48 protein-coding genes, 21 tRNA genes and 1 pseudogene (2 of these 70 cut by a window edge) are annotated in these 57,671 nt (G+C 45.9%); 55 read left to right on the top strand and 15 right to left on the bottom strand.

Annotated elements, in window-relative coordinates:
• The 6 genes in view from AC6I7V_RS03660 to AC6I7V_RS03635 are tightly spaced (each overlapping or abutting the next) and all read left to right on the top strand, a layout consistent with a single transcriptional unit that may run on beyond the window.
• Window positions 1-1,295: the 3' portion of an MMPL family transporter gene (locus tag AC6I7V_RS03660; RefSeq protein WP_498011351.1), read on the top strand. 1,066 nt of this gene lie to the left of the window's left edge; only the last 1,295 of its 2,361 coding nucleotides appear in the window; its start codon lies off the left edge, out of view; it ends in the stop codon at window positions 1,293-1,295.
• Window positions 1,295-1,951 carry a DUF3261 domain-containing protein gene (locus AC6I7V_RS03655; protein WP_498011350.1) on the top strand — a complete coding sequence of 219 codons (657 nt, stop codon included), beginning with the start codon at window positions 1,295-1,297 and terminating at the stop codon, window positions 1,949-1,951. Before AC6I7V_RS03660 ends, AC6I7V_RS03655 begins: the two co-directional genes overlap by 1 nt.
• Window positions 1,948-3,126 (top strand): beta-ketoacyl-[acyl-carrier-protein] synthase family protein, encoded by a 1,179-nt coding sequence (locus AC6I7V_RS03650; protein ID WP_498011349.1) that lies wholly within the window; start codon window positions 1,948-1,950, stop codon window positions 3,124-3,126. Before AC6I7V_RS03655 ends, AC6I7V_RS03650 begins: the two co-directional genes overlap by 4 nt.
• Window positions 3,119-3,583 carry a hotdog family protein gene (locus AC6I7V_RS03645; RefSeq protein WP_255231243.1) on the top strand — a complete coding sequence of 155 codons (465 nt, stop codon included), beginning with the start codon at window positions 3,119-3,121 and terminating at the stop codon, window positions 3,581-3,583. Before AC6I7V_RS03650 ends, AC6I7V_RS03645 begins: the two co-directional genes overlap by 8 nt.
• Complete coding sequence (locus AC6I7V_RS03640) at window positions 3,580-4,305, top strand: 3-ketoacyl-ACP reductase FabG2 (RefSeq protein ID WP_498011348.1); 726 nt, start codon at window positions 3,580-3,582, stop codon at window positions 4,303-4,305. Before AC6I7V_RS03645 ends, AC6I7V_RS03640 begins: the two co-directional genes overlap by 4 nt.
• Entirely contained in the window at window positions 4,302-5,525 is a 1,224-nt protein-coding gene (locus AC6I7V_RS03635) for a beta-ketoacyl-ACP synthase (protein ID WP_498011347.1), read from the top strand. The genes AC6I7V_RS03640 and AC6I7V_RS03635 overlap by 4 nt, the downstream gene beginning before the upstream one ends.
• A gap of 67 nt (window positions 5,526-5,592) precedes the next feature.
• Here AC6I7V_RS03635 and gltX read toward each other — a convergent pair whose 3' ends face one another.
• On the bottom strand, window positions 5,593-7,020 hold the full coding sequence (gene gltX, locus AC6I7V_RS03630; protein WP_255231247.1) for a glutamate--tRNA ligase: 1,428 nt from the start codon (window positions 7,018-7,020) through the stop codon (window positions 5,593-5,595).
• Window positions 7,021-7,252: 232 nt separating this feature from the next.
• Here gltX and AC6I7V_RS03625 point away from each other — a divergent pair, with 232 nt between their 5' ends.
• Window positions 7,253-10,018 (top strand): heavy metal translocating P-type ATPase, encoded by a 2,766-nt coding sequence (locus AC6I7V_RS03625; protein ID WP_498011346.1) that lies wholly within the window; start codon window positions 7,253-7,255, stop codon window positions 10,016-10,018.
• Window positions 10,019-10,040: 22 nt separating this feature from the next.
• Complete coding sequence (locus AC6I7V_RS03620; RefSeq protein ID WP_261882707.1) at window positions 10,041-10,481, top strand: DUF411 domain-containing protein; 441 nt, start codon at window positions 10,041-10,043, stop codon at window positions 10,479-10,481.
• Between the two features lie 241 nt (window positions 10,482-10,722).
• Here AC6I7V_RS03620 and AC6I7V_RS03615 read toward each other — a convergent pair whose 3' ends face one another.
• Both AC6I7V_RS03615 and AC6I7V_RS03610 read right to left on the bottom strand, forming a co-directional pair.
• Window positions 10,723-11,415, bottom strand: a complete 693-nt coding sequence (locus tag AC6I7V_RS03615) for an oligogalacturonate-specific porin KdgM family protein (protein ID WP_255231250.1) — start codon at window positions 11,413-11,415, stop codon at window positions 10,723-10,725.
• A gap of 503 nt (window positions 11,416-11,918) precedes the next feature.
• Entirely contained in the window at window positions 11,919-14,570 is a 2,652-nt protein-coding gene (locus AC6I7V_RS03610) for a beta-N-acetylhexosaminidase (RefSeq protein ID WP_498011345.1), read from the bottom strand.
• Window positions 14,571-14,973: 403 nt separating this feature from the next.
• On the opposite strand from AC6I7V_RS03610, the gene AC6I7V_RS03605 reads away from it, so the two are divergent.
• On the top strand, window positions 14,974-15,843 hold the full coding sequence (locus AC6I7V_RS03605) for a TraB/GumN family protein (protein ID WP_498011344.1): 870 nt from the start codon (window positions 14,974-14,976) through the stop codon (window positions 15,841-15,843).
• A gap of 426 nt (window positions 15,844-16,269) precedes the next feature.
• Here the strand turns inward: AC6I7V_RS03605 and AC6I7V_RS03600 are convergent.
• Window positions 16,270-16,346: transfer RNA gene (locus tag AC6I7V_RS03600), tRNA-Pro, on the bottom strand.
• A gap of 255 nt (window positions 16,347-16,601) precedes the next feature.
• Here AC6I7V_RS03600 and AC6I7V_RS03595 point away from each other — a divergent pair.
• From AC6I7V_RS03595 to rluF, 3 genes and pseudogenes are all read left to right on the top strand, one after another.
• Window positions 16,602-16,742 carry a DUF3149 domain-containing protein gene (locus tag AC6I7V_RS03595; protein WP_004739790.1) on the top strand — a complete coding sequence of 47 codons (141 nt, stop codon included), beginning with the start codon at window positions 16,602-16,604 and terminating at the stop codon, window positions 16,740-16,742.
• A gap of 157 nt (window positions 16,743-16,899) precedes the next feature.
• Window positions 16,900-17,481 carry a DNA endonuclease SmrA gene (gene smrA / locus AC6I7V_RS03590; RefSeq protein ID WP_032550078.1) on the top strand — a complete coding sequence of 194 codons (582 nt, stop codon included), beginning with the start codon at window positions 16,900-16,902 and terminating at the stop codon, window positions 17,479-17,481.
• Window positions 17,482-17,620: 139 nt separating this feature from the next.
• Window positions 17,621-18,542, top strand: a pseudogene (gene rluF / locus AC6I7V_RS03585) (23S rRNA pseudouridine(2604) synthase RluF); the annotation flags it as partial.
• A 251-nt stretch (window positions 18,543-18,793) separates the two neighbouring features.
• On the opposite strand, the gene ybaK reads toward rluF, so the two are convergent.
• The 8 genes from ybaK to hemA form a co-directional block, all read right to left on the bottom strand.
• Window positions 18,794-19,267, bottom strand: a complete 474-nt coding sequence (gene ybaK, locus AC6I7V_RS03580; RefSeq protein WP_255231253.1) for a Cys-tRNA(Pro) deacylase — start codon at window positions 19,265-19,267, stop codon at window positions 18,794-18,796.
• A gap of 101 nt (window positions 19,268-19,368) precedes the next feature.
• Window positions 19,369-21,030, bottom strand: a complete 1,662-nt coding sequence (gene ushA / locus AC6I7V_RS03575; RefSeq protein ID WP_255231254.1) for a bifunctional UDP-sugar hydrolase/5'-nucleotidase UshA — start codon at window positions 21,028-21,030, stop codon at window positions 19,369-19,371.
• Between the two features lie 460 nt (window positions 21,031-21,490).
• Complete coding sequence (gene kdsA / locus AC6I7V_RS03570) at window positions 21,491-22,342, bottom strand: 3-deoxy-8-phosphooctulonate synthase (RefSeq protein WP_498011343.1); 852 nt, start codon at window positions 22,340-22,342, stop codon at window positions 21,491-21,493.
• A gap of 25 nt (window positions 22,343-22,367) precedes the next feature.
• The gene (locus AC6I7V_RS03565) at window positions 22,368-23,177 is read right to left on the bottom strand and encodes a SirB1 family protein (RefSeq protein WP_498011342.1); all 810 of its coding nucleotides are present in this window, start codon (window positions 23,175-23,177) and stop codon (window positions 22,368-22,370) included.
• Between the two features lie 69 nt (window positions 23,178-23,246).
• The gene (locus tag AC6I7V_RS03560) at window positions 23,247-23,630 is read right to left on the bottom strand and encodes a SirB2 family protein (RefSeq protein WP_032550072.1); all 384 of its coding nucleotides are present in this window, start codon (window positions 23,628-23,630) and stop codon (window positions 23,247-23,249) included.
• Between the two features lie 46 nt (window positions 23,631-23,676).
• A complete protein-coding gene (gene prmC, locus AC6I7V_RS03555; RefSeq protein ID WP_255231256.1) occupies window positions 23,677-24,531 on the bottom strand; it encodes a peptide chain release factor N(5)-glutamine methyltransferase in 855 nt (284 codons plus the stop codon).
• A 5-nt stretch (window positions 24,532-24,536) separates the two neighbouring features.
• Entirely contained in the window at window positions 24,537-25,625 is a 1,089-nt protein-coding gene (prfA, locus tag AC6I7V_RS03550; protein ID WP_255231257.1) for a peptide chain release factor 1, read from the bottom strand.
• A 29-nt stretch (window positions 25,626-25,654) separates the two neighbouring features.
• Window positions 25,655-26,914 carry a glutamyl-tRNA reductase gene (hemA, locus tag AC6I7V_RS03545; RefSeq protein WP_032550069.1) on the bottom strand — a complete coding sequence of 420 codons (1,260 nt, stop codon included), beginning with the start codon at window positions 26,912-26,914 and terminating at the stop codon, window positions 25,655-25,657.
• A gap of 161 nt (window positions 26,915-27,075) precedes the next feature.
• Here hemA and lolB point away from each other — a divergent pair, with 161 nt between their 5' ends.
• The 26 genes from lolB to AC6I7V_RS03415 all read left to right on the top strand — a co-directional run bounded on the left by lolB (window position 27,076) and on the right by AC6I7V_RS03415 (window position 35,631).
• Window positions 27,076-27,720 (top strand): lipoprotein insertase outer membrane protein LolB, encoded by a 645-nt coding sequence (lolB, locus tag AC6I7V_RS03540; protein WP_498011341.1) that lies wholly within the window; start codon window positions 27,076-27,078, stop codon window positions 27,718-27,720.
• Window positions 27,717-28,592: a 4-(cytidine 5'-diphospho)-2-C-methyl-D-erythritol kinase gene (ispE, locus tag AC6I7V_RS03535; RefSeq protein WP_498011340.1), complete on the top strand. Its 876-nt coding sequence runs from the start codon at window positions 27,717-27,719 to the stop codon at window positions 28,590-28,592. The genes lolB and ispE overlap by 4 nt, the downstream gene beginning before the upstream one ends.
• A gap of 28 nt (window positions 28,593-28,620) precedes the next feature.
• Complete coding sequence (locus AC6I7V_RS03530) at window positions 28,621-29,565, top strand: ribose-phosphate pyrophosphokinase (protein ID WP_032550066.1); 945 nt, start codon at window positions 28,621-28,623, stop codon at window positions 29,563-29,565.
• A gap of 201 nt (window positions 29,566-29,766) precedes the next feature.
• Window positions 29,767-30,357: an aminoacyl-tRNA hydrolase gene (gene pth / locus AC6I7V_RS03525; protein WP_239843020.1), complete on the top strand. Its 591-nt coding sequence runs from the start codon at window positions 29,767-29,769 to the stop codon at window positions 30,355-30,357.
• Between the two features lie 10 nt (window positions 30,358-30,367).
• Complete coding sequence (gene ychF, locus AC6I7V_RS03520) at window positions 30,368-31,459, top strand: redox-regulated ATPase YchF (protein ID WP_255231260.1); 1,092 nt, start codon at window positions 30,368-30,370, stop codon at window positions 31,457-31,459.
• A gap of 283 nt (window positions 31,460-31,742) precedes the next feature.
• Window positions 31,743-31,819 (top strand) — tRNA-Met (locus AC6I7V_RS03515).
• A 48-nt stretch (window positions 31,820-31,867) separates the two neighbouring features.
• Window positions 31,868-31,952: transfer RNA gene (locus AC6I7V_RS03510), tRNA-Leu, on the top strand.
• Between the two features lie 29 nt (window positions 31,953-31,981).
• Window positions 31,982-32,056: transfer RNA gene (locus AC6I7V_RS03505), tRNA-Gln, on the top strand.
• A 76-nt stretch (window positions 32,057-32,132) separates the two neighbouring features.
• Window positions 32,133-32,209: transfer RNA gene (locus AC6I7V_RS03500), tRNA-Met, on the top strand.
• 72 nt (window positions 32,210-32,281) lie between these two features.
• Window positions 32,282-32,366, top strand: a tRNA-Leu gene (locus AC6I7V_RS03495).
• Window positions 32,367-32,396: 30 nt separating this feature from the next.
• Window positions 32,397-32,471: transfer RNA gene (locus tag AC6I7V_RS03490), tRNA-Gln, on the top strand.
• Between the two features lie 82 nt (window positions 32,472-32,553).
• Window positions 32,554-32,638, top strand: a tRNA-Leu gene (locus AC6I7V_RS03485).
• 30 nt (window positions 32,639-32,668) lie between these two features.
• Window positions 32,669-32,743: transfer RNA gene (locus AC6I7V_RS03480), tRNA-Gln, on the top strand.
• A gap of 81 nt (window positions 32,744-32,824) precedes the next feature.
• Window positions 32,825-32,909, top strand: a tRNA-Leu gene (locus tag AC6I7V_RS03475).
• Window positions 32,910-32,939: 30 nt separating this feature from the next.
• Window positions 32,940-33,014, top strand: a tRNA-Gln gene (locus AC6I7V_RS03470).
• A 56-nt stretch (window positions 33,015-33,070) separates the two neighbouring features.
• Window positions 33,071-33,155 (top strand) — tRNA-Leu (locus AC6I7V_RS03465).
• A gap of 45 nt (window positions 33,156-33,200) precedes the next feature.
• Window positions 33,201-33,277: transfer RNA gene (locus AC6I7V_RS03460), tRNA-Met, on the top strand.
• Between the two features lie 91 nt (window positions 33,278-33,368).
• Window positions 33,369-33,453 (top strand) — tRNA-Leu (locus AC6I7V_RS03455).
• A 30-nt stretch (window positions 33,454-33,483) separates the two neighbouring features.
• Window positions 33,484-33,558 (top strand) — tRNA-Gln (locus tag AC6I7V_RS03450).
• 56 nt (window positions 33,559-33,614) lie between these two features.
• Window positions 33,615-33,699 (top strand) — tRNA-Leu (locus AC6I7V_RS03445).
• 45 nt (window positions 33,700-33,744) lie between these two features.
• A tRNA-Met gene (locus AC6I7V_RS03440) sits at window positions 33,745-33,821 on the top strand.
• 91 nt (window positions 33,822-33,912) lie between these two features.
• Window positions 33,913-33,997 (top strand) — tRNA-Leu (locus AC6I7V_RS03435).
• Window positions 33,998-34,027: 30 nt separating this feature from the next.
• Window positions 34,028-34,102, top strand: a tRNA-Gln gene (locus tag AC6I7V_RS03430).
• A 56-nt stretch (window positions 34,103-34,158) separates the two neighbouring features.
• Window positions 34,159-34,243: transfer RNA gene (locus tag AC6I7V_RS03425), tRNA-Leu, on the top strand.
• Window positions 34,244-34,346: 103 nt separating this feature from the next.
• Window positions 34,347-34,431, top strand: a tRNA-Leu gene (locus AC6I7V_RS03420).
• Between the two features lie 153 nt (window positions 34,432-34,584).
• Complete coding sequence (locus tag AC6I7V_RS03415; protein ID WP_498011339.1) at window positions 34,585-35,631, top strand: lactonase family protein; 1,047 nt, start codon at window positions 34,585-34,587, stop codon at window positions 35,629-35,631.
• A 67-nt stretch (window positions 35,632-35,698) separates the two neighbouring features.
• On the opposite strand, the gene AC6I7V_RS03410 is transcribed toward AC6I7V_RS03415, so the two are convergent.
• Window positions 35,699-36,874, bottom strand: a complete 1,176-nt coding sequence (locus AC6I7V_RS03410; protein WP_498011338.1) for a 2-octaprenyl-3-methyl-6-methoxy-1,4-benzoquinol hydroxylase — start codon at window positions 36,872-36,874, stop codon at window positions 35,699-35,701.
• A gap of 335 nt (window positions 36,875-37,209) precedes the next feature.
• Between AC6I7V_RS03410 and miaB the strand changes: the two genes are divergently transcribed.
• The 5 genes from miaB to lnt all read left to right on the top strand — a co-directional run bounded on the left by miaB (window position 37,210) and on the right by lnt (window position 42,940).
• Window positions 37,210-38,634: a tRNA (N6-isopentenyl adenosine(37)-C2)-methylthiotransferase MiaB gene (gene miaB / locus AC6I7V_RS03405; RefSeq protein ID WP_239842448.1), complete on the top strand. Its 1,425-nt coding sequence runs from the start codon at window positions 37,210-37,212 to the stop codon at window positions 38,632-38,634.
• A 164-nt stretch (window positions 38,635-38,798) separates the two neighbouring features.
• Window positions 38,799-39,920 carry a PhoH family protein gene (locus AC6I7V_RS03400; protein WP_498011337.1) on the top strand — a complete coding sequence of 374 codons (1,122 nt, stop codon included), beginning with the start codon at window positions 38,799-38,801 and terminating at the stop codon, window positions 39,918-39,920.
• The gene (gene ybeY, locus AC6I7V_RS03395; protein WP_032551451.1) at window positions 39,921-40,382 is read left to right on the top strand and encodes an rRNA maturation RNase YbeY; all 462 of its coding nucleotides are present in this window, start codon (window positions 39,921-39,923) and stop codon (window positions 40,380-40,382) included.
• 120 nt (window positions 40,383-40,502) lie between these two features.
• Entirely contained in the window at window positions 40,503-41,393 is an 891-nt protein-coding gene (gene corC, locus AC6I7V_RS03390; protein ID WP_032551450.1) for a CNNM family magnesium/cobalt transport protein CorC, read from the top strand.
• A gap of 32 nt (window positions 41,394-41,425) precedes the next feature.
• Window positions 41,426-42,940: an apolipoprotein N-acyltransferase gene (lnt, locus tag AC6I7V_RS03385; protein ID WP_498011336.1), complete on the top strand. Its 1,515-nt coding sequence runs from the start codon at window positions 41,426-41,428 to the stop codon at window positions 42,938-42,940.
• A 109-nt stretch (window positions 42,941-43,049) separates the two neighbouring features.
• Here lnt and AC6I7V_RS03380 read toward each other — a convergent pair whose 3' ends face one another.
• Window positions 43,050-43,520 carry a zinc ribbon-containing protein gene (locus AC6I7V_RS03380; RefSeq protein WP_255231267.1) on the bottom strand — a complete coding sequence of 157 codons (471 nt, stop codon included), beginning with the start codon at window positions 43,518-43,520 and terminating at the stop codon, window positions 43,050-43,052.
• 160 nt (window positions 43,521-43,680) lie between these two features.
• Here AC6I7V_RS03380 and leuS point away from each other — a divergent pair, with 160 nt between their 5' ends.
• The 12 genes from leuS (at window position 43,681) to lipA (ending at window position 56,441) form a co-directional block, all read left to right on the top strand.
• The gene (gene leuS / locus AC6I7V_RS03375; RefSeq protein ID WP_498011335.1) at window positions 43,681-46,254 is read left to right on the top strand and encodes a leucine--tRNA ligase; all 2,574 of its coding nucleotides are present in this window, start codon (window positions 43,681-43,683) and stop codon (window positions 46,252-46,254) included.
• A 211-nt stretch (window positions 46,255-46,465) separates the two neighbouring features.
• Entirely contained in the window at window positions 46,466-47,086 is a 621-nt protein-coding gene (locus AC6I7V_RS03370) for an LPS-assembly lipoprotein LptE (RefSeq protein WP_150871325.1), read from the top strand.
• A gap of 9 nt (window positions 47,087-47,095) precedes the next feature.
• Window positions 47,096-48,121, top strand: coding sequence for a DNA polymerase III subunit delta (gene holA, locus AC6I7V_RS03365; protein ID WP_498011334.1), 1,026 nt, complete (start codon window positions 47,096-47,098; stop codon window positions 48,119-48,121).
• A 49-nt stretch (window positions 48,122-48,170) separates the two neighbouring features.
• A complete protein-coding gene (gene rsfS / locus AC6I7V_RS03360) occupies window positions 48,171-48,488 on the top strand; it encodes a ribosome silencing factor (RefSeq protein WP_032551441.1) in 318 nt (105 codons plus the stop codon).
• Between the two features lie 3 nt (window positions 48,489-48,491).
• A complete protein-coding gene (rlmH, locus tag AC6I7V_RS03355; protein WP_032551440.1) occupies window positions 48,492-48,962 on the top strand; it encodes a 23S rRNA (pseudouridine(1915)-N(3))-methyltransferase RlmH in 471 nt (156 codons plus the stop codon).
• A gap of 6 nt (window positions 48,963-48,968) precedes the next feature.
• A complete protein-coding gene (mrdA, locus tag AC6I7V_RS03350; RefSeq protein WP_498011333.1) occupies window positions 48,969-50,861 on the top strand; it encodes a penicillin-binding protein 2 in 1,893 nt (630 codons plus the stop codon).
• Window positions 50,861-51,982, top strand: a complete 1,122-nt coding sequence (gene rodA / locus AC6I7V_RS03345) for a rod shape-determining protein RodA (protein WP_255231271.1) — start codon at window positions 50,861-50,863, stop codon at window positions 51,980-51,982. Before mrdA ends, rodA begins: the two co-directional genes overlap by 1 nt.
• A gap of 15 nt (window positions 51,983-51,997) precedes the next feature.
• Window positions 51,998-52,831 (top strand): septal ring lytic transglycosylase RlpA family protein, encoded by an 834-nt coding sequence (locus tag AC6I7V_RS03340; protein ID WP_498011639.1) that lies wholly within the window; start codon window positions 51,998-52,000, stop codon window positions 52,829-52,831.
• Window positions 52,832-52,921: 90 nt separating this feature from the next.
• Window positions 52,922-54,103 carry a serine hydrolase gene (locus tag AC6I7V_RS03335; RefSeq protein WP_255231272.1) on the top strand — a complete coding sequence of 394 codons (1,182 nt, stop codon included), beginning with the start codon at window positions 52,922-52,924 and terminating at the stop codon, window positions 54,101-54,103.
• Between the two features lie 234 nt (window positions 54,104-54,337).
• Window positions 54,338-54,616 (top strand): DUF493 family protein YbeD, encoded by a 279-nt coding sequence (gene ybeD / locus AC6I7V_RS03330; protein WP_032551473.1) that lies wholly within the window; start codon window positions 54,338-54,340, stop codon window positions 54,614-54,616.
• A gap of 195 nt (window positions 54,617-54,811) precedes the next feature.
• The gene (gene lipB, locus AC6I7V_RS03325) at window positions 54,812-55,471 is read left to right on the top strand and encodes a lipoyl(octanoyl) transferase LipB (protein WP_255231273.1); all 660 of its coding nucleotides are present in this window, start codon (window positions 54,812-54,814) and stop codon (window positions 55,469-55,471) included.
• 4 nt (window positions 55,472-55,475) lie between these two features.
• Entirely contained in the window at window positions 55,476-56,441 is a 966-nt protein-coding gene (gene lipA, locus AC6I7V_RS03320) for a lipoyl synthase (protein ID WP_255231274.1), read from the top strand.
• Window positions 56,442-56,652: 211 nt separating this feature from the next.
• On the opposite strand, the gene AC6I7V_RS03315 is transcribed toward lipA, so the two are convergent.
• On the bottom strand, window positions 56,653-57,671 hold the 3' portion of the coding sequence (locus AC6I7V_RS03315) for a sodium-dependent transporter (protein WP_498011332.1). Its footprint extends 343 nt past the window's final position; the window shows 1,019 of its 1,362 coding nt (coding positions 344-1,362); its start codon lies off the right edge, out of view; its stop codon occupies window positions 56,653-56,655.

Here is a 57,671-nt window from a genome sequence, read left to right as displayed (position 1 = left end):
TAATGGCGATAAGTCTTGGTTTAGTGACCAGCTTAATCGGTTACTTAGGGTTACTGATTGCTCCGTTCCCCGGCCTACAACAATTGGCGATGTTTTCGTCTATTGGTCTGTTTGCGGCCTACGCGACTGTAGTTTGTTGGTATCCGATATTAGCGAAGCGACCAAGTCAAGACCGACCGCTACCTCTTGCTTCCCTGCTGAACGCATGGCTCCAGCTTTGGAGCAAGCCTGCCCTGCGCTACGCCTTGCCAACGCTCATTGCTGCCGCTAGCATCGTCGCATTGACCCAAATTCAATACGATGATGACATTCGTCAACTGCAGGCGATGCCTGAGACATTGAAGGCGCAAGAGCAGACCATTACATCAGTATCAGGGATTGGCAATAGTCAGTCGATGCTGCTAATCACCGCAGGCAACGATCAAGCTCTGCTAAAATCACTGCATCGACTAGGCGACGAGCTGGATCAACTGGTCAGCAACGGGACGCTTTCTGGTTATCGAAGTATCCACCAGCTCCTGCCAACGACTCATGAGCAGAAGCTCAACTACCAACTCGTCAGTGAATTGTATCGCAATCAAAGCCAACCTCTACAGAGTGGACTGGGCTGGGCGAGCGTTCCTGAACTCCCTGTGTATCGAGAGATCACGGTGACCGACTTCTTACGCTCACCAGTGTCAGAACCCATGCGTTCATTGTGGCTTGACCCCATCAATGGTCAACAAGCCGCAATCGTGCTTCTCCAAGATATTGATGACTCACAGCGTTTTGAGGCGTGGTTAAACAGTAAAGAGACTCAGCTTTTAGGCATTAAGTACCTCAACAAAGCGGATGAAATCTCTTCACTATTTTCGGAATATCGCGTCAAAGTACTGGAGCTACTGCTGGTAGCACTGGCAGGTATTGGGCTGGTTCTAGGCTGGCGCTATGGCCCTAAAAGAGCCATCATCATGCTGCTGCCATCTATCATTGCGGGCGCGGCCGGGCTTGGCGTTACAGCCACTGTAGGCTCAAGCATCAATCTCTTTAACCTGCTCGGCCTTATTCTGATCTTAGGTATCGGTATCGATTACACGCTATTTTTTGCCGAACAGAAGAGGTCGCTTGGCACCCTACTCGCGATATCGCTCTCCGGCATCACAACGCTTCTCTCCTTTGGGTTGCTATCCCTAAGCCAGACTCACGCTATCCATAGCTTTGGTGTCACCGTGCTCACTGGTATATTTGTGGCGTGGTTGCTCTCTCCAATGGCGATAGGAGCTGAAGGTAATTCAGCGAAAAGAAGGACAAAATAATGGTTCTAGCACACCTTAAAACATGGCGCTATTCGATAAAGATCGGAGTAGCCTTTGTGCTTGCTGCAACGTTAAGTGCTTGCTCTCTCGGACCGCAGAGTACTCGCCAAGCCTTGGTCACTATTGATGAAAATACACAAGTTGCGCTTCCTAAACCAGCAAAGCTTGGCTATGAATTGACGACAAGCCAACTGATTACGGCGAGCTGGGGTGAAACACAACAACAGCTACCGGTACAACTGCAAGTTAATCAAAACAAGGTAGTGCTCGCAGGCTTCTCCTCTTGGGGTACCCGAATTTTATCTCTTCAGTATCAAGATGATACAATCGATACGCAGGTATTAACTGGGCTCGATGACACCCTGCCAGCACCAGAGCAAGTACTGTTCAATCTCATGCTAACGCTATGGCCAATCGAGGCATGGCAAAGTTCGATGAGCGACATAGGTTGGCACATTGTTGAAACAGCCAACCAACGTGTCGTCTACGATAAGAGCAATACACCGGTCATCGAAATCCGCTACTTTGCGACAGATAACCAACAGAAAGTAGAGGGAGACATTGTGTTTGAGCACCTCACACAGGGGTATCGCATCAATATCCAAACCCTGAGTTCAAACCTAACCACTCCAGCAACGAAGAACGAAACACTATGACGATTTACATTCATGCCTGTGGTTTTCACTCCGCTTTGGGTTCTAATCACAATGAGATTCACCAGCGCCTACAAAGTGGTGTTGGCTCAAATATGGTGGAAGCACTCGATCTATTAAATGATGGACAGCCAACAGTCGTCGGGCGAGTTGACGGTGAGCTTCCGAGCATCCAAGCACCTTTCGAGGAGTACAACTCACGTAACAATCGTCTTGCTTTGTCTGCGTTGTCGCAAATAGAGTCAGAGATCGAGCAAGCTAAAGCCAAATATGGTCATGACCGAGTAGCCGTTATTATAGGGACAAGTACATCCGGCATTTCAGATGGTGAGCTCGCGTTCACCGAGAAGTTGAAAAATGGACAATTTCCACAGTCATACCACTACTCTAAACAAGAGCTTGGTAATATCAGCGAATTCGTGAGTCACTATTACGACCTGCAAGGCCCAAATTACGCTATCTCTACCGCCTGCTCTTCAAGTGGCCGTGTGTTTTTGAGTGCCAAGCGACTGCTCAACTCAGGAATGGTCGATGCTGTCATTGTTGGCGGTGTCGATACCCTATGCAAACTAACCTTAAACGGCTTTCATGGCTTAGAGGCCTTATCTACCGAGCATTGCCAACCGTTCAGTGCGCAACGTAAAGGCATCAATATCGGTGAGGCAGCGGCCTTCATGTTGCTAAGTAAAAATAAGTTGAAACAGCCATCCGTCGCGCTGCTCGGTTGCGGCGATAGCTCTGACGCTCACCACATTTCTGCACCGCACCCTGAAGGCAATGGAGCAGAGCAAGCGATGCGAAATGCACTTCGTGATGCCGACCTAGAGCCAGAACAGATTGGCTATGTCAATGCGCATGGCACAGCGACGCCGCTCAATGACTCAATGGAAAGCAAAGCTATCTCGCGCGTCTTTCCAAACAAAGTGCCAGTGAGCTCAACCAAGCCACTTACCGGCCATACTCTCGGAGCAGCCAGCGCAGTCGAGGCCGCCATCGCATGGCATATCCTTAGTTTCGATTTATCGCTTCCCTTACAAAAATGTCAGGATAAAGCTGAAGATATCGATATTGATTTGGTAGACTGTTACCAAAAGCTCAAATCAAAAAACATCTTAAGCAACTCGTTTGCCTTCGGTGGAAACAACATTAGCCTGATTTTTGGTGTAGTAAATGACTAATATCCCTTCGGTAGACCAACTTCTTCCCCATGATGATCCGATGATTCTTATCGACAGAGCGATCAAGATAGAAGAACAAGCGATTCACTGCCAGGTAGATATTGGTGAACATCATCTATTCTACGACTCAGAATCTCAAACCATGCCCGCATATGTTGGCATTGAGTTTATGGCGCAGTCTGTCGCTGCATGGTCTGGGTATCATGCATTGAATCAAGGCGAGCAGCCTCCCATCGGTTTTCTTTTAGGTTCGCGTCGATACAAATCGCTTTGCGACCATTTTACTAAGGGACAAACCTTAGATATCTATGCAGAACAATTGATGGAAGATAGCGGCATGGCGGTGTTCACAGCAAAAGTAGAGCACCAAGGAGAGTTGGTGGCTCAGTGCCAACTCAATGTTTACGTGCCAACAGAACAAAAATTACAAGAAATGAAAACGAGGAATCAGTCATGACTCGCCAAGTATTAGTCACCGGTGCCAGCAAAGGCATTGGTAAGGCCATTGCTATTCAACTTGCCAAAGATGGCTTTCACATTGCTGTTCACTATATGGGTGACAAGCAGGGTGCCCAAGAGACTCTAGAGCAAATTGAATCAGAAGGGGGCTCAGGCCGTCTGATTCAGTTTGATATCAGTAATCGTGAACACTGCCGAGAGACACTTGAAGCAGATATTGCAGAGCACGGTGCATACTACGGTGTGGTAAACAATGCGGGAATTACTCGTGACACGGCTTTCCCTGCCATGACAGAAGAAGAGTGGGATGGCGTTATCCATACTAACCTAGATAGCTTCTACAACGTACTTCACCCATGCGTGATGCCGATGGTTCAAAAACGTAAAGGTGGCCGAATTGTCACTCTAGCGTCTGTCTCTGGCATCATGGGAAACCGCGGTCAGACTAACTACAGTGCTGCGAAAGCGGGTGTTATTGGTGCAACCAAATCGCTCGCCCTTGAACTGGCAAAACGCAAGATTACCGTGAACTGCGTCGCTCCAGGTCTGATTGATACAGGTATGGTTGATGAACATGTGAAAGAGCACGCGCTACCACAAGTTCCACTACGTCGCATGGGCGAGCCGGAAGAAGTCGCAGGCTTGGTGAGCTACCTCATGTCTGATATCGCCGCTTATGTCACGCGTCAGGTGATCTCTGTAAATGGAGGTCTAGTATGACCCGCCGTGTAGTCGTTACTGGAATGTCAGGCGTTACAGCCTTTGGCAACAACTGGCAAGATATCGAACCAAAACTAAAAGCGTGCGAGAACGCGACTCAGTACATGCCAAGCTTTGAGCAATATGACGGCCTCAACACCAAACTCGCTGCACCAATTGACGATTTCCAACTGCCAAAGCACTACAAGCGCAAGCAAGTTCGTGGCATGGGTCGTGTATCTCGCCTAGCAACGGTCGCGACCGAGAATGCTCTTGAGCAAGCTGGCTTAATTGGGCATGACGTATTAACCAATGGTGAAACTGGTATTGCTTACGGCTCTTCAACCGGCAGTACCGATGCGGTTGGTGCGTTTGGTGTGATGCTGAATGAGAAATCGACACGAGCAATTACAGCTACCACATACGTACAGATGATGCCGCACACAGCTGCAGTTAACGTGGGTCTGTTTTTCGGTCTTCGTGGTCGTGTTATTCCCACCAGCAGTGCATGTACGTCCGGAAGCCAAGCCATCGGCTACGCTTATGAAGCGATCAAGCACGGCTACCAAACTGTGATGGTTGCAGGTGGTGGTGAAGAGCTTTGTCCAACAGAATCTGCGGTGTTCGATACCCTTTTTGCAACCAGTTTGAAAAACGACACACCCAAGAAATCACCAAGTCCATACGACAGTGAACGCGATGGCCTAGTGATTGGTGAAGGCGCTGGTACTCTGATTCTTGAAGAGTACGAGCATGCGGTTGCACGTGGCGCTAAGATTTACGCGGAAATCATCGGCTTTGCCAGTAACTGTGATGCCGCCCACGTAACCCAGCCGCAAATGGAAACCATGCAGATCTGTATGGAAAAAGCCCTCAAAGATGCAGGCCTTGCTGCAGACAAAATTGGTTATGTTTCAGCACACGGCACCGCGACAGAGAAAGGTGACATTGCCGAGAGTAATGCAACAGCGAACATCTTCGGTGAAGTGCCAATCAGCTCTCTCAAGAGTTACTTTGGTCATACACTAGGCGCGTGTGGTGCGATTGAAGCATGGCTCAGCCTAGAAATGATGCATAGCGGTTGGTTCAGTCCAACGCTTAACCTTGAAAATGTGGATGAACAGTGCGGTAAGCTTGATTACATCACGGGCTCTGGTCGCGAATTGGATGTTAAATACCTAATGAGCAACAACTTTGCCTTTGGCGGTATCAACACCTCTATCATCTTTAAGAAAATTTAGTTTCAGTTAAATAAAAAGGGTCAGTAACCAAGTTACTGACCCTTTTTTGAATCTAATAATTGCTCAATTAAGCGTTAGCTTCACGCTCTGCGATGAACTCAAGAGCCATCTTGATGCGAGCGATAACGCGCTCTTTACCAACAAGCTCCATCACAGCATCCACAGAAGGAGACTGACCGCCACCTGTTACTGCTACGCGAAGTGGCATACCGATTTTACCCATGCCGATCTCTAGCTCTTCACAGACTGCTGCGATCACACCGTCTTTGATGTTTGCTGTTGTGAACTCTTCAAGCGCTTCAACTTTAGCAAGAGCAAGCTCTAGTGGGCCTTTAGCAACACCACGTAAGTGCTTCTTCGCCGCACCCGCTTCAAACTCAGAGAAATCTTCGTAGAAGTAACGAGATTGCTCTGCAAGTTCGATCAGCGTGTTACAACGCTCGCCGACTAGCTTGATCACTTCTGTGATAGCTGGGCCGTTTGCTGTATCAATCTTCTGCTCGTCTAGGTGCCATTGCAGGTATTTTGCAACGTACTCAGGCTCAGAAGTCTTGATGTAGTGGTTGTTCAACCAAAGTAGTTTTTCAGTGTTGAACGCAGACGCAGACTTGCTGATTGCATCTAGGCTGAATAGGTTAATCATCTCTTCTTGAGAGAAGATCTCTTGGTCACCGTGAGACCAACCTAAACGTACTAGGTAGTTGTTTAGTGCGTTTGGTAGGTAACCTTCATCGCGGTATTGCATTACTGATACAGCGCCGTGACGCTTAGACAGTTTCGCACCGTCATCACCTAAGATCATTGCACAGTGAGCGAACGTTGGAACTGGCGCGCCCAGTGCTTCATAGATGTTGATTTGACGAGGTGTGTTGTTGATGTGGTCTTCACCACGAACAACGTGTGTGATACCCATGTCCCAGTCATCCACTACTACTACGAAGTTGTAAGTAGGAGCACCGTCTGTACGACGAATGATTAGATCATCAAGTTGGCTGTTAGCAATTTCAATACGACCACGGATTTGGTCCTCAAATACTACGCTGCCCTCTTTCGGGTTGCGGAAACGGATAACGCACGCATCACCTTCTTTTGCTGCTGCGTTCGCTGCAACAACTTTAGGGTGGTTTGCATCGTAGCGAGCCATCTCTTTGTTTGCTTCTTGCTCTGCACGAATTTCGTCAAGCAGCTCTTTAGACGCGTAACATTTGTATGCTTTGTCTTCAGCAAGTAGCTTATCAACCATTTCGTTGTAACGATCAAAACGCTTAGATTGGAAGTAAGGGCCTTCGTCCCACTCCATACCCATCCATTGCATGCCCTCTAGAATTGCATCTACCGCTTCTTGAGAGTTACGCTCCAAGTCTGTGTCTTCGATACGTAGAACGAATTCACCGCCTTGGTTTTTAGCGAATAGCCAAGAGTAAAGTGCAGTACGTGCACCACCAACGTGAAGATAGCCAGTTGGGCTAGGAGCAAAACGAGTTTTAACCGTCATTTAAATACCTTGATTGTGTAGGTGATCAGTTCAGTGTCTGGTGGATAGACCCCTACTCACCAGTCCTAAAATTTGGGCGCTATTTTATCACTCCCATTCAATTCTACAATCAGTAGTGAGCGATAAATACTCGGTTCTTCATAGAAACCTTACCTTCAAGTTGAGTGATGATAGCAACAGACACCCACTTCCACGCCTCAGTACGTCCGTCTCAGCAACATTTTAAGAAATAATGTTGACCTTACCCTTACGGGAAGGTTTATGTTTAGCCATAGATGAGAATTGGAGTATCACTATGAACCACTACATGACCCCATTGAACGGCTTAAACTGCATGGGTTGCGCAAAAAAAATGCGTAACTTACTCAGTGACGTCGAGAATACCGACATCAACGACTTGTCTCCGACCTATATTGATGTGGTGACACCTTTAAGTTATCGCGAGATTTCAGAGCTAATCGGTACGCTGGGTTATTCTATTGGTCATCAGTGGCACTTATCTCTGTCTGGCTTAAACTGCGGCAAGTGCGTCAACAAACTCACATCGGCGCTACGAGAACACCCGCAAATTGGCACGTTTGATATCTCTAAAACAGAACTGATACTAACCACCCAGCTTTCTGAGGAAGAGGTTATCGAGTGTGTAGAGGCAGTAGGTTATCAAGCACGCCCATATTCAGAAGACACTGACACCGTTGAAGATAGAAAAGAAGCCAACTCAGAGAATACTCCGGTTCAGGATTCAACGGAGCAAGCACACGCGTATCACCTAGTTTTACAGGGCATGACCTGTGCTAGCTGTGTCTCTTCAGTCGAAAAAGCACTTAAGTCTGTTAATCATATCGAACGAGTCCAAGTTAACCTCGCCGAGCAAACCGCGCTCGTCTTTAGTTCGAGCAGCCGTGATCAGATAGAACAACCGCTTCTGCAAGCCGTAAAAGATGCTGGCTATCAAGCGGACTTTGTAGAAGATGCTCAGACTCAGCAAGAACAGCAGCAGCGTCAGCATACGAAGCTTCAGCGATCGTTTTTGATCAACTCGATCTCAGCACTGGCTCTGGGTGTGCCTATGATGGCATGGGGATTATTCGGCGGTAGCATGATGATCGAAAGTACTAATGACCAGATCGGTTGGGGCTTGATGGGGTTCATCTGCTTGGTACTACTTGCGACCTCGGGTCGACAATTCTTTATCAATGCATGGCAATCTTTACAGCATAAACGAGCAACCATGGACACCTTGGTCGCTCTCGGCACGGGTGCTGCATGGTTGTATTCAATGTTGGTCGTCATCGCACCGAGCTGGTTCCCGCAAGCGTCACGTCATGTCTATTTTGAAGCGAGCGCAATGATCATCGGTCTTATCTCTCTAGGGCACTATATTGAGGCCAAAGCTAAGGCTCGTACCACCCAATCATTGCAGGCCCTAATTAACCTTCAACCTCAACAAGCGACCGCGATTATTGATGGCAAAGAGCAGTCTATTGCCGTGGAAGCTATTGAAGTCGGTATGCAGATTCGAGTGAAGCCCGGTGAAAAGATGCCGATCGATGGTGTTGTTATCTCGGGCGAATCGTATGTCGATGAGTCGATGCTTACTGGCGAACCTCTACCGAACATTAAGAAAGCTGCAGACAAGGTATCAGCGGGCACTATTAATGGTGACGGCACCCTTGTAATAGAAACGACGGGTACAGGTTCTAGCACTATGCTTGCTCGTATTATTCAGATGGTTCGACAGGCACAGAGCACTAAACCTGCTATTGCCAAATTAGCCGACTCTATTTCGGCAGTATTTGTGCCTGTTGTTGTCGCTATTGCCGCTATTGCCGCTGGGGTTTGGTTTGTTTTCGGTCCAGAACCCAGCGCAAGTTACATGCTGGTTGTCTCAACCACAGTTCTTATCATCGCTTGTCCTTGTGCACTTGGGTTGGCAACACCTCTATCAGTCACCGTAGGTGTAGGCAAAGCAGCCGAGCTAGGCATACTGATTAAAGATGCCGATGTTCTGCAATCTGCAAGCAAGGTTGATGCAGTAGTGTTTGATAAAACGGGCACCTTGACCGAGGGCAAACCCCAAGTACAACAGGTGTTTAGTTACAACACCACTGAAGCTGAACTCATGACTCTCGCTTACTCTTTAGAGGTTGCTTCAGAGCATCCACTGGCTAAAGCGATATGTCAGCATGCCCAGTCTTTAAGCCTTGAGATCCAGCCAGTTTCAGAGTTTGAAAACCTACGCGGCCAAGGTATCAAAGCCAAGATAGATGACCAATGGGTGCAAGTGGGATCGCTCAGCTTTATGAAGAGTCTCGGTATCCAGCTTGAGACAGCAGTGAGCGCAATTGAAGCGTGTAACCAAGCTGCCTGGACTCCTATTTTTGTCTCTAAAAACCATCAACTAGAAGGCATTATCGGCGTTTCTGACACATTGAAAAGCGACAGCAAGTTAGCGATTCAACAATTACAAAATCGCGGTGTTCATACTGTGCTGCTGACTGGTGACAACCAAGCGGTCGCTCAAGCAATTGGCGCTCAATTAGGAATTGATGATGTCATCTCCGACGTACTACCTGACCAAAAAGCAGAACATATCGTCAAGCTGCAACAGCGCTATAATCAAGTTGCGATGGTTGGCGATGGTATCAATGATGCGCCCGCGCTTGCTCAAGCCGATGTCGGTATCGCAATGGGCAGTGGTAGCGATGTCGCCATCGAAAGTGCACAAATGACACTGCTTAACTCTTCTCCGGTTTCGGTAAGCAACGCGATTGAGTTATCGCAAGCTACGGTGAAGAATATGAAACAAAACCTATTTGGAGCTTTTGTTTATAATTCGCTCGGCATTCCAATTGCTGCGGGTGTGCTTTATCCATTTTTCGGGTTCTTATTGAGCCCAGTGGTGGCGGGAGCTGCGATGGCTCTCTCTTCCATAACCGTTGTAAGCAACGCAAACCGCTTACGACTATTCAAAACCACCGACAATAAAAACCAATAATTTTATCTTTATGAGGTACACCATGATTCGTAAAGTTCTCACTCTCACGGCGCTTACTTTTATGTCTGGACAAGCATTGGCTGCCAACGTGCTTAATCACAAATCTCCTTACTGTGGCTGCTGTACAGATTGGACCGTTCACATGCAAGAAGCTGGATTTACAGTAACAGAAAAGCTCCACGACAACATGAACGCGGTTAAGCAAAAACTTGGCGTAGCACCAGAGCTCGCCTCTTGCCATACAGCTGAGATCGATGGCTATGTATTCGAAGGTCACATCCCTGCTGATGACATCAAAGCTTTCTTAGATAACCCACCACGCAATGCTATTGGTCTTGCCGTTCCGGGTATGCCGATGGGATCACCAGGTATGGAGTATGGCGACCAAAAGGATGAGTATTCGGTATACGCTTTCAATGAGAAAGGTCAGGTGTTCGAGTATCGCCACTACAAAGGCAACTAAGCGTCCTTGCGCTAAAGCGAGTAACACTGAGCGCTGTTAGCCTATAACGAAAAATAGAGCCTAGTCACTACACACCTAAGAATTAGACTAACCTAAGACTTAGATTGCAAACTAGGCTCTTTGCTTTGGACAGTAAAGCAAATTTTATAGCACCAACTAGGCTATTGATGCTAAATCCCCCCTTGTGCACTCGGCTGTGCATAAGAGCCGACAAGAGCACCCTCTTGCCGCTAGAACTCAATTAGAAGCCGTAAGAAGCACCGAATACGAATGCATTGTTCTGCTTAGAGTCACCATTTGCGAAATCTACACCGTTAGCTTGGCTACGGAACTCAAAGTAAGGTTGGACACCTTGACGAGTCCATGTTGCACGCAACTCGTGGTCCATTGCTTCAGCTTCGATCATGTAAACGTTGTTGTAGCTAAGCGCAAGATCATCGTTAACTGTGTAGCCGATGCGGTTGTCCATGCGATAATCTGTTTTATCATCGTTAGAAGTTGCATCAATATGAGCACGTGTGCGGTTGCTGATCGAAATACCGTTATCGAAGTTATAGCCAATCTTTACAAGAGGACGGTACTGAATGCTTTCACCTGCAGAGAATAGATGCTGGTAACCCGCCGCAACCCATAGATTGTCAGTAATGTTGAAAGATTGCTCACCGCCTACGGTAATCCCCGGAGTTGTATTACCTGCACCGCCATTTTCAGACTCAAGTTTACCCAGTTGGATACCATCAAACTCAGTGTAAACAGTTAAGCCCCCTAGAGAATTATCAAACGTATGGCCAGCTTCGAGTGTTGAAGTCATGTCAGAACCGTGAATACGACCGTCATCATGGAGCTGAATGTTACCTGTTACGTAAGAAGAACCAGCAAAAGCACTAGAAGAGAAAGCAAGAGATAGAGCACTTAGAGCGATAATTTTTTTCATAGTAAACTGCCTTAGTTTGATTTTTCAGCGGCATATCTTTGGTACATCATTCACCTTCGCCGCTTGAGTAATGGGTTGCCTCCCTGGCATGAAATCTATGTTGCTCGAATTAATTTTCGTTTCAAAATAAAAGAGTCATCTCAGTGATCTTCCTCACCGTCAAAAAACAACAAGTTATTTTTAACTTTGTATTCAATTACTTATAAAAAGTAAAAATTGATAAAAACCGTACTCATAAACTAAAAACCACTTTAGATCACACAAATGTCAGATCTTCAAACGGTTTTGAGTCGTTCAATCACACTGATTTGAGACTTTTTTATAGCAGACTTATTTTTTAGAGAAAATAATGAGAGCTTCATCACCATGATGATGAATCAGAGCCAAATCATAATCTTCAACTGCCGCCTAACCTCGCAACCCCACTTTAAACAGATCGAGTATTCAGCAACAAAAAAACTCCCTATGAAAAGGGAGTTTTTTCATTAAACTTTGTTATGTGTTTACTTTACCGAGGTCACTCGGCTCGCTCGCTCGCCACTTTCTGAGATAGAGCGGATGTAAACTTCACCTTCAGTGCTTGGTCGCTGATTGTCGTCGTACGTTAGCCAAGTTTCACCATCCACAGAGTATTGCAGTTCTACACCCGGGAACTGAACGTTCATTGCCAGTTTACCCGCTTCAACTTTCGCGCCTGGTACAGGTAGGCGGTAGTCGATACCCGCTTTTTCTAATTTAGCCAGTTCGCGTTGGCCAAGTACGTTCGCAAAGCGGTTGTAGTCTTGGTTTAGCGCAGCTTTGTCTACTAGGTTAGAGTTTTGCGAGTATTCAACACCCACTTTGTAGTCGTTTTCCCAATCAGCACGGTGCCATGCACGCTCAGCGGCTGCTAGTACGCGAGGGAATACCATGTACTCGTATTGCTCGTCGTTACGTACTGTCTCAGACCAAAGCTGTGCTGATAGACCGTAGAAAGGTTTCGCTTCGATTTCACCTTTACCAGTGAAGCCTTTACCATCGCGGTCTACAGAGGTTTCTGCGTTCTGAGGCATGTTCTCTGGTGCAAAGCCAAACATCTTACGAGTATCTGTTGCACGTGTTGCCCAGTAGTAACCACGCTCTTTCGGGTCAACTTCGTATGGCATGTCCATGTACACGTAGTCTGGGTTAGAAACGATCACGTCGTAACCTTTCTTAGACCACTCGTACACTGATGATGTACCACCCCAGTAAAGAACATCCCAGAAGTTAACACGTGTGTTTTCTGTTGCGAACGCTTTCTCACCTTCACTGTATTTAAGGCCATCTTGCCAAGCTTGGAAGTTTGGAATGCCCTTCTCTGCCACAATCTTAGACACTTCTTCTGCAAAGTGGCTTGGTAGATGAGCAAAATCGCTTACTGTACCGTCCGCAATTAGCGTCTGACATTGTGGAGATTGTGCGAATGGCTTGTCTTGTTTAGACAGGTCAATCGTACCTTTCCAGCTTACTTTCTCTTCAGCGTTCACATCTTGGAAACCAGCGCCTAGCTTGATGTTCTTCGCTTCGTCACCACCAAAGTGCCATGTTGTTAGCGGCGTGCCCGCTTCTTGGTGCATTGCTGCTACTTCTGAAATCACTTTATCAACAAAGCGAGTTGAAGATTCCATACATGGGTTGATGAAGCTTTGCTTGTTGTAGAACTGAACCGTCGTTACGTTCGATGTATCTTGAGGATCCATCAGGCGGTACTCGTTCGCTTCTGCTTCTTTACCTTCTTCCATTAGGCGGTCGTAACGTGCTTCCATTGATACCACTGCTGCACGAGCGTGCGCTGGCATATCAATTTCAGGAATCACTTCGATGTTACGCGCTTTCGCGTACTTCAAGATGTCCACGTAGTCTGCTTTGCTGAAGAAGCCAGAACCAAAGTTGTCTGTCGTTGCACCTGAGCCAAGCTGAGGCAGTAAACAGCTTTTCTCTTCCAAATCGAAACAACGGTTAGCACCCACTTCAGTCAGCTCAGGCAGACCCGGGATTTCTAAACGCCAGCCTTCATCATCCGTCAGGTGAAGGTGTAGTTTGTTCATCTTGTACGCTGCCATTTGGTCAAGCGTTGCAAGAATTGCGTCTTTAGAGTGGAAGTTACGAGCCACGTCCACCATCACACCACGGTAATCAAAACGCGGCGCATCTTTAATAGACAGTTGTGGTAGAGAATCAGCATTTTGGCTATCTACCAGGCCAAAGATAGATTGTACTGCGTAGAAAGCACCTGCTTGGTCAAACGCTTTGATCGCAATACCGTCGCCTTTGATGCTCATTTCGTAAGCACCAGATTTTGCTAATTCACCGGTGAAGTCTGCAGGAACAACAGTGATGCTTACAGGAAGATCACCACGAACATCCACACCTACCACTTCTGCACGATCTTGAATTGCTGCGTATTGAGTCGCATCGAATGCGTCTTTAGGCAGCGCAATACCCGCCGCGATCTCTACTGTACCTTTACCTGCTTCAACAGACATTGGCGTTGGTAGTAACGTGGTTGATACGTCTTGTTTTGCTAGGTCTTCGTTCTTCTCGAAACGAGACACAGCGTTTGCAAATACGTTGTTGTCATCTGGCGTACGTTTTAGGTTGTTACCCTCAAGGCCAGTCACGAAAGATGTAACGTCTTCTGTGTTAAGAGAAGCGATCATCTTAGGCTCTGCATTTGGTGCAGCAACGAAAGCGCCTGGCATGAAGTCAGTTTCAAATAGCTGCCAGTATTCAGCAACAAGAGGAAGCACAACCTCTTCACCCGCAGCAAAACCATCAAACTTATCTGTCGGTTCTAGTTTGTGTAGGTCACCCGTTACGCGAGAGATTTTGAACTGCTCGTTTTCAACATCCAAAATCAGACGAATGCTGTGGAAGTAAATAGCCCAATCTTTAGAGTCAACCGCGTCACCTTGGTTAACCAGCGTCATGTTTACCTTGTTACAAGATGCCCATTCTGCGCCTAAGTCCTGACATGCGAGACCTTCATTCGCACCATGATTCGTCAACACCTCATATTGAACATCAAGATTGTCCGCCAACGTATTCACGACTTGTTGCTCTGTCGATTGTGTAACAGCACATCCTGTTAACCCGGCTAAAACTGCGACTGATAATAAGTTTCTCTTCAACATCATATTCACCCATAAGTTAAAATTGTGTGGAAGCAAATAAGTGCGCCTCCAAAAGATAAATTCACTATATGACGTTATTTTTTGCCGTGAATTAAATCGAAGCAAGAAGGTGATCAACTTCAAACGCCGATGGGAAACAAAAATATAAAAGCTTTTAAATCATAAACTTAAATACAACGAACAATCCGTCATTTTTGTTTTGACGTAAATATTGGGAATCACTTCACAGATTCTAAGACAAAATTGATAGATTACTCACCGCATTTCGCTGTGATATTTTTAAAGTCAAATCAATGAGCGGATTTTTTATCGCTATAACGTGATTAATCTCTAATAAAATTACGTTAAAAACCAACGTCAAAATGGATTTTAACGAGCGACTACAATCAATTAAGGAGCCAATGTGCGCCAAATACTCAGCTTTATTGTTCTCTTCTGTACAGCGTGCTCGACCGCAATCGCAGAGCCTCTCTTCTGGCAGGCGAAAAAAGGTCAACTTGAGTTCATCATTTTTGGCTCTGTGCATGCCGGCAATGAATCCATGTATCCGCTTCCTAATCCAATCAACAATGCACTTAAACGCAGTAATGGACTTATCTTGGAGGCAGACCTCAAACAGACCGGAGGCTTAAAGTACCCTTCGACAACAATCACAACCGCTGATGTGCTCGATGACACTCAACAGGCGCAATTTAAACAGATCACCCAATCTCTCAACTTACCGCTTCAGCAAATGTTACTTTCACCACCGTGGGCTACAGCACTCACAATCCAAATGAAGCAGTTTGAGCAACTAGGTTATCTGCCGCAGTTTGGTGTCGACGCTCACGTTGCTGCTCTTGCACAACAGCTTAATAAGCCTCTTATTACCTTAGAGTCATTGCAGTTCCAGATTGATTTGATTGCTCAAGGTAGAGAGGGAGGCAAAGAGCTACTGCTGAGCTCTATTGAAGAGTTTGATGAAACGGGCGAGGCAACCCGCTGCTTGATCGATAGTTGGAAAGCGGGAGACAAGAAAAACCTAGAGCGTATCGCAGAACTGGCCGCCATGTCACCGGAGCTAACCGCAGCGTTTCTTACCGATCGCAATCATGACTGGGCTAATAAGCTGAGCAGTAACAATTGGAAGCTAAAACAAGAGGCAACGTATTTAGTTGTGGTTGGTGCAATGCATCTTATTGGCGAACAGAGTCTTATCGACTTGTTGAAGGCACGCGGTTTTGAAGTGGTTCAGTTGTCGAAGAGTGAACAGACGCAATGCGAAGTGAAATAGCAGCTGTCGTAAGTCATTCATCGAGTGATGATATTTCGTATCCAATTATGTTAAGGATTGACCTTAGGGGTCAGTCCTTTCTTTTGAAGATGGAAGAAGATTCCCTACTCGCTCCTTCGCCGCTCTAGGGAATGACATATCCGCTAGAATGCAAAAAAGCCGTAGCCCCTATCTATTATAAGGAGGGCTACGGCTTTCTTTAATGTGGTCGGTGAAGAGCTTATTTTGAACATCAGGCGAACCCTATTTGGGTTCTATTCCTTTTCCTACACCCTAAAACGACGAAAGCCTGCTCATTGAGGAGGCTTTCTAAAAATGGTCGGTGAAGAGCGTGTTTTGAACATCAGGCGAACCCCATTTGGGTTCTATTCCTTTTCCTTACCCTAAAACGACGAAAACCTGCTCTTTGAGCAGGCTTTCTAAAAGTGGTCGGTGAAGAGGGATTCGAACCCCCGACCCTCTGGTCCCAAACCAGATGCGCTACCAAGCTGCGCTATTCACCGAGATATCTAACTGGCTCATTGCCTGTCGATGGAGCGTATAATACGGAATCTGAGTTTATCCGCAAGCGCTTTTTTCATTATTTCCTTCAATATTATACCGTTCGAACAAAAGACAACCAAGCACGATGAGAATGTGACCAAATACACACACTCACCAACAAAGATTTAACTTATGCAACAGGATTGATCCAGATCAGTAAACCGATAGGTTCAGTTAATAGAATTATACGTGTCACATAACTTTGAGGTATACACATGGACTTTTGGCTAGATCTCCTATTTGGTAATGCAGTGGGACTATCTTCAATGATAGTAATCTTCGGGGCTCTTGGTCTCATGATGTTTTATGGAGGCTTCTTCATTTACAAGGTTATGACCGACAAATCTCCTCACTAGAGTCGCCAAGCCTTAATCACCAACCTGTTTAAGTTGGGACTTAAAGATGCTTTGCACCGGAGCTGACTAATATTGTCTGCTCCGGTTTTTTCGTTTTTGAACCACCCCATAACTTAGGTATACTTTCTTTATCCTTCTCCAACTTGAGATAACCACTATGTCTCATGATGACGACCTAGATCTATTCCAACAAATGATGGGCGACGTTAAGCGTATTGACCAAGATACCGCGGAGCATCAAAAAGTTCACCGAGTCACCGAATCTCACCTTGCTAAGCGCGAAGCGGCAATGTGGCTCTCTGACGATGAAAAAGATTACCTCTCTCTAGACTACTCTCCGATGTTGAAACCTGAAGATATCGTGGAGTACAAAAAAGATGGCGTGCAAGATGGCGTATACAAAAAGCTGCGCTTAGGAAAATACCCAATTCAGGCCAAGCTCGACCTGCACCGAAAAACGCTTAAGGATGCACGTAACGAGATCCTCTCTTTCTTGCGTCAATGTCTACGTATGGATATTCGTACTGTGATTATTGTTCATGGTAAGGGTGAACGCTCTAACCCACCAGCGATGATGAAAAGCTACGTGGCAAACTGGCTATCGCAGATTAATGACGTGCAATGTGTTCACTCTGCTCAGCAGTTCCATGGCGGCACGGGCGCGGTGTATGTGATGCTAAGAAAAAGTGACGATAAAAAGTTAGAAAACCGAGAAAGACATCAAAAGCGCATGAGTTAGCTCAGGAAATTTAATTCGTGCTCAAGCTCACACTAGATGCTAAAATTATGCGCAGTTAAAGATACATACTCAGAAAGCAACTACTCGGTAGTTGCTTTTTGTTTACCTATATTCCGTTGTGAAACGCTAAGAGAAAATCATGTCACAAGAATCCCAAGCGAAACGTCTCAATAAATACATCAGTGAAACTGGCTTTTGCTCACGCCGTGAAGCTGACAAGCTAGTTGATGCTGGCCGTGTCACCATTAATGGCAAGACTCCAGAAATGGGCACAAAAGTCCTACCCGGTGATGACGTAGAGATTGATGGCAAACCTGTTCGCTCGAAAGAGAAGCCTATCTATATCGCTCTAAACAAGCCAACCGGTATCACTTGTACTACTGAACGTGATATCCCAGGGAACATTGTCGACTTTGTGGGCCACCATAAACGTATCTTCCCTATTGGTCGTCTTGATAAACCTTCAGACGGCTTGATTTTCTTGACCAACGATGGCGATATCGTCAACAAGATCCTTCGTGCCGGCAACAACCACGAGAAAGAGTACGTAGTTCGTGTTGATAAACCAATCACAGGCGAGTTCTTGAAGAAAATGGCGTCAGGCGTACCGATCCTAGATACCGTTACCCTGCCATGTAAGGTGGAAAAAGAGACCAAGTTCTCTTTCCGTATTACTTTAACTCAAGGCTTGAACCGTCAGATTCGTCGTATGTGTGAAGCCTTAGGTTACGAGGTATTCAAGCTGCGTCGCGTGCGTATCATGAACATCTCCCTTGATGGTATTCCTAACGGTAAATGGCGCTACCTAAGTGATGACGAGATCGCGGAAATCTTGGCAATGTGTGAAGGCTCAGTGAGCACAGAAGAAGCGTCGAAACTAAACGCTAAAGGTCAACGCATTCGCAAAGCAACCGATGCAAAACTGTTTGATAGCCGAGAAGAGAACCAAGGCTCTAGAGCGCGTCGTAATCAGAAAGAGAACCGCCCACGTACCTTCAAAGGTAATAATGCCGACGAATTCCGTCATGCGCCAAACTCTAAGCGTGGTAAACGTCCATCTCACGGTGACGACCAGCAACGTGATGAACGTCAACGTGCGAATCGCCAAGACCAAGAGCGTAATAACAACCGTGGTAAAGCGCCTTCTCGTCCTCATAGCAAGCCGACAAACGTTCGCAGACAAGAGACAAACCAAGCGCCGAAGAAACGCGTTGGCGGCACATTAACCCTCAAGAAGTAGCAAACTGAAATAATAGAAATGCCCACTAACTCTAGTGGGCATTTTTGTATTCGAAGAGAGTATGTGAGTCGACTACAGACACAAATCGACAAACTGAGCTCGAGTCAGTTTGGCAAGGTCGCTTGGCGCCAACTCAATCTCTAAACCTCGTTTGCCCGCGCTGACACAGATGGTATCTTGAGGTTCTGCACTGGAGTGGATGAAAGTTGGTAGCGCCTTCTTTTGACCAAGAGGGCTAATTCCACCAACGACATAACCCGTTGTCTTCTGCGCAATATCCGGGTTGGCCATCTCAGCTTTCTTACCTTTCGCCGCTTTCGCTGCCAGTTTCAGGTTCAGCTTCTGGTCGACAGGAATCACGGCGACCGCGAGATCTTTGGCAACACCATTCAAGCAGAAAAGCAGTGTTTTAAAGACTTTCTTTGGGTCTTGTCCCAACGCTTCCACAGCCTCTAACCCATAACTGTCGTGGCTTGGATCGTGGTCATACTGATGGATGGTATGAGTAACTTTTTTCTTCTTTGCAAGATTGATGGCCGGTGTCATGGTGTTTCCAAATATCAGATAAACAAAAAGCGATGCCGAAGCATCGCTTTAGTTAAAATTATCAGGCGCTGAGAGTCAATCTAAACCCTCGATTTACCTAATTATTTGTAAACCATTTCACCAGATGGTGCGTACGCGTTTACGTCTACTGGGCTGTTTGCTTCTAGGTACTCTTTTAGTACTTCAGCGTCAACAAAACCAGTGTTTACGTAACCAGGGTGACCCGTTAGTTTAGGGTAACCGTCGCCGCCCGCAGCGTTGAAGCTTGGTACAGTGAAACGGTACGTTTCGTCTAGACGAAGTTGCTTACCACCGATGAATACGTTAGAAACCTTGCCATTTTCTACTGTCATTGAGATACCAGCGAACTGAGCGTAAGCGCCAGAGTCGATTGGTTTCGTTGCAACAACGTTTAGGTAATCCAGTACTTCAGCACCCGTCATGTCAGTGTAAGTTAGGATGTTTGCAAATGGTTGAACCGTTAGTACGTCTTTGTACGTCACTTCACCCGCTTCGATAGAGTCACGAACACCACCAGAGTTCATCACAGCGAAGTCAGCTTTAGCACGCTCCATGTGAGATGTTGCGATCAGGCGACCAAGGTTTGTTTGTTGGAAACGAACAACGTTACGGTCACCTTCAAGCTTGCCATTCGTTTCGGCAATCTTAACTTCAAGCTGAGCTTGGCCCTGCTCTTGGAACGGACGTAGGAACTCTAGTAGTTCTGGATCTTGTGCAATCTCATCTTGGATCAGAACACGTTGTTTCTTACCGTCGATCTTAACCTTCTTCTTCAGGTTAACTGGGATCAGGTCGTAGCTTACCATCTCTAGTTCGCCGTTACGGAATTCGTAATCAGCACGGCCTACGTATTTGCCCCACTCGTGAGCTTGAACGATGTAAGTACCGTTTTGTACATCCGGCTTACACTCGTCACCTGGCTTGAAGTTTTTCTTCGCCACGTTCGGGCCTTCCATACATACAGGCTCTTGAGAGTGACCACCAACAATCATATCTAGGTCGCCTTCGTTTAGGTAGCGAGCTAGGGCAACGTCACCCGGTGCGTTAACACCACGTTGACCGTTTTCGTAGTGACCCATGTGAGTAACTGCGAAGATAAGATCCGGCTTTTCTGTCTCTTTCAGTTCAGCAATCAGCTTTTTCGCTTCTTCTTTTGGATCACGGAAGTCAATGCCAGCAATAAATTCAGGATTACCGATCTTAGCGGTGTCTTCTGTCGTTAGACCAATAACAGCAATCTTAATACCTTGCTTTTCAAACATTTCGTAAGCTTGGAACTTGCGCTCACCGGTCGCTTTATCATAGATGTTTGCAGATAGCATTGGGAAGTTCGCCCAATCGATCTGTTTAGCGAGTACGTCTAAAGAGTTATCAAACTCGTGGTTACCCAACGCCATTGCATCGTAACCAATCTTGTTCATACCTTTAAAATCTGGTTCGGCATCTTGTAGATCTGACTCTGGTACACCTGTGTTGATGTCACCACCAGATAGAAGCAGCACGCTACCACCTTCCGCACGAATCTCTTCACGAAGCTCGTCGATTAGAGTCTTACGAGCGGCCATGCCGTACTCACCGTATTTATTCTGCCAGAAGCGACCGTGGTGGTCGTTAGTATGCAGAACAGTTAGCTTGTAAGTTTTATCGTTTTCCCACTCTTGAGCAGGTTGAGATGCGCAACCTGCAAGAGTTGCTAGGATCGCAGCACTGAGTGCTGTCTTTAGAATAAGGCGTTGCTTCATTGTCATACCTTTGAACTTTTTAGGGGGAATCCACTGCTTTAAAGCCATCGCAATTAAACGGACGCTTGTTTGGCAAACATCGTTAAAGGATAGTAAAACTTGAAGTAGTTTAAATTAAGAAGGTAAACCTAACAGAGTGATTTCATATTTATGTAGGATAGATCACCTTAATCAGCTTTCGATTGTGTAACAAACAAACGAAGTTGCATTTCATTCAATAAATGATCACAGGCAAACGTTTTCATGCATTTACGCGCCATTTGTGATATTGATTAACCAATCAACAAGTTAAGGTAACTTAAGTTAAATTTATAATTATTATCAAGTACTTATTGTTATAATATAACACATCAATAAGTACCATTTCAGTGTGGAATGACAAATGTCCCTCAGTACAACTACACAAACTATAGACACAAAAAAGCCGACTCAAATGCCGGCTTTAGTTCTTTAATTACGACTATTTAATGTCGATATGATCGAAACCTTTGATCAAATCATCAAGTGCTTTCATTTGCGCTAGGAATGGTTCTAGCTTATCCAATGGTAGTGCCGACGGACCATCACAACGTGCTTGATCTGGGTTCGGGTGCGCTTCAATAAACAGACCAGCGATACCTGTCGCTAAACCCGCTTTTGCAAGTTCAACAGTCTGCTCACGACGACCGCCTGATGCCGCGCCTGAAGGGTCACGCATCTGCAGTGAGTGAGTCACGTCGAAGATAATCGGGCTACCGTTTGATGCTTTTTTCATCACACCAAAGCCAAGCATATCAACAACCAAGTTGTCGTAACCCATACACGAGCCACGCTCACAAAGGATGATGTTCTCGTTGCCACACTCAGCAAACTTATCAACGATGTTGCCAACTTGACCAGGGCTCATGAACTGTGGCTTTTTCACGTTAATTACAGCGCCTGTTTTCGCCATCGCTTCAACAAGGTCAGTTTGACGAGCTAGGAACGCAGGAAGCTGAATCACATCAACAACGTCTGCGACTGGCTGTGCTTGAGCTTCAGTATGAACATCCGTGATGATTTTCACGCCAAACGTGTCTTTAAGCTCTTGGAAAATCTTAAGACCTTCTTCCATGCCTGGACCACGGTAAGAGTGTACAGAGCTGCGGTTCGCTTTATCAAAAGACGCCTTAAATACGTAAGGGATACCTAGCTTCTCAGTCACTTTTACGTAGTGTTCACAGATCTGCATCGCTAGATCGCGAGACTCAAGAACATTCATACCTGCAAATAGCGTAAATGGCTTGTCGTTTGCAATTGGCATATCGCCAATGTGAACTATTTTCTGTTCCATCATATTCTCTCTAGATAATTATTAATTAGTGAACCACAACGACTTTTTCGTTCATCGCGTTCACTTGAGATTTAAGTAACTCAGACGCTGGGTCATCTGGGCATTGGTCAATAAAATACTGATAATCAGTCGCAGCGATTTGGTGACAATCCAGTTGCTGATAGATAAAACCACGATCGCGAATTTCATACGGATCATCTGGCACAAAAGTTAACGCCAAATCAGTACACTTTAGTGCAAGAGTATAGCGCTCTTCTCGCAGCAACGCGCTTTTCAAAAGTGCTAACCACTTACCGATAATAGTTGGGTGATCAGCAACTTCAAGATGTTCGCTTTTCACTTGAGCAAGTGGGCCATCATGACCAATCAACCAAGCGCGCAGGGTTTGTTGCCCAACATACTCGCCATTGTAAGGGTTGATGTAGACAGGAGCTTGATCGCACCAAGTAACCTTGAGTAGGAATTGCGTTGGGAAAGAGACACCATCAACAGGGAAACCCAACTTACGTCCTAAATATAAGAAGATGGCACCTAAGCTCACCGGTACACCCTTTTTGCGCTCTAGAACTTTATCAATAAACGCATTATCTGAAGAGAAATACGCCTCTTTATCTCCAGCAAAGCCCCACTCATAAAAGAACAGACGGATAAAAGATTCAAACTTTTGCTGTTCATCTGTCTCATGCACCAATGCTTGCTCAGCATCGCTTAGCAGTCGAGCCAGTTCTAGCTCTGCCCACTTGTCTTGAGTCTCAGGGTTTACCGCTTTATTTAAGATCAAAGCACCTTCCACCAGCTCTAGCTGGTCAAAGTCTTCGTCAAAAAATTCGTACATAGATAATTAACCGAAATACTAAGATAACTAACCTAAACAGGCAGATAACTAACCTAAACAGGAAAATAATTAGCCGAAGAATGTTGGCACTTTAGTCACAGCAATCTTACCTGCCATCGCCAACCAGCCTAATGCGCCGAAAAACGAAAAGGTTCTAAGCAACTTGTTTTTACCGAACTTAAGCGCAAAGAAGCCCAGTGCGATGTATGCCATAACACAAGTCAGTTTCTCTGTTAGCCAAGGCGCTGCTGGGGTAAATGGAATAAAACCAGTAATAAAGATCAGACCAATACCAGACAACAGCAGTAGTGAGTCGTTGATATGTGGGAAGCGTTGCAGGAATGGGTGCTTAAGCATTGGAGAATTTGCCATCATAAGCGCGTAGCGAACTGACAGTAGTAGAGCACTAAGCCCAACCGTCAATAAGTGAAAATGTTTTAAACCTTCGTACATGATATCCCTTTAATTTCTTTTATTGGCGTTTTATCTAACACCGATACTAAGGTAGATAGCGTCCCAAAGTGACTCTATCATTGCCGCCATAGTCTTTTTCTGTCATGACGTCTAAATAACCCAAGGCCTGCATGATCTCGCGAACCGCATCTCCTTGATCGTAACCGTGCTCAAATGCCAACCAACCATCGGCTTCTAGATAGTGGCGAGCATGGTCGGCAATATGTTTGATGTCTGCTAAACCTTTCTCTTCCGCAACCAACGCTGTAATAGGTTCGAAGCGCACATCCCCTTGAGATAGATGTGGATCATCTTTCTCAATGTAAGGTGGATTCGATACAATCAATGAAAAGCGACTGTTTTCAGATAACGGTTCAAACCAACTACCATTTAAAAAAGTGGTGTTGGTGATGTTAAGACGCTCCGCATTCTCGCTAGCGAGTTGTTGCGCTTCAGGACGCAGGTCAATCCCAGTCACATTGCGGTTAGGCATCTCAGATGCGAGTGCCAACGCAATCGCCCCTGTCCCTGTCCCTAAATCGAGGATGTCACCTGTCTTACCAAATGTTTTATCCAACGCGACTTCAACCAAACGCTCAGTGTCAGGTCGAGGAATCAAGGTTGAAGGAGAAACTTTCAGCGGTAATGACCAAAACTCTCGCTCACCGACAATATACGCGACCGGTTCTCCGGTGAGCCTGCGTGTTAGCAGTTCGTTGAAGTGCTGTTCTTGTTCGAGAGTCAGATGTTTTTCTGGCCAGGTAAGAAGGTAGGAACGAGGTTTATCAAGCGTGTGGCAAAGCAGCACAGCGGCATCAATAGAGGGCGAACTATTCTCGCCCTCTTGAAGCTGTACGATTGCTGCTTTTAATGCACTTTCAACCGTATAGGCAGATTGCATAGGGTTTAGTTGTTCTCAGCTAGCGCAGCAAGTTGGTCGGCTTGGTGCTCTTGCAGTACTGGATCAACTAGACTTTGTAGGTCGCCTTCTAGCACTTCGTTCAGACGGTAAAGTGTTAGGTTGATACGGTGATCAGAAACACGACCTTGTGGGTAGTTGTAAGTACGGATACGGTCACTACGGTCACCCGAGCCTAGTAGGTTACGACGGGTGTCTGATACTTCAGCAGCACGACGCTCTTCTTCAGCTTGTACAATACGGGCAGCAAGAACTGCCATCGCTTTCGCTTTGTTTTTGTGCTGAGAACGCTCGTCCTGACACTCTACCACTGTACCTGTTGGCAAGTGAGTAATACGGATTGCAGAGTCCGTGGTGTTAACGTGTTGACCACCCGCGCCTGATGCACGGAAGGTATCAATTTTCAGGTCTGCCGCTTTAATTTCTGGAAGATCCGCTTCTGGGATTTCAGGCATAACAGCAACGGTACATGCTGAAGTATGAACACGACCTTGAGATTCTGTCTCTGGCACACGCTGAACACGGTGACCGCCAGACTCAAACTTCATCACGCCATAAACGCCTTCGCCGCTTATTTTAGCGATCATCTCTTTGTAACCGCCCTGCTCTGAATCATTGCTGCTCATTACTTCAACGCGCCAGCCTTTCTTCTCAGCAAATTTAGAGTACATACGGAACAGGTTACCTGCGAAGATACCCGCTTCGTCACCACCAGCACCGGCGCGGATCTCTAGGAAACAGTTACGCTCATCGTTTGGATCTTTTGGCAGCAGTAGGATTTGAAGTTCATCAGTCAGGCGCGCGATCGCCTCTTTCGCTTCTTTAATCTCTTCTTGCGCCATTTCACGCATCTCTTCGTCGTCTTCTTGCGCCATATCTTCGGCAGCTTCTAGATCGTCTTGCGCTTGCTGGTACGCTTGGAAGCACTTGGTCACTTCTTCTAACTGAGAGTACTCTTTCGATAGTGCGCGGAATTTGTTTTGATCACCGATCACATCTGGATCACCAAGCAGGTGTTGAACTTCTTCGTAGCGTTCAACAAGTGTTTCAAGCTTTACTAGAATCGAGGCTTTCATATTCGTCTTATCTTTTTGGAGGTCTAAATTTATTGAGGGTCTTCTAAGCCCAAACTCTGTCTAATGACCGTTAATTTCGCAGGTTCTCCTTGCTCAGCAGCACTTTGTAGTGCGCGTGTTGGAGCATGGATCAATTTGTTTGTGAGCTTATTACTCAGCTCAAGCAAGACTTTCTCAGGATCACCGCCCGCAGCCAGTGACTGTAAACTCTTGCTTAATAATTCTTCTCTGATTTCATTCGCTGACTTTCGGTACTCACGAATGCTATCCACCGCTTGCAGGGAGCGCATCCAACTCATAAAGGCGGCGCTCTCTTCACTGACAATCGCTTCAGCTTGAATCGCTTCAACCTTGCGCTGCTCGATGTTGCCATCCACAATCGATTGTAAGTCATCCACTGTGTATAGGTAGGCATCGTTAAGATCGCCCACTTCCGCTTCGACATCACGAGGCACCGCGATATCAACCAGCAGCATGGGTTGATGCTTTCTCTGTTTAAGTGCGGTCTCAACCATACCTTTACCGATAATCGGCAGAGGGCTCGCTGTTGAGCTGATCACAATATCCGCCTTATTGAGATGATCTGGGATCTCATTCAAGCTGATCACCTCAGCACCAAACTCTTCGGCTAAACCTAAAGCACGCTCACGCGTTCGGTTAGCCACAATCATTTTAGTACAGCCATTGGCAGAGAGGTGTTTTGCTACCAACTCGATGGTCTCACCGGCACCTACTAGCAACACCGTCGAATCTTCAATCGACTCAAAGATGTGTTTCGCCAATGTACAAGCTGCGTAAGCAACAGAAACGGCACTACCGCCAATTTCAGTTTCAGTACGTACACGCTTAGCAACAGAGAATGACTTTTGGAATAGCTTCTCCATCGATGCATCGACGGCTTTCTGCTCACGCGAATCAGAATACGCTTGTTTTACCTGTCCGAGAATTTGAGGCTCACCCAATACTAAAGAGTCTAAGCCACAAGCAACACGCATTAGGTGTTTAATTGCCGCTTGCTCTTCATGAATATATAGGCTGGGTTTCAGCTCTTCTGGGCTAACGTCATGAAATACTGATAACCATTCAATCAGCTTATTCTTAGCCGCACTTTTAACGTCACAGTACACTTCTGTTCGGTTACAAGTGGAGAGTATGACACTTCCATTCACGTGTGCATTTGCGTTAAGTTGCCTTAGTGCATCAGATAATTTATCTGGACCAAACGCTACTTTTTCTCGCAATTCAACCGACGCTGTATTGTGATTGATACCTACGGCAAGCAAAGACATGTATCAGAAGTTCTCGATCAGGGTTTAAAAACAGGATGCCGAATTTTACTTGATGCATGGCTCTATTTAAAGGGTAAGCAGTATTTGTTTTCCTGAGTTCGTGAATTCAATGCTATAGTTGAAGCGTTTTTTCGATGTTATTGAACAAGTTGTGAGCAAACATGGATAGATTTCGTATAATTGCCTCTTTGATTTTTTTCTGTCTAGTCGTAACAGGTTGTGTTTCTGCACCAGAACAGCCGACCAGCGTGGAATGGCAAGCACATCAGCGACAACTGCAAGAGATCCAATATTATCAAGCTACAGGTAAGTTGGCCTACATCTCTCCTGAAGAGCGCCAAAGCCTCAACTTTTTGTGGAAACACTCACCAAACTTCAGTCAATTGCGACTGACTACATTCCTAGGTCAAACCGCACTTAACCTGACAATCAACGAGTACGGCGCTAAAGTCGTGACTTATGATGATCAAGTATTTACCCATAGAAGTGCATCTAAACTGGTTAAACAACTAACTGGGCTGACGATCCCCGTTGATCATCTACCACAATGGCTACTCGGTAATCCCGCTCAAGCAGACACCTACTTATTGAACGCCAACAATACCGTAGAAGCGCTTTCTAAGCAGATCGATGGCAAAGCTTGGCAACTTAACTTTGACCGCTATCGCGATGTCACACTGAGCCAAAATTTCGATAGTCAAAATGATACCGTTGAAAAGGTATTGCCTCTTCCAACACGACTCTCCTTTAAACAAGATGAAAATAAGATCAACATTGTGGTCTCTAAATGGACACTCGATAAATGATTTCGACGCAAACTCATTGGCCGTCACCGGCTAAACTGAACCTTTTTCTCTACATTAACGGTCGTCGTGATAACGGCTATCACGAATTGCAAACTCTGTTTCAGTTTGTCGACTTCGGTGACGAACTCAGCATCACAGCACACCAACGCTCAAGCCACATTACGATTTCGCCTCAAATCCCAGGTGTTGCTACAGAAGATAACCTAATCTGGAAAGCCGCAACTGCCCTTCAACAGTACACCAATACAGACTTCGGCGCTGATATTGAACTCAAGAAAGTTTTGCCGATGGGTGGGGGTATTGGCGGTGGTTCATCAAATGCAGCAACCGTGTTAGTCGCATTAAACTATTTATGGCAACTCGGCCTTTCTGATGATCAATTAGCAGAGATAGGTTTAAAACTGGGGGCGGACGTCCCTGTATTCGTTCGTGGCTTCTCGGCTTTTGCTGAGGGTGTGGGTGAGCAGTTGCATCCAGCAAATCCAGAAGAGAAATGGTATTTGGTGGTTAAACCTCAGGTAAGCATTGCAACTGTAGACATATTCACTCACCCAGATTTAACTAGAAACACGCCGAAGCGAGAGCTAGCAACGCTTCTAGAGCAAGAATACGTAAACGATTGCGAAAAAATTGTACGAATGCTGTACCCAGAGGTTGATAAGCAACTTTCATGGCTGCTACAATATGCGCCGTCGAGATTGACTGGCACAGGTTCTTGCGTTTTTGCTGAATTTTCGAGCAAAAACGAAGCAGAATCTGTACTGGAAAAACTGTCTGACAACGCTTCTGCATTTATTGCTAAAGGTCGAAATTTTTCACCTTTAAAAGAGGCGCTGGCTGAATACCAATCAGCCCACCCACAATCTAATTAAAACTGGACGCAACCCTGAGGTTTCCACCGTGCCTGATATGAAGCTATTTGCTGGTAACGCAACACCTGAACTAGCCCAACGTATTGCTGACCGTCTATACATCTCTCTTGGCGATGCTACTGTAGACCGTTTTTCTGACGGCGAAGTCGCTGTACAAATCAACGAGAACGTTCGTGGTAGTGATGTATTCCTAATTCAATCTACTTGTGCACCAACCAATGACAACCTAATGGAATTGGTGGTAATGATTGACGCAATGCGCCGTGCTTCTGCTGGCCGTATTACTGCTGTAATCCCTTACTTCGGTTATGCCCGTCAAGATCGTCGCGTACGTTCTGCTCGTGTGCCAATTACTGCAAAAGTTGTTGCAGACTTCCTTTCTAACGTTGGTGTTGACCGCGTTCTTACTATCGACCTACACGCTGAACAAATCCAAGGCTTCTTCGATGTACCCGTTGATAACATCTTCGGTACTCCAGTTCTTCTAGAAGATATGGCTAACCGTGGCCTAGAGAACCCAGTAGTGGTTTCTCCTGACCTAGGTGGTGTTGTACGTGCTCGTGCAACCGCTAAAGCTCTAGGTGACGTTGATATCGCTATCGTTGATAAGCGTCGTCCACGTGCTAACGTTTCTGAAGTGATGAACCTAATCGGTGATGTTGAAGGTCGTGACTGTGTTATCGTTGATGACATGATCGACACAGGTGGCACACTATGTAAAGCAGCTGAAGCGCTAAAAGAGCGCGGTGCTAAGCGTGTATTCGCTTACGCAACTCACGCTGTATTCTCTGGTGGTGCAGCAGACAACATCAAGAACTCTGTTCTAGACCAAGTTATCGTTACTGACTCTATCTCACTATCTCCTGAGATGGCAGCGACAGGTAAAGTAACAACTCTTAGCCTATCTCGCATGCTTGCTGAAGCGATTCGTCGTATCAGCAACGAAGAGTCAATCTCTGCGATGTTTAACTAAGACTCACTACTCTACCCATAGAGTTATGCGTTTAAAAAGCACTTCAATTGAAGTGCTTTTTTTATACCTGTCCTATATTGCGCTAAGGTTAGTGTCATAACTGAGGTTCACGAGCAGAGACAAGTTGCCCACTGCTCGCACCTTTTTCATAAATTGTGATATCATACGGCGCTTTTTGAAATCCCGAGAGAGATCCATACCTTGAGCCAACAAATAAAACTTCTCGTTGGACTGGCAAATCCAGGTCCAGAATACGCCAAAACTCGCCACAATGCGGGCGCATGGGTAGTTGAAGAATTAGCACGCGTGCACAACGTTACGCTAAAGAATGAAGCAAAGTTCTTTGGTTTGACTGGGCGCATTATGGTTCACGGTGAAGATCTTCGCTTGTTGATCCCAACAACTTACATGAACTTATCCGGCAAGGCCGTTGCGGCAATGGCGAAGTTCTATCAAATAAAGCCAGAAGAGATCATGGTTGCACATGATGAACTCGATCTTCCACCTGGTATTGGTAAGTTCAAAAAGGGTGGCGGTCACGGCGGTCACAATGGACTCAAAGACATCATCAGCAAGCAGGGTAACAATAAAGAATTCTACCGTCTTCGTTTAGGCATAGGCCATCCGGGACACAAAGATAAAGTTGCAGGTTATGTATTAGGCAAAGCTCCGCAAAAAGAGCAAGAGTGTATTGATGCCGTTGTTGACGAGTCAGTACGCAGCCTAGACATCTTATTGAAAGATGGCCTATCAAAAGCACAAAATCGCTTACATACGTTCAAAGCAGAATAAGGTTTATATCATGGGTTTTAAATGTGGCATCGTTGGTCTACCAAACGTTGGTAAGTCAACTCTGTTTAATGCACTAACTAAAGCAGGTATCGAGGCAGCAAACTTCCCGTTTTGTACCATCGAACCAAACACAGGTATCGTTCCAGTACCTGACCTACGTCTAGATGCATTAGCGAAAATTGTTAATCCGCAGAAGATCCTTCCTACAACGATGGAATTCGTTGATATCGCGGGCCTAGTTGCTGGCGCTTCTAAAGGTGAAGGTCTGGGTAACAAGTTCCTAGCAAACATCCGTGAAACTGACGCAATTGGTCACGTAGTTCGCTGTTTTGAAAACGAAAACATCGTTCACGTTTCTGGCAAAGTATCACCAATCGATGACATCGAAGTGATCAACCTTGAACTTGCACTGGCTGACTTAGACAGCTGTGAGCGTGCAATTCAACGTAACACTAAAAAAGCAAAAGGCGGTGACAAGGATGCTAAGTTCGAAATCACTGTTCTAGAAAAGCTACTACCAGTTCTGACTGAAGGTGGTATGGCGCGTACAGTTGAGCTTTCAAAAGAAGAAGCGGCAGCAATTGGCTACCTAAACTTCCTGACACTTAAACCAACAATGTACATTGCGAACGTAAACGAAGACGGTTTCGAAGATAACCCGTACCTAGATGCCGTTCGTGAATACGCAGAAAAAGAGAACAATGTCGTTGTTGCTGTATGTGCCGCTATCGAATCTGAGCTATCTGAACTTGAAGACGAAGATCGCGAAGAGTTTCTAGCAGACATGGGTATCGAAGAACCAGGTCTAAACCGTGTGATCCGTTCTGGTTACGAACTACTTACTCTGCAAACTTACTTCACTGCTGGTGTTAAAGAAGTACGTGCTTGGACTATCCCTGTTGGTGCAACTGCGCCACAAGCTGCAGGTAAGATCCACACTGACTTCGAAAAAGGCTTCATCCGTGCAGAAGTTGTTGGTTACGACCACTTCATCGAATTTAACGGTGAGAGCGGTGCAAAAGATGCAGGTAAATGGCGTCTAGAAGGTAAAGACTACATCGTTAAAGACGGCGATGTTGTTCACTTCCGCTTCAACGTATAAGTTTTATTAGCAACTTATTGCCAAAGGCCAGTGTTCTCACTGGCCTTTTTTGTTTTCTCAATTCAATGAGTTCTATCCATATAAAAATTAACTTCACCAAAACATCGGGTTTTAACCCCATTTTTTGATCACAAATACGCCTCTTTGTCTAAAAAGAAATCGAACAGGCATTTATTCGTGATTTATTTAAAAAAAAAGTTGACGGGTTTCACTCAACTACGCATAATGCGCCCCGTTCCCAACGAAGCAGCAACGCTTCAAAACGGAATAACAATTTGGAAATGGCTACTTAGCTCAGTTGGTTAGAGCACATCACTCATAATGATGGGGTCGCAGGTTCAAATCCCGCAGTAGCCACCATTTCCTAAATACTTTTCTCTTTAATGAGTTAGAGTTTTTAGGAAATATGCGGAAGTGGCGGAATTGGTAGACGCACCAGATTTAGGTTCTGGCGCCGCAAGGTGTGAGAGTTCAAGTCTCTCCTTCCGCACCATATTTAAGATATCTTTTGATATCAATTGTTGGGCTATCGCCAAGCGGTAAGGCACCGGCTTTTGATGCCGGCATTCCCTGGTTCGAATCCAGGTAGCCCAGCCACAAATTAAGTGTAATTATCTTTTAAAAGGTAATAGCATTGAAAGCGAGTTTAGTTTATATTGTCTCGCTCTCAGATGGCTACTTAGCTCAGTTGGTTAGAGCACATCACTCATAATGATGGGGTCGCAGGTTCAAATCCCGCAGTAGCCACCACTCTTTCTTCAAGAAAGAAAAGACAACGTTATATTGAATCACCAATATTCAGTATGACTATAAAAATTTGCTGCGGTCGTGGCGGAATTGGTAGACGCACCAGATTTAGGTTCTGGCGCCGAGAGGTGTGAGAGTTCAAGTCTCTCCGACCGCACCATTATTTAGATATCTTAATGGATATCACTGTTGGGCTATCGCCAAGCGGTAAGGCACCGGCTTTTGATGCCGGCATTCCCTGGTTCGAATCCAGGTAGCCCAGCCACTATTTAAAACTCCTTGCTAATAGCAAAGAGAACAACGTTATATTGAATCACCAATACTCAGTATGACTATATAGATTTGCTGCGGTCGTGGCGGAATTGGTAGACGCACCAGATTTAGGTTCTGGCGCCGCAAGGTGTGAGAGTTCAAGTCTCTCCGACCGCACCATTATTTAGATATCTTAATTGATGTCACAGTTGGGCTATCGCCAAGCGGTAAGGCACCGGCTTTTGATGCCGGCATTCCCTGGTTCGAATCCAGGTAGCCCAGCCACTATTTAAAACTCCTTGCTAATAGCAAAGAGAACAACGTTATATTGATTATACCAATCATCAATATGACCAAAGAATTGATGCGGAAGTGGCGGAATTGGTAGACGCACCAGATTTAGGTTCTGGCGCCGCAAGGTGTGAGAGTTCAAGTCTCTCCTTCCGCACCATTATTTAGATATCTTAATGGATATCACAGTTGGGCTATCGCCAAGCGGTAAGGCACCGGCTTTTGATGCCGGCATTCCCTGGTTCGAATCCAGGTAGCCCAGCCACTATTTAAAACGTCTTGTTGAATCACCAATATTCAGTTTGACTATAAAGATTTGCTGCGGTCGTGGCGGAATTGGTAGACGCACCAGATTTAGGTTCTGGCGCCGAGAGGTGTGAGAGTTCAAGTCTCTCCGACCGCACCATTATTCTTCTTTGGAAACAAAGAGATCTCGAAAGAGAAACAAGTTGGCTACTTAGCTCAGTTGGTTAGAGCACATCACTCATAATGATGGGGTCGCAGGTTCAAATCCCGCAGTAGCCACCATTCTTTCATTAGAATGAAAAATACAACGTGATACTGATTTTACCAATTATCGGTATGACTACACTCTTTGCTGAGAGAATAAATTAGCGATGCGGAAGTGGCGGAATTGGTAGACGCACCAGATTTAGGTTCTGGCGCCGCAAGGTGTGAGAGTTCAAGTCTCTCCTTCCGCACCATTATTTAGATATCTTAATGGATATCACAGTTGGGCTATCGCCAAGCGGTAAGGCACCGGCTTTTGATGCCGGCATTCCCTGGTTCGAATCCAGGTAGCCCAGCCACTATTTAAAACGTCTTGTTGAATCACCAATATTCAGTTTGACTATAAAGATTTGCTGCGGTCGTGGCGGAATTGGTAGACGCACCAGATTTAGGTTCTGGCGCCGAGAGGTGTGAGAGTTCAAGTCTCTCCGACCGCACCATTATTCTTCTTTGGAAACAAAGAGATCTCGAAAGAGAAACAAGTTGGCTACTTAGCTCAGTTGGTTAGAGCACATCACTCATAATGATGGGGTCGCAGGTTCAAATCCCGCAGTAGCCACCATTCTTTCATTAGAATGAAAAATACAACGTGATACTGATTTTACCAATTATCGGTATGACTACACTCTTTGCTGAGAGAATAAATTAGCGATGCGGAAGTGGCGGAATTGGTAGACGCACCAGATTTAGGTTCTGGCGCCGCAAGGTGTGAGAGTTCAAGTCTCTCCTTCCGCACCATTATTTAGATGTCTTAATAGATATCACAGTTGGGCTATCGCCAAGCGGTAAGGCACCGGCTTTTGATGCCGGCATTCCCTGGTTCGAATCCAGGTAGCCCAGCCACTATTTAAAACGTCTTATTGAATCACCAATATTCAGTTTGACTATAAAGATTTGCTGCGGTCGTGGCGGAATTGGTAGACGCACCAGATTTAGGTTCTGGCGCCGAGAGGTGTGAGAGTTCAAGTCTCTCCGACCGCACCATTATTCTTCTTAGGAAACGAAGAGTGTGTGATTGACACGTAAAACAATCAAATACAACGTGATACTGATTTTACCAATCATCAGTATGGCTAAAAGAATTGATGCGGAAGTGGCGGAATTGGTAGACGCACCAGATTTAGGTTCTGGCGCCGCAAGGTGTGAGAGTTCAAGTCTCTCCTTCCGCACCATCATTAGAGACCCAGCTTTTTAGCTGGGTTTTCTTTTATCTAAAATGTACAAATCTGCTATCCGTATCACCAAGTATTTCCCCCAGATTCAGCACTTAGTCATCTTTTTATAAGACAATGTCAGCTCCACTTTTACTCGGATATGACAGTGCTATGAGAACTCTCCCTTTAACCATCGGTTGCTACACAGAAGATCCAAATGGAAGCCAAGGTGTTTATCAAATTCAGTTAGATCTGGAAACAGGCAAGCTGCACTCTCCACAGCTCATCAAAAAGTGCACGAATCCCTCTTTTGTTGTCTCTACAAAGCTGGGCATCTATACCGTATCTGAAGTCGATCAACAGTCACAACCCCAGTTGTTTCACATCTCAGAGACAGGTTCAAACGTTCCATCTAATTCAGCCTCAATCTCTGGCGATCACCCTTGTCACATTTCGATAGATCCTAGCCATAAGTTTGCCATCACCTCCCAGTACTCTTCAGGCACATTCGATATCTTCAGTTTGAACATCAATGGGAATATCGATAGAAAAGTCAAAACCCTTAAAATGTCAGGCTCAGGCCCTAATCAGGATAGACAAACTGGACCACACGCTCACCAGTGCCTATTTTTAACGCACTCACCACAATTTGTTACCGTTGATCTTGGCGCCGATCGCATTAACTTCTACTGCTTCGATGAAGAACAAGAAGACTTTCTAGAAGAACCAATGCAGTCTATTGAAGTTCCTGCGGGCAATGGACCTCGTCATATGGTTTTCAATAAGGCTGAAGACAAAGCCTATGTTGTCTGTGAGCTATCTGAAACGATTCTAATGTTAGAGAAGACAGTTGGACGTTGGCATATTGTTGAGGAGATCGATGCGCTTCCTAATGCAGAAAAAGGAGAAGCTGCAGCGGCGATCAAGCTATCGCCAGATGAGGAATATCTTTATGTCTCTTGCCGACATCAATCAAAGATCAGTCACTTCAAACTCGATCCTATAACTTACAAGCCAGCTTTTATTGATAGTTATGAGACACAAGGGAGTTTCCCTCGTGATTTTCATATCACCAATGATGGAGAGTGGCTAATCACTGCAAACCAGCACTCCAATAATATCACCTCTTTTAAGCGCAACCCGCTAGATGGGTCTTTAACCTACAGTGGACACTCGTTAGAAGTAGGCTCACCCGTTTGTGTTACAGAACAACTATAAAGTTACGTGCATAAAAAAGGAGAGCACTGTGGCTCTCCTCTACTTTTCAGCTCTACGAGACTTTAAACTACAGCCCCAAAGCATACTTCAATACTTGGTTTTTAATTGGTCCAGAGTTCTCTGCTAGCTTTAATGCTGCATTACGAACAAACTTAAGTGGGCCAAGGTCGTTGCTGAACGTTTTGTAGAAGAAGTCCATGCCGCTCTGCATGATGAGGTTATCCCCTCTTCTTTCTACCTCGTAGCTTCTTGCGACAGCATCCGTTAATTCACCCTGCTCTTTGGTCAAGTTGATTAGAGCGGACACGTCTTTAAAACCGAGATTCACACCTTGCCCAGCCAGAGGGTTGATGGTGTGTGCTGAATCTCCGACCAAGATACAGTTATTTTGAGCGTAGCTTTGTGCATGTCGGCGAGTCAGTGGGAAAGAACCCGATTGAAGCACCTTAATATCCCCCAACTCCGCAGGAAAATGACTTAACACTTCAGCACGCAGTTTCTCAGGACTCATAGCAGACAACTGCTTAATGCGTGATGGTTTGTCGTACCATACCAGAGAGCCTTGCCCCACTTCCTTGCCCTCTTCTGTAAGCGACGCTAGAGGTAAAAATGAACGAGGACCACTTGGTAGAAACTGTTGCCAAGTAATGTCTTGCTGAGGAAGTTCTGTCTCAACATTGATCAGCATGCAGTGCTGACGATAATCCCAAGCCGTGATACCTATTCCAGCTTGCTGGCGAACAGCCGAATTCGCACCGTCTGCACCAACCACCCATTTAGTTGATAAGCGCAAGCCAGACTGCAACACAACTGTGTTCGTTTCACCGAACTCAATGGTGTCTAGCTTCTCAGGGCAAAGCAATTCAAGATTGTCATAGCATTCAAACTGTGCCCATAACCCAAGTTGGATAAGGCGGTTTTCTACGATATAGCCCAGTCGAGGTAATTCTAAAGATGCAGCATCAAATCGCGTGCGACACTCTGGGTGTTCCCAAGTTTCCAAGCGCTTGTACGTGCAAACTCGCATATTCTCGATCGCATCCCATGCACCCAGCGAATCCAACAGATCCACAGAGGCTTGAGAGATCGCAGAGACACGAATATCCATAGGCTGTGATTTTTCGAAAGCTTGCGGAGCAAACCCCTCGATCACTGCGACACGCATGCCTTGCTGCGCAAATCCGATAGCGGTTGCTGCACCAACCATACCACCGCCGACTACCACAATATCGTAACTGTTCATATTTTGTACTTATCAGTTTGATTCAATGACTGTTTTTGATTGTACGTTTTCACAACTTAATTGTAACCAAAAACCTTAATCTCAAAATGGACAATCCCTTGCTGCGTATAGTGTTTCTAGAAATAACCAACAATCTTAACGAGAATAAAAACCACTACATAAGAGATTTTGCTAGACCACTAGTCAGTCGGTTTTGAAACCAGTACAATACGCCGCTTGCTGTTAGGGTAGCGCTATTTTAGCCATATTTAGAAGCTATAATAGAGACCGTAACCGCGGATTAACACTGGGCGATTTGCTCCCTTAAATTAAACTAACGATCGAGCGAACAAAACATGAGTAAGAAACTGCTAATTAAAACTTGGGGCTGCCAGATGAATGAATACGATTCATCAAAAATGGCTGACCTGCTAAATGCCGCAAATGGCTATGAGCTAACAGAAGTACCTGAGGAAGCAGATGTACTACTACTGAATACCTGTTCTATCCGCGAAAAAGCGCAAGAGAAAGTATTCCACCAGCTTGGTCGTTGGAAAACACTGAAAGACAAAAAAGACGGTGTTGTGATCGGTGTGGGTGGCTGTGTAGCGACTCAAGAAGGTGATCACATCCGTGAACGTGCGCCATACGTAGATGTTATCTTTGGCCCACAAACACTGCACCGTCTACCAGAGATGATCAAACAATCTCTAAGCGATGAAGCACCAGTAATGGACATCTCTTTCCCTGAGATTGAGAAGTTTGACCGTCTACCTGAGCCTCGCGCTGAAGGTGCAACAGCATTCGTTTCTATCATGGAAGGCTGTTCTAAGTACTGTACTTACTGTGTTGTACCTTACACTCGTGGTGAAGAAGTAAGCCGTCCAATGGATGACGTACTATTCGAAATCGCACAACTTGCAGAGCAAGGGGTACGTGAAGTAAACCTACTAGGCCAAAACGTTAACGCTTACCGTGGTCCAACGCACGAAGGTGACATCTGTTCATTCGCTGAACTGCTTCGTCTTGTTGCATCAATTGATGGTATCGACCGTATTCGTTTCACAACAAGCCACCCACTTGAGTTTACTGACGACATCATCGCTGTATACGAAGATACACCTGAACTTGTAAGCTTCCTGCACCTACCTGTACAAAGTGGTAGTGACCGCATCCTAACGATGATGAAGCGTCCTCACACAGCGATTGAATACAAGTCGATCATTCGTAAGCTACGTAAAGCGCGTCCTGATATTCAAATCAGTTCTGACTTCATCGTTGGTTTCCCTGGTGAAACCGCAATGGATCATGAAGCGACAATGAAGCTAATCAAAGACGTTGATTTCGATATGAGCTTCAGCTTCATCTTCTCTCCTCGTCCAGGTACGCCAGCGGCCGATTACCCTTGTGATGTGCCAGAACAAGAGAAGAAAGAGCGTCTATACGAACTGCAACAAGTTGTGAATTCTCAAGCTATGCGTTACTCACGCCTAATGCTTGATACAGAGCAACGCGTTCTTGTTGAAGGTCCGTCTAAGAAGAACCTAATGGAGCTTCGTGCACGTACCGAGAACAACCGTGTTGTTAACTTCGAAGGCAGTGCAGACCTTATCGGTCAATTCGTTGATGTGAAGATCACAGACGTATTTGCTAACTCTCTACGTGGCGAACTGGTTCGTACAGAAAAAGACATGGACCTACGTACTATCATCTCTCCAACTCAGATGATGGCGAAAACAAAACACGAAGATGAGCTAGGTGTAGCAACATTTACGCCATAAGCGAAACATCTAAGTTCAGCACAAAGCTGAGCAGCAAAGCTTGAAATTACCTAACTAAGTGACCATCTTAGAAATAGGGAAATCGCCATTAGAAGCCCGGTCTCAATCGGGCTTCTTGCTCTTTTATTATTGAAAAGAGTGGTGGCACAAAATGAGAGGCTAATTTGAGCAATAAAATCGTTACCCTAGAGATCAATCTAGAACCTGCAGATAACCGTCGCCTTGCAAGCCTATGTGGCCCATTCGATGACAATATCAAACACCTTGAGCGCCGTTTAGGTGTCGAGATCAACTACCGCAGCAACTTTTTCACTATCGTAGGCAAGCCTCACACGGCTGCAGCAGCGCTTGAAATCGTTAAACGCCTTTATGTTGAGTCTGCTCCGGTGAAAGGTAATATCCCAGACATCGAACCTGAGCAAATCCACTTAGCTATCAAAGAGTCTGGTGTTCTAGAACAAACGACTGAGTCAAGTATTGAGCACGGCAAAGAAGCGTTCATCAAGACTAAGAAAGGCGTAATAAAGCCGCGCACACCAAACCAAGCACAGTACCTAATGAACATGGTTACTCATGACATTAGCTTTGGTATTGGTCCTGCTGGTACTGGTAAAACTTACCTAGCAGTGGCAGCGGCAGTAGACGCACTGGAACGTCAAGAAATTCGTCGTATTCTACTAACGCGTCCAGCGGTTGAAGCCGGTGAAAAGCTTGGTTTCCTTCCTGGTGACTTAAGTCAGAAAGTCGACCCTTACTTGCGCCCTCTTTATGATGCGCTGTTTGAGATGCTGGGCTTTGAGCGTGTTGAAAAGCTAATTGAACGCAACGTGATTGAAGTTGCGCCGCTTGCGTACATGCGTGGCCGTACACTTAATGACGCGTTTATCATTCTTGATGAGAGCCAGAACACCACTGTTGAACAGATGAAGATGTTCCTCACTCGTATTGGCTTCAACTCGCGCGCGGTCATCACCGGTGATATCACCCAAATCGATTTACCTCGCGGCGCGAAATCTGGCCTACGCCATGCAACAGAAGTACTAAGTGAAGTCGATGACATCAGCTTTAACTTCTTCATGTCTGAAGACGTGGTTCGTCACCCAGTTGTTGCTCGTATCGTTAATGCGTATGAGAAATGGGAAGCGAAAGACCAAAAAGAGCGCAAAGAGTTTGAACGTCGTAAGCGTGAAGAGCGTGAGGCCAAACTACTCGAAGCTCAACAGCCAGCTGAGAAACAATTAGCAACACAAAATAGCTCTGTCGTTTCAGAACAAGGTGATAAATAGATGTCTATTGAACTAGACCTGCAATTAGCAGTCGAAGATGAACAAGGCTTACCGACTGAGCAAGATATTCAGCAGTGGTTGGACAAAACCATTCCTCAATTCCAAGAGAATGCGGAGCTGACTATTCGTATCGTTGATACGGAAGAGAGCCACCAGCTGAATCATGAGTATCGCGGAAAAGACAAGCCAACCAATGTGTTGTCTTTCCCGTTCGAGGCGCCTCCGGGCATTGAGCTTGACCTTTTAGGTGATCTCATCATTTGCCGCCAAGTGGTAGAAAAAGAAGCAGAAGAGCAAAACAAGCCTCTGTTAGCACACTGGGCTCATATGGTTGTACATGGCAGTCTGCATCTGCTAGGTTATGATCATATCGAAGATGATGAAGCTGAAGAGATGGAGTCACTCGAGACAGAAATCATGCAAGCTATGGGTTACGAAGACCCTTACATCCTAGAAAAGTAAACCGCTTCTAGGAAAATAGGTTGCAGAGAAACAACAACTCCACGAACCTGGAAACACAATAGGTATCTGAGTTGTTATGTGTGCTATCACACTTCTGATAGCGTTATTTTTTGAGAAATCATGAACGAAGGTAACCCCCCCACTTCTGAGGGAAGTAAAAAATCTGAAGGTCCGAGTAGAAAGTCCTTCTTTGAACGCCTAGGCCAACTATTTCAAGGCGAGGTAAAAGACCGCCAAGAGCTCGTCGATGTGATTCGCGACTCTGAAATTAATGACCTAATTGACCACGACACTCGCGACATGCTTGAGGGTGTAATGGAAATCTCTGAGATGCGCGTGCGTGACATCATGCTACCGCGTTCTCAAATGGTCACAGTTGAACGCACCGATGACTTAGATACATTGATTGCGCTCATTACTGATGCTCAACACTCTCGCTACCCAGTGATCAGTGAAGATAAAGACCATGTAGAGGGCATTCTTTTAGCGAAGGACCTACTTAAGTATTTGGGCTCAGACAGCGCCCCATTCGACATTGAGCAAGTGATTCGTCCTGCGGTTGTTGTTCCTGAAAGTAAGCGCGTTGACCGCCTACTCAAGGAGTTCCGTGAAGAGCGTTACCACATGTCTATCGTTGTCGATGAGTTTGGCGGTGTATCTGGTCTTGTAACCATTGAAGATATCCTCGAAGAAATCGTTGGTGAAATTGAAGACGAGTTCGACGATGAAGAAGAGTTAGACATTCGTAAGCTGAGCAAGCATACCTTCTCAGTAAAAGCTTTAACCACTATTGAAGAGTTCAATGACACATTTGGAACCAGCTTTAGTGACGATGAAGTGGATACTGTTGGTGGTATGGTAATGACAGCCTTTGGGCATTTGCCGACCCGCGGCGAAATCGTAGAAATTGAAAACTACCATTTCAAAGTGACCTCTGCAGACAACCGCCGTGTGATTCAATTACAGGTGACTATCCCAGACGAGCAACCTCTTCCAACTATCGAAGAATAACAACTTCTCTCTGAAGAGATGACATAATTTAGATGACTAAACCATTTATTCATCGCCTACTACGGCCGCTTGCGGCCGTTTTTGTTGGCGCTATCACAACCCTTGCATTTGCTCCCTACTCTTTCTGGCCTATCGCTATTCTTAGCCCAGCTATCCTGTTAATCCTATTGCACAAACAAAGTACCCAAAGTGCACTGTGGACAGGCTACGCCTGGGGTTTTGGTCAATTTGCTACCGGGATCAGCTGGGTTTACGTCAGTATTGACGGCTTCGGCGGCATGCCATTGGCCGCAAACCTATTCCTAATGGGTTTGCTTATTGGATATCTCGCCGTTTATACGGGTCTGTTCGCATGGGCGCTCAACCGCTTCTTCCCGAACAATAACCTCACTCGCTTTTTCCTTGCAGCACCAGCCTTATGGTTAGTGACAGACTGGCTACGCGGCTGGGTTATGACAGGTTTCCCGTGGCTATGGCTTGGCTACAGCCAGATAGAGTCTCCTCTTGGATCATTTGCACCGATTGGTGGTGTGGAACTGATTACCTTAGCCGTTATCGTTTCCGCGAGCGCACTGGCTTACACTGCGATTAATAGAGCGTGGAGTGTCGGGTTGATTCCAGTGGTTTTATTGAGTACCGGCTTTGGTATTCGTAACATCGACTGGGTGACACCGAATCCAGACAAAACCACGTCGGTTGTACTCATTCAAGGCAACGTCGACCAAGACTCCAAATGGTTACCAAGCCAACGTTGGCCTACTATGATGAAATACACCGACATGAGCCGCGATAACTGGGGCGCAGACATCATCATCTGGCCAGAGGCCGCCATTCCAGCCTTTGAAGTTGAAATTCCATCATTTCTGCGCAACCTTGATAGCGCAGCCAAGATGAATAACAGCTCAATCATCACTGGTGTGCTTAATCAGTCTGAAGAGAAGAAGTACTACAACAGCATTCTCTCGCTTGGGGTAAACCCATACGGCGAGTACAGCTACGACCCAAGTGAGCGCTACCACAAACACCACCTACTACCATTTGGTGAGTTTGTGCCGTTTGAAGATATCTTGCGCCCACTGGCACCGTTCTTCAACTTGCCAATGTCGTCGTTTAGTCGCGGTGATTTCATCCAGCCAAACATCGTGGCAAATGGTCGTCACCTCGCGCCAGCGCTGTGTTACGAAATCATCTTTAATGATCAAGTTCGTCAGAACGTGACCGAAGAGACTGACTTCATTTTAACGCTCTCCAACGACGCGTGGTTTGGTCGCTCAATTGGCCCACTGCAACACATGGAGATCGCGCAAATGCGTGCTCTAGAGCTTGGTAAGCCAGTTATTCGCTCTACCAATAACGGTGTGACCGCGGTAACTGACCACAAAGGCAAAATCGTTGAGCAAGTATCGCAGTTCGAGACAGCGGTGTTAAAGGCTGAGCTCATCTCTACCGATGGTCAAACACCTTACCGCGTTGTTGGCACGTGGCCACTCTACGTATGGGTGCTATTGAGCTTAGTCATTGGCTGGCGTTTGAGAGAGAAAAGCTAGGGTCGAGATTCGAGATAAAGCGTTTTAGGGTTGGCCTGATAGGTCAACCCTTTTTTGTTGATGTCGGAGAGAGCACTATGGTTTAAGTGCATTTACTGTCTACGAGCTTTTATGGCTTGAGCGCTTTTCGGCTAAACCCTTTACCGCCACATTTGATGCACGGAATGATGGTGGTTGGGTGGTTATACTCCGTTTGGTGACCACAATCATCGCAAATCAGACGACCTAAACCGATCACTTCTCCTGCTTGATAGAGCCCTTGATGCTCCAGATCTTGGAACAGCTCTACCCACTCGACCTTGGTGCGGTCAGTGATTTCCAGCAAGCCATGCCAGATGGAATCTGCAATCATCAAGTAAAACGGTCCATTTTTGCTCTCCTCATAGCTTTCAGAGAACTCTTTCAGATCCGATTTAACGTAAGCCGAGATCAAAGACAACTCATCTTTCGTCATATCATTCGCCGCTTTTGCAAGCTTGCCTGACGTTTCAAGCTTATTGTTGATCTCTTCAGGGCTATGCTTAAGTATTTCGATGACATCTTCCACTAGCTCTTCATAGAGTGCTTTTTTCTTTGGCATAAGTCCTCCTCAAGATTGCAGACCTAAATCAATACCCGAGATAATGAGAGTATGACAGGTATAGCTATTGTTGTAGTTCGTTCCTTTAGGTATTCTATGACGATCTATTGAAGTCTGATCAAACCAGACTCACAAATTCCAAGATAACCGGACATCATCGATGCAAGAACAATACAATCCGCAAGAAATTGAACAAAAAGTTCAACAGCACTGGGATAACAACAAGACCTTTGTTGTAAGTGAAGACCCAAATAAAGAAAAATTCTACTGTCTATCCATGTTCCCATACCCAAGTGGTCGACTGCACATGGGTCACGTGCGCAACTACACGATCGGTGATGTGGTATCTCGTTTCCAACGTCTACAAGGCAAAAACGTAATGCAGCCAATCGGTTGGGATGCATTCGGCCTACCAGCAGAAAACGCAGCGGTTAAGAACAATACAGCACCTGCGCCTTGGACTTACGAAAACATCGAATACATGAAGAACCAGCTTAAACTTCTAGGCTTTGGTTACGACTGGAACCGTGAATTCGCAACTTGTACGCCTGAGTACTACCGTTGGGAACAAGAGTTCTTCACTAAGCTTTACAACAAAGGCCTAGTGTACAAGAAGACTTCATCAGTTAACTGGTGTCCAAATGACCAAACTGTTCTAGCAAATGAGCAGGTTGAAGACGGTTGCTGCTGGCGTTGTGACACGCCTGTAGAGCAAAAAGAAATCCCACAGTGGTTCATTAAAATCACTGAATACGCACAAGAGCTACTGGACGATCTAGACAACCTAGACGGTTGGCCTGAAATGGTTAAAACCATGCAGCGCAACTGGATCGGTCGCTCTGAAGGTGTAGAACTCAAGTTTGAAGTTAAGGGTCAACAAGACCTAGAAGTTTACACAACACGTCCAGACACACTAATGGGTGTGACTTACGTGGGTATCGCAGCAGGTCACCCTCTAGCGGCAGTAGCGGCTGAGAACAACCCTGAACTTGCAGCGTTCATCGAAGAGTGTAAGAACAACAAAGTAGCGGAAGCTGAACTTGCGACAATGGAGAAGAAAGGTATGGCAACTGGCCTTACTGCTATTCACCCATTGAACGGTCGTGAAGTACCCGTTTACGTGGCTAACTTCGTACTGATGGATTACGGTACAGGCGCTGTAATGGCAGTACCTGCACACGACCAACGTGACTACGAATTCGCGACTAAGTACGGCCTAGACATCATCCCTGTGATCAAGCCTGCTGACGACAGCGAACTAAACATCTCTGAAGAAGCGTACACTGAGAAAGGCGTACTGTTCGATTCAGGTGAGTTCGATGGCCTAGAGTTCCAGGCTGCGTTCGATGCAATCGCAGCCAAGCTTGAAGCAGAAGGCAAAGGTACTAAGACAGTAAACTTCCGTCTACGTGACTGGGGTGTGTCTCGTCAACGTTACTGGGGCGCACCAATCCCAATGGTAACCACTGAAGATGGTGAGGTTCATCCAGTACCCGCTGACCAACTACCAGTCATTCTTCCAGAAGACGTGGTAATGGACGGCGTAACTAGCCCAATCAAAGCAGATAAAGAGTGGGCGAAGACAACATTTAACGGCGAACCAGCTCTACGTGAGACTGACACGTTCGATACGTTCATGGAATCTTCTTGGTACTATGCGCGTTACTGTTCGCCACAAGCTGACGACATCCTAGATCCAGAAAAAGCGAACTACTGGCTACCAGTAGACCAGTACATCGGTGGTATCGAGCACGCTTGTATGCACCTACTGTACTCGCGCTTCTTCCACAAACTGCTACGTGACGCAGGTTACGTAACATCTGACGAGCCGTTCAAGCAGCTACTGTGTCAAGGCATGGTACTAGCGGATGCGTTCTACTTCGAGAACGACAAAGGCGGTAAAGAGTGGGTTGCACCAACTGACGTAGCTGTAGAGCGTGACGGTAAAGGCCGTATCACTTCAGCGAAAGATAACGCTGGCCGTGATGTAACACACTCGGGCATGATCAAAATGTCTAAGTCGAAGAACAACGGTATTGACCCACAAGAGATGGTAGACAAGTACGGTGCTGACACGGTTCGTCTATTCATGATGTTTGCATCACCTGCAGACATGACTCTTGAGTGGCAAGAGTCTGGCGTTGAAGGTGCGAACCGCTTCCTGAAACGTGTTTGGAAACTCGTAAACGAGCACGCATCAAAAGGCGCGGCAGAAGCAGTGGATACCTCTGCACTTTCTGGCGACCAAAAAGCACTTCGTCGTGACGTTCACAAGACAATCGCGAAAGTGACTGACGATATCGCTCGTCGTCAAACGTTCAACACGGCTATCGCGGCAATCATGGAACTGATGAACAAGCTAGCGAAAGCGCCTCAAGAATCTGCACAAGACCGTGCAATCCTTGATGAAGCACTAAAAGCAGTTGTTGCAATGCTTTACCCTATCACTCCTCACATCTCTTACGAAATGTGGACAGCGCTGGGTCAAGAAGACATCGATAATGCGACATGGCCAACACACGATGAGAAAGCTCTGGTTGAAGACGAGAAGCTAATCATCGTTCAAGTAAACGGCAAGCTACGTGCGAAGTTAACAGTACCGGCAGATATCTCGAAAGAAGATATTGAAGCGCTAGGTCTAAACGATGAGAACGTAACTAAGTTCACAGACGGCAAGACTGTTCGTAAAGTGATTTACGTACCGGGTAAGCTACTGAACATCGTTGCTAACTAATCATTCGTCACATCGTGACTGATTGGTTGAGTAAACACTCACAATGCGATAGGAATTAAAGAACTTAATTGCCACTTCGCAGTCAATAGACAGGGTGCACCCCACCCTGTCTACTTATTTAAACGCTTTTACATTGGTTAATACCCAGCACGGTTACCCCTAAACTTAAAGCCTTTAAATAAGTAATCCATTTTATGAGAGCCATCAAATAATGCGCCTGATTTCACTGTCTTCGTTAAAAGCTACCTTCGTTGTTCTAACTGTCAGCCTACTCTCAGCCTGTGGTTTTCACCTGCGTGGTGACTACTCTGTACCCGAAGAACTGAACAAGATCTCAGTATCCAGTTACGACCAATACAGTACATTTACGCGTATGGTGAAGAGCCAGTTACGTATGAGTAACGTGGAAATTGTTGCGCCAACCAGCAAAACGCCTAACCTTCACCTACTAAGCGAAAGCGTTAATGAGCGTACGCTCTCTCTCTACCAGAACACACGTGCTGCTGAGAAGGAACTGACTTTCAATGCCTCTTATCGTGTGACGATTCCTGAACTGGGCGATAAAACCTTTACCACCAGCGTAACTCGTAGTTACCTAGATAACCCGCTAACAGCACTCGCAAAATCGGTTGAACGCGACATGATCGAAGATGAGATGCGCAAGCTAGCTGCAAGCCAAATCCTACGTCAAATGGCACGCCTGAAAGCCAACATTGCTGCAAACAGCATGAACCTTGAAGACCTAGAAGAAGTTCAAGTTAAAGAGCTAGAGAAGCAGTACAACATTAAAAATGTTGAGGTAACTCCAGATTCAACTGAGTCTGCTCAATAAGGTTAACTGATGCGTATTTTTGCAGACCGTTTATCAGAGCAATTAAATAAGCAGCTTAGCCGCGTTTATTTGATCTTTGGTAACGAACCGCTATTGCTTCAAGAAAGCCGTGAGTCGATTCAGAAAGCCGCTAAAGAGCAAGGCTTTGAAGAGCGTCATCGCTTTGCTATCGACAGCAGCCTAGATTGGAATGATGTTTACGACTGTACCCAAGCCCTAAGTCTGTTTTCGAGCCGTCAACTGATCGAGTTAGAGTTGCCAGAGTCTGGTGTAAATGCCGCTATCGCGAAAGAGCTATTGGCGCTATCAGATCAGTTGCACGAAGACATCATGTTAGTGTTGATCGGAACCAAACTAACTAAGGCACAAGAGAACGCGAAGTGGTTTAAAGCACTTTCAAGCCAAGGTCACTGGGTAAGCTGCTTAACCCCTGACGTTGGCCGCTTGCCTCAATTTGTTCAAGCTCGCTGTCGCCAAATTGGTTTACAGCCAGACGCCGAAGCGACGCAAATGTTGGCTCAATGGCATGAAGGTAACTTGTTCGCATTGACCCAAAGCTTAGAGAAGCTAGCCCTGCAATACCCTGATGGTAAGCTGACCTTAGTTCGACTTGAAGAGTCATTAAGTCGTCATAATCATTTTACCCCTTTCCACTGGGTAGATGCCCTACTCGCAGGTAAAGGTAATCGAGCTCAACGTATTTTGCGCCAATTAGAGGCGGAAGGTGTGGAAGCAGTGATTCTTTTGCGTAGTATTCAGCGAGAGCTAACACTGCTGCTTCAAATGCAACAGCAGATGCAGCAGATGCCTATCGGACAAGTGTTCGAGAAACATCGTATCTGGCAATCTAAGAAACCCCTTTATAACGCAGCGCTAACACGAGTCTCAGTGACTCAGTTACACTCTCTGTTTGCACTGCTTACTCAAGCTGAATTGCTCTCTAAAACCCAGTATGAGCAATCACCTTGGCCACTCATTCACCAATTGAGTGTTGAGTTTTGTATCCCCTCGGCTTCAATCCCCTTTCCCGCATAAAAGCGTGATATGATTTTGAGTCGCAAAATTAAGATTTAAGGAACACCCTGTGTTACGTGAAGAACTAAGAGATTTTCTTGCAGATAAAGCCGACGACATGAAAGCAGAGTCGATCATCACCATCGACGTCGAAGGTAAATCCAGTGTGACAGACTACATGATCGTTTGTACTGGTACTTCAAAGCGCCACGTCGCTTCTATCGCGGAACATGTCGCAAGTGAAGTGAAAAAAGTTGGCCTCGAGCCGCTAGGTATGGATGGGGAACAAGAAGGTGAATGGGTTGTCCTAGATATGGGCACCAGCATGCTTCACGTGATGCAAGCTGAGCAACGCGAGCTATACCAACTAGAAAAGCTGTGGGGCTAATCTGTGAAGATCCAATTAATTGCCGTTGGCACCAAAATGCCAAAATGGGTTGAGGAAGGCTTTCAAGAATATAAGCGTCGCTTCCCACACGATATGCCACTGGAATTGGTAGAAATTCCAGCGGGCAAACGCGGCAAAAATGCTGACATTGCACGCATTCTGCAAAAAGAGGGCGAAGCGATGCTAGCAGCGGTCCCAAAAGGCAGCCGTATTGTGACGCTCGATATCCCAGGCAGAAAATGGGATACACCACAACTTGCTGAACAACTAGAGAGCTGGAAACTGGATGGACGTGATGTTTCTATCCTTATTGGTGGCCCAGAAGGGCTTGCTCCAGCATGTAAAGCGGCGGCTGACCAAAGTTGGTCTCTGTCGGCTCTGACTCTACCGCACCCGCTTGTGCGCGTTATCATGGCAGAAAGCCTGTACCGAGCTTGGAGCATTACAGCTAATCATCCGTATCACCGAGAATAAGCGTTAATGTTACGTAAACGTAGCCAAATCCGTGATTACAAAGAAGAAGCACGACTATTTGCTAGTCGTGCTTTTATTGCGTTTATAGGCATTGTAATCATGATGGGCATTTTGGTTGCCAACCTGTACAACATTCAGGTCAACCAATATCAAGACTATAAAACCCGCTCGAACGACAACCGTATCAAAGTTGTTCCTATCGCACCGACTCGCGGCCTAATCTATGACCGAAATGGTGTATTACTGGCGGAAAACCGTCCAGTATTCGACCTGGAGATCACTCCTGAAAAAATTAAGGACATGGATGACACCATTAAGCGTCTCCAAGAACTTTTAGAAATCAGCCCAGAGCGCGTCGAAAGATTCAATCGCGATCGCCGCAATACGCGTCGTTTCAAGTCCGTTCCTATCCTCAACCAACTCACTGAAGATCAAGTGGCGGTTTTCTCTGTAAACCAGCACAAGTTCCCAGGTGTCGAGGTGACAGGCACTCTCAAGCGTTTTTACCCATATGGTGATGTACTGACACACGTGATTGGCTACGTATCACGCATTAATGACCGCGATATGCGACGTCTGGTTCGTGAAGAGAAAGACGCGAACTATCAAGCGACCCGCGACATCGGTAAGTTGGGTATCGAGCGCTATTACGAAGACATACTACACGGTACAGCCGGCTACCAAGAGGTTGAAGTCAACAGCCGTGGGCGTATTATTCGTACATTAAAATTTGTACCCGCGATTCCAGGCAAAGACATCGTATTGAACCTCGATATTGACCTTCAACTTTACGTACACAAATTACTCGATGGACGTCGCGGCTCAGCCGTTGTACTTGATCCAAAAGACAACGGGGTACTCGCTATGGTCTCTAGCCCGAGCTATGACCCAAATGCCTTTGTGCACGGTATCTCGTCCAAAGGTTACAACGCCCTGCTCAACGACAAAAACCGTCCACTCGTAAACCGAGCGACTCTGGGCATCTACCCACCAGCATCAACGATTAAACCTTTCATCGCAGTAGCCGCGTTGCAAGAAGGTGTGATCACACCAAACACTACCCGTAACGACCCGGGGTATTGGAAGATTCCGAACTCAAAAACCAAACCTTTCCGTGATTGGCTACGCTGGGGGCACGGCACTGTTGATATCGTTAAAGCAATTGAAGAATCTGTGGATACCTTCTTCTACCAAATCGCCTTTGATATGGGTATTGACCGCCTATCACGCTGGATGATGATGTTTGGTTTTGGTGACTACACGGGTATCGATATCCATGAAGAGAGTAAAGCCAACATGCCTACGCGTGATTGGAAAATGGCTCGTCATCGTGTGCCTTGGTATCAAGGGGACACCATCCCTGTCGGTATTGGACAAGGCTACTGGACAGCGACACCTATGCAGATAGCGAAAGCAACATCGGTATTGGTACATGAAGGTGAAGTCATTGCTCCGCACCTATTGCGTGCCACCATTGAAAATGGACAGCCACTTGAGACACAATCGCTGTCTGATATCGAAACTTATCCACCAATTACAGGTGTAAAGCAGCGATTCTGGGACATAGGTAAAGAAGGCATGAAACTGGTAAACCACGGTCGTAAAGGGACGGCTCGTCGCTCTTTCCAAGGTATGTCTTACCTGACCGCCGGTAAATCCGGTACTGCGCAAGTCTTCGGATTGAAAGAAGATGAAGAGTACAATGCTGATGAAATCGCAGAACACCTACGTGACCACGCGCTCTTTACTGGCTTTGCACCGTTGGATGACCCTAAAGCAATCGTGACCATCGTACTCGAGAACGCAGGCGGTGGCTCATCAAACGGTGGTCCTGTTGTGAGACGAATCTTCGACCATATTGTTCTGGGCGATGAATATAAGAGTAAGGCAACACAATAATGAAACTCGATCTCTCTACTGGTCAAAATCGCGCCCTATTTGAGCGATTCCATATTGATTTGCCGCTTCTGCTTGGCATCTTAGTATTAATGGGGTTTGCGTTGCTGATAATGTACAGCGCAAGCGGTCAAAGTTTGGCGATGATGGATCGTCAAGCGATGCGTATGGCGTTATCACTTGGCGTAATGATCTTCCTCGCACAGATCTCCCCGCGCACCTATGAGACATTGGCTCCGGTGCTGTTTATTGGCGGTGTGATATTGCTACTCGGCGTGCTGTTCTTTGGTGAAGCCTCCAAGGGAGCTCAGCGCTGGTTGAATTTCGGATTTGTTCGCTTCCAACCTTCGGAGCTACTTAAGCTCGCTGTACCACTGATGCTAGCTCGTTACATTGGTAAGCGTTCACTCCCCCCGACATTTCAAACGCTAGTCATCTCATTGGTAATGGTATTTGTACCCACCATTCTTATCGCCAAGCAGCCCGATTTAGGAACGTCAATCTTGATTGCGGCGTCTGGTATTTTCGTGATTTTCTTGGCGGGTATCAGTTGGAAAATCATCGCGAGTGCAGCGGTAGCTTTGGGTGCGTTTATCCCAATTCTGTGGTTCTTCTTAATGCGCGAATACCAAAAGGTTCGTGTACGTACTCTGTTTGATCCAGAATCCGATCCACTCGGTGCGGGCTACCATATTATTCAAAGTAAGATTGCGATTGGCTCTGGCGGTATCTCAGGTAAAGGTTGGCTACAAGGGACTCAATCTCAGCTGGAGTTTATTCCGGAGCGTCATACCGACTTTATCTTTGCGGTCATTGCCGAGGAATGGGGCATGATCGGTATCCTATTTCTTCTTGCTATCTATCTGTTCATTATTGGCCGCGGTCTGATTCTCGCAAGCCAAGCTCAAACCGCGTTTGGGCGAATGATGGGCGGTAGTATTGTTTTAAGCTTCTTCGTTTATATTTTTGTAAACATTGGTATGGTTAGTGGCATTCTACCCGTGGTAGGTGTACCTCTACCTCTTGTTAGTTATGGGGGTACTTCGATGGTTACATTGATGGCTGGTTTTGGTATTTTGATGTCAATCCACACTCACCGCAAAGCATTCTCAAAGGCGACGTAAGTGATAATTAACACAATGAACAACGGTACACAGACCTCCGACAAATCATCGCATCTCAAACAACTGATTTTAGTTGGGAGCTTAGTCGTGCTGATCAACGGTTGTTCATCACAACCAGATTCACAATCGGGTCGCTACGACATTAACGATGACATCGCCCCTGATGCACCCATTTCAGTTGAGCATTTAGAAGATGCTCACCCAAAATATGAACCCTACAGCCTAGGGGGTAACAGTGATTACACCCTGCGTGGTGCAGACTATAAAATCGTTCGCGATAGCAAAGGGTTCACAGAGAAAGGCAAAGCATCTTGGTATGGCAAGAAGTTTCATGGGCACTTGACTTCTAATGGTGAAGTGTACGACATGTACTCAATGTCCGCCGCGCACAAGACACTGCCAATTCCAAGCTATGTGAAAGTGACCAATACCGACAATAATAAGAGCACCATTGTTCGCGTTAATGACCGTGGCCCTTTTCATGAGGGTCGCATCATTGATTTAAGCTACGCAGCTGCATACAAATTAGACGTGATTCGTACCGGGACGGCTAATGTCGAAATTGAAGTGATAACCGTTGATATCCCAACCGACGAAAAGAAGAAAGCGGCACTACCACAATATATTATTCAAGTTGCGACTTCCCAGCATCAAGATCGCAGTGAAAAACTCGCGAGTGAACTGAGCCGAAAACTATCGGTCAAAACTTTTCTTCAGCCAGTAGATGACAAATACCGACTGATGCTTGGGCCATTTCATGACTATGCTCTGACTCAAGAAAAATTAGAACAGGTTAAGCTTATGGGTTACCCGTCAGCTTATATAAAGAAGCACACCTTAACTCGCTAGAATCTTACGGAATTTATGACAATCACTGCACTGGTTTGAAATAGTGATTCTGTTAAGATATGGATAGTTAACTAAATAATTGCGTTCAAAATGAATAAATCTAACAAACTTATCAAATCGATTTTTGCTACTTCTGTTGCGCTGTCTGCAACGCTAGCTTCTTCGTCATTCGCCGCGCCTATCGTTGTTCCAGACGCACCACAAATTGCTGCTAAAGGCTTTGTCCTAATGGATTACCATTCAGGCAAAGTATTGGCAGAAAAAGAGATGAACACTCAGCTTTCCCCAGCAAGCTTGACCAAAATGATGACCAGCTATGTTATCGGTCAAGAACTTGAACGTGGCAACATCAACCTTAATGACGACGTTGTAATCAGCGAAAACGCTTGGGCGAAGAATTTCCCAGACTCTTCAAAGATGTTTGTTGAAGTGGGTACCACGGTAAAAGTTGAAGATCTTAACCGCGGTATCATCATCCAATCGGGTAACGATGCATGTGTCGCTATGGCAGAACACATTGCGGGTTCAGAGGATGCGTTCGTTGATCTAATGAACGCGTGGGCAAGCTCTATCGGCATGAAAGACACGCACTTTGCGAACGTACACGGCCTCGATAACCCGAACCTATATTCAACGCCTTACGATATGGCACTGCTAGGTCAAGCACTTATTCGTGACGTTCCTGAAGAGTACCGCATCTACTCTGAGAAAAAATTCACTTACAACGGCATTACTCAATACAACCGTAACGGCCTGTTGTGGGATAAGAGCATGAATGTGGATGGCATCAAAACTGGTCACACAAGTAATGCAGGTTACAGCCTAGTAAGCTCAGCAACTGAAGGTAAGATGCGCCTGGTTGCTGTTGTAATGGGCACCAAGAATGCTAACGCTCGCAAAACAGAGAGCAAAAAGCTACTTAGCTACGGCTTCCGCTTCTTTGAAACAGTTGCACCACACAACGCTGGTGAAACGTTCGTTGAAGAGAAAATTTGGATGGGCAGCAAAGACACAGTTGCTCTAGGAGTCGATGAAGACACATTCGTAACCCTTCCTCGCGGCCAAGCGAAGAACCTAAAAGCGAGCTTTGTTCTAGAAAAAGAACTTGAAGCACCGATTAGCAAGGGCGACCAAGTTGGTAAACTCTTCTATCAGATCGATGGGCAAGACGTGGCTGAATACCCACTACTGGCACTAGAAGATGTCGAGCAAGGCAGCCTATTTAGCCGTCTATGGGACTACCTAGTTCTTCTGTTCAAAGGTTTATTCTAAGGACTTAGAGTAACAGTGAGTGACAGTAATCACATGATCCTGTTAACTATTTACTCATAACCCTTTTTAGGGTCGCCTAACAAGCTAACAAAAGCCGCACTGTGCGGCTTTTGTTGATCTTGAGTTCGGTGATATTTACCAGTAATATTCCGCTCTTATTAATCGAGTCAATTGACCGAATACGCTTTTCTCGGTATTTTGCCCAGCAGCGAAGTACCTACCATTTTGGAGCTAATCATGAACATCAATTCTGATGCAAAACTTAAAGACCTTTTAGAGTTCCCTTGTTCTTTTACTTACAAGGTTATGGGTTACGCGAAGCCAGAACTGCCTGAACTTGTACTGGAAGTGATCCAGCGCCACGCTCCTGGTGACTACAGCCCAACAGTGAAACCAAGTGCAAAGGGTAACTACCACTCTGTTTCGATCAACATTACAGCAACGTCGATTGAGCAAGTAGAAACACTTTACAAAGAGCTTGGCGAGATCGATATCGTACGTATGGTTCTGTAATCTAGGATTACACAAGGATCACAGCGGCTTAAAGCCGCTGTTTTTGTTTTAAGCACTCCGTTTTTGCCGCTTTTATTCAACTTAATTTTCAAGAAATACAAAGAAAGTTGAAAAACCTTGCAGTCCGTCTGTAGTTAGAATCAAATTTCGCGTTTATAATGCGTTCACTTTATTAACCCTTGAGGGAGTCCTGCTTTGCAAAATAAGCTAATCGTCAAAAAATTAGGTCGCCAGGATTATGAACCCGTATGGAAGGCCATGCATGAGTTCACCGATACACGCACAGAAGAAGACGTTGACCAAATTTGGTTAGTCGAGCACAACCCAGTCTTCACTCAAGGGCAAGCAGGCAAAGCAGAGCATGTACTTAATGCTGGCGACATCCCTGTCATTCAAAGTGATCGCGGCGGACAAGTCACCTATCATGGCCCGGGCCAGTTGGTAGCTTACTTCTTGATCAACATTCGTCGTAAAAAGTTTGGAGTGCGAGATCTAGTTACTCACATCGAGAACCTCGTAATCAACACTCTGAAAGCATACAATATCGAATCAGCTGCACGACCTGACGCTCCGGGTGTTTATGTCGATGGCAAAAAGATATGTTCTCTAGGACTGCGTATTCGACGTGGCTGCTCTTTTCATGGGCTAGCACTCAATGTCGATATGGACCTGTCTCCATTCCTTCGTATTAACCCTTGTGGTTACCAAGGTATGGAAATGGCTCAAGTTAGCCAACTAGGTGGTCCTTCGGATCTAGAGATCGTTGAGCAACAGCTAATACAAGAGCTTGTCGAATTACTTGGTTATGACCAAGTAGACATTCAAGCCAACCGTAACACTACAGCAGAAGCATAAAATCATGAGCAAACCAATCCAAATGGAAAAAGGCGTTAAATACCGCGACGCCGATAAAATGGCATTGATTCCAGTAAAGAACATGCCTACCGAGCAGAAAGAGATCCTGCGCAAGCCGGACTGGATGAAGATCAAGCTGCCTGCTGATAGCCAGCGCATCCAAGACATCAAATCTGCAATGCGTAAGAACAACCTTCACTCGGTATGTGAAGAAGCGTCTTGTCCGAACCTGGCTGAGTGTTTTAACCACGGTACGGCAACCTTCATGATTCTTGGTGCTATCTGTACTCGTCGTTGCCCTTTCTGTGACGTAGCCCATGGACGCCCAGTCGCGCCTGAAGCGGAAGAGCCTCAGAAGCTAGCAAAAACCATCCAAGACATGAAACTGAAGTACGTGGTTATTACTTCCGTTGACCGTGATGATCTGCGTGATGGTGGTGCAAAACACTTTGCAGACTGTAACCGTGAGATCCGTGCACTAAACCCAAATATTCGTATCGAAACTCTGGTTCCTGACTTCCGTGGTCGTATGGACGTGGCGCTTGAACTACTAAAAGACAACCCGCCAGATGTATTTAACCACAACCTAGAGACAGCACCTCGCCTATACCGTAAAGCGCGTCCAGGTGCGAACTACAAGTGGTCATTGAACCTACTGAAGAAGTTTAAAGAGCAGCACCCAGACGTCCCAACAAAGTCGGGCGTAATGATGGGTCTTGGTGAAACAAAAGAAGAGATCATTCAGGTACTGAAAGATCTACGTGAACATGGCGTGACAATGCTGACTCTAGGCCAATACCTAGCACCTAGCCGTCACCACTTGCCAGTTGAGCGTTACGTGCCACCATCTGAGTTTGATGAACTGAAAGAGATCGCTCTAGAGCTTGGCTTTACACACGCGGCGTGTGGCCCGTTCGTTCGCTCTTCTTACCACGCGGACCTGCAAGCTCAAGGTATGGAAATTAAGTAACTCGCGACTTAACTTCTCTATATTTGAAAGGCGCATACCCTATGGTTATGCGCCTTTTTCATACCTGTGATTTAACGTTCAAACTCACACAACTCTCGATAAAAGCACAAACTGCATATCCAAACATACCGAGACTAAAAAGCCGCTCTTAACCAAGAGCGGCTTTCATATTTAGAGTGTTGCTTTAATCGTTTGTAGTATCGCTAGAACACTAGCCGAAAGATGCCCAGATAACCGTTACTACCAGTACAGGGCATACAAACTTAACATATGCAGGCCATACTTTACCAAACCAGCCTAATTGGAAGTCAGGACAGCCCTGCTCTAGCTCTTTTACCTTAGACGCACGGCTCCATACCCAACCACCAAACAGACAGAACATCAATGCAGCAATAGGTTGTAGGTACTGAGTAGCAATCATAGCCACTAGGCCAAACAGAGTACCAAAGTTGTAAACGATAACGATGCTGAACAGCGCGATTAAACCACCGATAACCCAACTTGTCGGTGTACGAGCCGTGTTAAAGCGCTCACTCACAAGAGAAACGGGAGCCTCTAGCATCGAAATAGAAGAGGTCAGCGCAGCAATAGTCAGTAGTAGGAAAAAGACAATCGCAAAGATCTGACCTAGGAAGCCTAAGCTATCGAACATCAAAGGCAATACCGTAAACACCAGAGTATCTGAGCTCAGCAATGAACCATCTTCAGCATAGATTTGTACGCCCTTCTGCATCGCGACAAACATCGCTGGCATCACCACAAGACCTGCAATGAAGGCAACAGCGGTATCCACTAAGGTTACGTTCATCGCCATCTTCGGTAAGTTCTCTTTCTTACTTAAGTAAGAGCCATAGATCAGCATTGAACAGCCACCAATGGTCAATGAGAAGAAGCCTTGTCCCATGGCCGCTAAAATCAGTTTTCTATCCCATACCTTTTCAAAATCAGGTACAAGGTAGTGCTTAAGCCCTTCAACTGCACCTTGTTGAGTCATGATGTATACGAACAAAAGTGCGAACAGAACGAACAGCGCTGGCATTAAACGAGTCGACCATTTTTCAATACCTTGCTTGATGCCACCTTGTACAATCAAGATTGTCAGCACGTAAAACAGAACAGTACCAAAGACATTGCGCTCTACACTAAAACCTTTGAACCACGCTGCAATCTCAACCAAGCCCAACACATCAGCAATCGCGCCAAATAGGAAGCAGATCAACCAACCACCAA

Source organism: Vibrio sp. KUL70 (assembly GCF_059725515.1).
This window is presented reverse-complemented; position numbering and strand designations above follow the sequence as displayed.

Coding starts and splice junctions, on each gene's coding strand:
- AC6I7V_RS03655 (WP_498011350.1), top strand. CDS start 1,295: ATGGTTCTAGCACACCTTAAAACATGGCGCTATTCGATAAAGATCGGA.
- AC6I7V_RS03650 (WP_498011349.1), top strand. CDS start 1,948: ATGACGATTTACATTCATGCCTGTGGTTTTCACTCCGCTTTGGGTTCT.
- AC6I7V_RS03645 (WP_255231243.1), top strand. CDS start 3,119: ATGACTAATATCCCTTCGGTAGACCAACTTCTTCCCCATGATGATCCG.
- AC6I7V_RS03640 (WP_498011348.1), top strand. CDS start 3,580: ATGACTCGCCAAGTATTAGTCACCGGTGCCAGCAAAGGCATTGGTAAG.
- AC6I7V_RS03635 (WP_498011347.1), top strand. CDS start 4,302: ATGACCCGCCGTGTAGTCGTTACTGGAATGTCAGGCGTTACAGCCTTT.
- gltX (WP_255231247.1), bottom strand. CDS start 7,020: ATGACGGTTAAAACTCGTTTTGCTCCTAGCCCAACTGGCTATCTTCAC.
- AC6I7V_RS03625 (WP_498011346.1), top strand. CDS start 7,253: ATGTTGACCTTACCCTTACGGGAAGGTTTATGTTTAGCCATAGATGAG.
- AC6I7V_RS03620 (WP_261882707.1), top strand. CDS start 10,041: ATGATTCGTAAAGTTCTCACTCTCACGGCGCTTACTTTTATGTCTGGA.
- AC6I7V_RS03615 (WP_255231250.1), bottom strand. CDS start 11,415: ATGAAAAAAATTATCGCTCTAAGTGCTCTATCTCTTGCTTTCTCTTCT.
- AC6I7V_RS03610 (WP_498011345.1), bottom strand. CDS start 14,570: ATGTTGAAGAGAAACTTATTATCAGTCGCAGTTTTAGCCGGGTTAACA.
- AC6I7V_RS03595 (WP_004739790.1), top strand. CDS start 16,602: ATGGACTTTTGGCTAGATCTCCTATTTGGTAATGCAGTGGGACTATCT.
- smrA (WP_032550078.1), top strand. CDS start 16,900: ATGTCTCATGATGACGACCTAGATCTATTCCAACAAATGATGGGCGAC.
- ybaK (WP_255231253.1), bottom strand. CDS start 19,267: ATGACACCGGCCATCAATCTTGCAAAGAAGAAAAAAGTTACTCATACC.
- ushA (WP_255231254.1), bottom strand. CDS start 21,030: ATGAAGCAACGCCTTATTCTAAAGACAGCACTCAGTGCTGCGATCCTA.
- kdsA (WP_498011343.1), bottom strand. CDS start 22,342: ATGGAACAGAAAATAGTTCACATTGGCGATATGCCAATTGCAAACGAC.
- AC6I7V_RS03565 (WP_498011342.1), bottom strand. CDS start 23,177: ATGTACGAATTTTTTGACGAAGACTTTGACCAGCTAGAGCTGGTGGAA.
- AC6I7V_RS03560 (WP_032550072.1), bottom strand. CDS start 23,630: ATGTACGAAGGTTTAAAACATTTTCACTTATTGACGGTTGGGCTTAGT.
- prmC (WP_255231256.1), bottom strand. CDS start 24,531: ATGCAATCTGCCTATACGGTTGAAAGTGCATTAAAAGCAGCAATCGTA.
- prfA (WP_255231257.1), bottom strand. CDS start 25,625: ATGAAAGCCTCGATTCTAGTAAAGCTTGAAACACTTGTTGAACGCTAC.
- hemA (WP_032550069.1), bottom strand. CDS start 26,914: ATGTCTTTGCTTGCCGTAGGTATCAATCACAATACAGCGTCGGTTGAA.
- lolB (WP_498011341.1), top strand. CDS start 27,076: ATGGATAGATTTCGTATAATTGCCTCTTTGATTTTTTTCTGTCTAGTC.
- ispE (WP_498011340.1), top strand. CDS start 27,717: ATGATTTCGACGCAAACTCATTGGCCGTCACCGGCTAAACTGAACCTT.
- ychF (WP_255231260.1), top strand. CDS start 30,368: ATGGGTTTTAAATGTGGCATCGTTGGTCTACCAAACGTTGGTAAGTCA.
- AC6I7V_RS03415 (WP_498011339.1), top strand. CDS start 34,585: ATGAGAACTCTCCCTTTAACCATCGGTTGCTACACAGAAGATCCAAAT.
- AC6I7V_RS03410 (WP_498011338.1), bottom strand. CDS start 36,874: ATGAACAGTTACGATATTGTGGTAGTCGGCGGTGGTATGGTTGGTGCA.
- miaB (WP_239842448.1), top strand. CDS start 37,210: ATGAGTAAGAAACTGCTAATTAAAACTTGGGGCTGCCAGATGAATGAA.
- ybeY (WP_032551451.1), top strand. CDS start 39,921: ATGTCTATTGAACTAGACCTGCAATTAGCAGTCGAAGATGAACAAGGC.
- corC (WP_032551450.1), top strand. CDS start 40,503: ATGAACGAAGGTAACCCCCCCACTTCTGAGGGAAGTAAAAAATCTGAA.
- lnt (WP_498011336.1), top strand. CDS start 41,426: ATGACTAAACCATTTATTCATCGCCTACTACGGCCGCTTGCGGCCGTT.
- AC6I7V_RS03380 (WP_255231267.1), bottom strand. CDS start 43,520: ATGCCAAAGAAAAAAGCACTCTATGAAGAGCTAGTGGAAGATGTCATC.
- leuS (WP_498011335.1), top strand. CDS start 43,681: ATGCAAGAACAATACAATCCGCAAGAAATTGAACAAAAAGTTCAACAG.
- AC6I7V_RS03370 (WP_150871325.1), top strand. CDS start 46,466: ATGCGCCTGATTTCACTGTCTTCGTTAAAAGCTACCTTCGTTGTTCTA.
- holA (WP_498011334.1), top strand. CDS start 47,096: ATGCGTATTTTTGCAGACCGTTTATCAGAGCAATTAAATAAGCAGCTT.
- mrdA (WP_498011333.1), top strand. CDS start 48,969: ATGTTACGTAAACGTAGCCAAATCCGTGATTACAAAGAAGAAGCACGA.
- rodA (WP_255231271.1), top strand. CDS start 50,861: ATGAAACTCGATCTCTCTACTGGTCAAAATCGCGCCCTATTTGAGCGA.
- AC6I7V_RS03340 (WP_498011639.1), top strand. CDS start 51,998: ATGAACAACGGTACACAGACCTCCGACAAATCATCGCATCTCAAACAA.
- AC6I7V_RS03335 (WP_255231272.1), top strand. CDS start 52,922: ATGAATAAATCTAACAAACTTATCAAATCGATTTTTGCTACTTCTGTT.
- lipA (WP_255231274.1), top strand. CDS start 55,476: ATGAGCAAACCAATCCAAATGGAAAAAGGCGTTAAATACCGCGACGCC.